General features: G+C 42.1%; 53 protein-coding genes (2 of these 53 running past the window's edge). 11 read left to right on the top strand and 42 right to left on the bottom strand.

What is annotated here, in order from left to right; all coding sequences use genetic code 11:
* Positions 1–1,553, top strand: the 3' portion of a protein-coding gene (locus KHA99_RS01090; RefSeq protein WP_213115589.1) for a helix-turn-helix domain-containing protein. Its footprint begins 406 nt before the window's first position; the window shows 1,553 of its 1,959 coding nt (coding positions 407–1,959); its start codon lies beyond the left edge, outside the window; it ends in the stop codon at positions 1,551–1,553.
* Positions 1,554–1,645: 92 nt separating this feature from the next.
* The gene (locus KHA99_RS01085; RefSeq protein ID WP_213115588.1) at positions 1,646–2,083 is read left to right on the top strand and encodes an Rrf2 family transcriptional regulator; all 438 of its coding nucleotides are present in this window, start codon (positions 1,646–1,648) and stop codon (positions 2,081–2,083) included.
* Between the two features lie 44 nt (positions 2,084–2,127).
* On the opposite strand, the gene KHA99_RS01080 is transcribed toward KHA99_RS01085, so the two are convergent.
* From KHA99_RS01080 to KHA99_RS01040, 9 genes are all read right to left on the bottom strand, one after another.
* Positions 2,128–3,483, bottom strand: coding sequence for an aspartate aminotransferase family protein (locus KHA99_RS01080; RefSeq protein ID WP_213115587.1), 1,356 nt, complete (start codon positions 3,481–3,483; stop codon positions 2,128–2,130).
* Positions 3,484–3,517: 34 nt separating this feature from the next.
* Positions 3,518–4,984, bottom strand: coding sequence for a CoA-acylating methylmalonate-semialdehyde dehydrogenase (locus KHA99_RS01075; RefSeq protein WP_213115586.1), 1,467 nt, complete (start codon positions 4,982–4,984; stop codon positions 3,518–3,520).
* Positions 4,985–5,217: 233 nt separating this feature from the next.
* A complete protein-coding gene (locus KHA99_RS01070) occupies positions 5,218–5,436 on the bottom strand; it encodes a hypothetical protein (RefSeq protein WP_213115585.1) in 219 nt (72 codons plus the stop codon).
* 122 nt (positions 5,437–5,558) lie between these two features.
* Complete coding sequence (hydA, locus tag KHA99_RS01065) at positions 5,559–6,977, bottom strand: dihydropyrimidinase (protein ID WP_213115584.1); 1,419 nt, start codon at positions 6,975–6,977, stop codon at positions 5,559–5,561.
* Between the two features lie 22 nt (positions 6,978–6,999).
* The gene (gene preA, locus KHA99_RS01060; RefSeq protein WP_213115583.1) at positions 7,000–8,286 is read right to left on the bottom strand and encodes an NAD-dependent dihydropyrimidine dehydrogenase subunit PreA; all 1,287 of its coding nucleotides are present in this window, start codon (positions 8,284–8,286) and stop codon (positions 7,000–7,002) included.
* 45 nt (positions 8,287–8,331) lie between these two features.
* On the bottom strand, positions 8,332–9,690 hold the full coding sequence (locus tag KHA99_RS01055; RefSeq protein WP_249366382.1) for an NAD(P)-dependent oxidoreductase: 1,359 nt from the start codon (positions 9,688–9,690) through the stop codon (positions 8,332–8,334).
* A 224-nt stretch (positions 9,691–9,914) separates the two neighbouring features.
* Positions 9,915–10,724: a uroporphyrinogen-III synthase gene (locus tag KHA99_RS01050; RefSeq protein WP_213115581.1), complete on the bottom strand. Its 810-nt coding sequence runs from the start codon at positions 10,722–10,724 to the stop codon at positions 9,915–9,917.
* Positions 10,725–10,737: 13 nt separating this feature from the next.
* Positions 10,738–11,505, bottom strand: a complete 768-nt coding sequence (locus KHA99_RS01045) for a cobalamin-binding protein (protein ID WP_213115580.1) — start codon at positions 11,503–11,505, stop codon at positions 10,738–10,740.
* A 93-nt stretch (positions 11,506–11,598) separates the two neighbouring features.
* Complete coding sequence (locus tag KHA99_RS01040) at positions 11,599–13,179, bottom strand: DHA2 family efflux MFS transporter permease subunit (RefSeq protein ID WP_213115579.1); 1,581 nt, start codon at positions 13,177–13,179, stop codon at positions 11,599–11,601.
* A 187-nt stretch (positions 13,180–13,366) separates the two neighbouring features.
* Between KHA99_RS01040 and KHA99_RS01035 the strand changes: the two genes are divergently transcribed.
* The gene (locus KHA99_RS01035; RefSeq protein ID WP_213115578.1) at positions 13,367–14,266 is read left to right on the top strand and encodes a TetR/AcrR family transcriptional regulator; all 900 of its coding nucleotides are present in this window, start codon (positions 13,367–13,369) and stop codon (positions 14,264–14,266) included.
* Between the two features lie 54 nt (positions 14,267–14,320).
* Here the strand turns inward: KHA99_RS01035 and KHA99_RS01030 are convergent, their stop codons facing one another.
* The 4 genes from KHA99_RS01030 to KHA99_RS01015 all read right to left on the bottom strand — a co-directional run bounded on the left by KHA99_RS01030 (position 14,321) and on the right by KHA99_RS01015 (position 17,234).
* Positions 14,321–14,809: a PaaI family thioesterase gene (locus KHA99_RS01030; RefSeq protein ID WP_213115577.1), complete on the bottom strand. Its 489-nt coding sequence runs from the start codon at positions 14,807–14,809 to the stop codon at positions 14,321–14,323.
* A 12-nt stretch (positions 14,810–14,821) separates the two neighbouring features.
* Entirely contained in the window at positions 14,822–15,973 is a 1,152-nt protein-coding gene (locus tag KHA99_RS01025; RefSeq protein ID WP_213115576.1) for a lactate 2-monooxygenase, read from the bottom strand.
* Between the two features lie 210 nt (positions 15,974–16,183).
* The gene (locus KHA99_RS01020; RefSeq protein ID WP_213115575.1) at positions 16,184–16,873 is read right to left on the bottom strand and encodes an LrgB family protein; all 690 of its coding nucleotides are present in this window, start codon (positions 16,871–16,873) and stop codon (positions 16,184–16,186) included.
* Complete coding sequence (locus KHA99_RS01015) at positions 16,857–17,234, bottom strand: CidA/LrgA family protein (protein ID WP_213115574.1); 378 nt, start codon at positions 17,232–17,234, stop codon at positions 16,857–16,859. The genes KHA99_RS01020 and KHA99_RS01015 overlap by 17 nt, the downstream gene beginning before the upstream one ends.
* Positions 17,235–17,485: 251 nt before the next feature.
* Between KHA99_RS01015 and pepF the strand changes: the two genes are divergently transcribed.
* Positions 17,486–19,303 (top strand): oligoendopeptidase F, encoded by a 1,818-nt coding sequence (pepF, locus tag KHA99_RS01010; RefSeq protein WP_213115573.1) that lies wholly within the window; start codon positions 17,486–17,488, stop codon positions 19,301–19,303.
* Between the two features lie 347 nt (positions 19,304–19,650).
* Here pepF and KHA99_RS01005 read toward each other — a convergent pair whose 3' ends face one another.
* The 11 genes from KHA99_RS01005 to KHA99_RS00955 form a co-directional block, all read right to left on the bottom strand.
* Positions 19,651–21,117: a bifunctional metallophosphatase/5'-nucleotidase gene (locus tag KHA99_RS01005; protein ID WP_307852009.1), complete on the bottom strand. Its 1,467-nt coding sequence runs from the start codon at positions 21,115–21,117 to the stop codon at positions 19,651–19,653.
* A 129-nt stretch (positions 21,118–21,246) separates the two neighbouring features.
* Positions 21,247–21,402, bottom strand: coding sequence for a hypothetical protein (locus KHA99_RS01000; RefSeq protein ID WP_213115572.1), 156 nt, complete (start codon positions 21,400–21,402; stop codon positions 21,247–21,249).
* Positions 21,403–21,549: 147 nt separating this feature from the next.
* Positions 21,550–22,545 (bottom strand): VanW family protein, encoded by a 996-nt coding sequence (locus KHA99_RS00995; RefSeq protein WP_213115571.1) that lies wholly within the window; start codon positions 22,543–22,545, stop codon positions 21,550–21,552.
* 315 nt (positions 22,546–22,860) lie between these two features.
* Complete coding sequence (locus KHA99_RS00990) at positions 22,861–23,790, bottom strand: thermonuclease family protein (protein WP_249366380.1); 930 nt, start codon at positions 23,788–23,790, stop codon at positions 22,861–22,863.
* Between the two features lie 157 nt (positions 23,791–23,947).
* Positions 23,948–24,934: a proline dehydrogenase family protein gene (locus KHA99_RS00985; protein WP_213115570.1), complete on the bottom strand. Its 987-nt coding sequence runs from the start codon at positions 24,932–24,934 to the stop codon at positions 23,948–23,950.
* A 97-nt stretch (positions 24,935–25,031) separates the two neighbouring features.
* On the bottom strand, positions 25,032–25,472 hold the full coding sequence (locus KHA99_RS00980) for a hypothetical protein (RefSeq protein ID WP_213115569.1): 441 nt from the start codon (positions 25,470–25,472) through the stop codon (positions 25,032–25,034).
* 124 nt (positions 25,473–25,596) lie between these two features.
* Complete coding sequence (locus KHA99_RS00975) at positions 25,597–26,535, bottom strand: NAD-dependent epimerase/dehydratase family protein (RefSeq protein ID WP_213115568.1); 939 nt, start codon at positions 26,533–26,535, stop codon at positions 25,597–25,599.
* 83 nt (positions 26,536–26,618) lie between these two features.
* Positions 26,619–27,686, bottom strand: a complete 1,068-nt coding sequence (locus KHA99_RS00970; RefSeq protein WP_213115567.1) for a phosphotransferase — start codon at positions 27,684–27,686, stop codon at positions 26,619–26,621.
* 29 nt (positions 27,687–27,715) lie between these two features.
* Positions 27,716–28,894 carry a carboxylate--amine ligase gene (locus tag KHA99_RS00965; RefSeq protein ID WP_213115566.1) on the bottom strand — a complete coding sequence of 393 codons (1,179 nt, stop codon included), beginning with the start codon at positions 28,892–28,894 and terminating at the stop codon, positions 27,716–27,718.
* A gap of 14 nt (positions 28,895–28,908) precedes the next feature.
* The gene (locus KHA99_RS00960; protein ID WP_284037837.1) at positions 28,909–30,204 is read right to left on the bottom strand and encodes a glycosyltransferase family 4 protein; all 1,296 of its coding nucleotides are present in this window, start codon (positions 30,202–30,204) and stop codon (positions 28,909–28,911) included.
* Complete coding sequence (locus KHA99_RS00955; RefSeq protein WP_213115564.1) at positions 30,201–30,857, bottom strand: PIG-L deacetylase family protein; 657 nt, start codon at positions 30,855–30,857, stop codon at positions 30,201–30,203. Before KHA99_RS00955 ends, KHA99_RS00960 begins: the two co-directional genes overlap by 4 nt.
* A gap of 150 nt (positions 30,858–31,007) precedes the next feature.
* Between KHA99_RS00955 and KHA99_RS00950 the strand changes: the two genes are divergently transcribed.
* On the top strand, positions 31,008–32,588 hold the full coding sequence (locus KHA99_RS00950; RefSeq protein WP_249366379.1) for an acetolactate synthase large subunit: 1,581 nt from the start codon (positions 31,008–31,010) through the stop codon (positions 32,586–32,588).
* A gap of 68 nt (positions 32,589–32,656) precedes the next feature.
* On the opposite strand, the gene KHA99_RS00945 is transcribed toward KHA99_RS00950, so the two are convergent.
* The 3 genes from KHA99_RS00945 to KHA99_RS00935 all read right to left on the bottom strand — a co-directional run bounded on the left by KHA99_RS00945 (position 32,657) and on the right by KHA99_RS00935 (position 36,219).
* Positions 32,657–34,612 (bottom strand): TRAP transporter permease, encoded by a 1,956-nt coding sequence (locus KHA99_RS00945; RefSeq protein ID WP_213115562.1) that lies wholly within the window; start codon positions 34,610–34,612, stop codon positions 32,657–32,659.
* Positions 34,599–35,132 (bottom strand): DUF1850 domain-containing protein, encoded by a 534-nt coding sequence (locus KHA99_RS00940; protein ID WP_213115561.1) that lies wholly within the window; start codon positions 35,130–35,132, stop codon positions 34,599–34,601. Before KHA99_RS00940 ends, KHA99_RS00945 begins: the two co-directional genes overlap by 14 nt.
* Before the next feature lie 79 nt (positions 35,133–35,211).
* Positions 35,212–36,219, bottom strand: coding sequence for a TAXI family TRAP transporter solute-binding subunit (locus tag KHA99_RS00935; RefSeq protein WP_213115560.1), 1,008 nt, complete (start codon positions 36,217–36,219; stop codon positions 35,212–35,214).
* Between the two features lie 166 nt (positions 36,220–36,385).
* Here KHA99_RS00935 and KHA99_RS00930 point away from each other — a divergent pair, with 166 nt between their 5' ends.
* Both KHA99_RS00930 and KHA99_RS00925 read left to right on the top strand, forming a co-directional pair.
* The gene (locus tag KHA99_RS00930) at positions 36,386–36,889 is read left to right on the top strand and encodes a DUF2243 domain-containing protein (RefSeq protein ID WP_213115559.1); all 504 of its coding nucleotides are present in this window, start codon (positions 36,386–36,388) and stop codon (positions 36,887–36,889) included.
* Positions 36,876–37,679, top strand: a complete 804-nt coding sequence (locus KHA99_RS00925) for a cytochrome c oxidase assembly protein (RefSeq protein ID WP_213115558.1) — start codon at positions 36,876–36,878, stop codon at positions 37,677–37,679. Before KHA99_RS00930 ends, KHA99_RS00925 begins: the two co-directional genes overlap by 14 nt.
* Positions 37,680–37,706: 27 nt before the next feature.
* Here KHA99_RS00925 and KHA99_RS00920 read toward each other — a convergent pair whose 3' ends face one another.
* The 3 genes from KHA99_RS00920 to KHA99_RS00910 all read right to left on the bottom strand — a co-directional run bounded on the left by KHA99_RS00920 (position 37,707) and on the right by KHA99_RS00910 (position 40,755).
* The gene (locus tag KHA99_RS00920) at positions 37,707–38,612 is read right to left on the bottom strand and encodes a fumarylacetoacetate hydrolase family protein (protein ID WP_213115557.1); all 906 of its coding nucleotides are present in this window, start codon (positions 38,610–38,612) and stop codon (positions 37,707–37,709) included.
* A 14-nt stretch (positions 38,613–38,626) separates the two neighbouring features.
* A complete protein-coding gene (locus tag KHA99_RS00915; protein ID WP_213115556.1) occupies positions 38,627–39,397 on the bottom strand; it encodes a cyclase family protein in 771 nt (256 codons plus the stop codon).
* A gap of 167 nt (positions 39,398–39,564) precedes the next feature.
* Positions 39,565–40,755, bottom strand: a complete 1,191-nt coding sequence (locus tag KHA99_RS00910) for an aminotransferase-like domain-containing protein (protein ID WP_213115555.1) — start codon at positions 40,753–40,755, stop codon at positions 39,565–39,567.
* Positions 40,756–40,994: 239 nt separating this feature from the next.
* Between KHA99_RS00910 and KHA99_RS00905 the strand changes: the two genes are divergently transcribed.
* The gene (locus KHA99_RS00905; protein ID WP_213115554.1) at positions 40,995–41,894 is read left to right on the top strand and encodes a DMT family transporter; all 900 of its coding nucleotides are present in this window, start codon (positions 40,995–40,997) and stop codon (positions 41,892–41,894) included.
* A gap of 112 nt (positions 41,895–42,006) precedes the next feature.
* Here KHA99_RS00905 and cysI read toward each other — a convergent pair whose 3' ends face one another.
* Together cysI and KHA99_RS00895 are read right to left on the bottom strand one after the other, a co-directional pair.
* A complete protein-coding gene (cysI, locus tag KHA99_RS00900; RefSeq protein WP_213115553.1) occupies positions 42,007–43,725 on the bottom strand; it encodes an assimilatory sulfite reductase (NADPH) hemoprotein subunit in 1,719 nt (572 codons plus the stop codon).
* 27 nt (positions 43,726–43,752) lie between these two features.
* Complete coding sequence (locus tag KHA99_RS00895) at positions 43,753–45,564, bottom strand: assimilatory sulfite reductase (NADPH) flavoprotein subunit (protein WP_213115552.1); 1,812 nt, start codon at positions 45,562–45,564, stop codon at positions 43,753–43,755.
* A gap of 236 nt (positions 45,565–45,800) precedes the next feature.
* On the opposite strand from KHA99_RS00895, the gene KHA99_RS00890 reads away from it, so the two are divergent.
* Together KHA99_RS00890 and KHA99_RS00885 are read left to right on the top strand one after the other, a co-directional pair.
* A complete protein-coding gene (locus KHA99_RS00890; RefSeq protein ID WP_213115551.1) occupies positions 45,801–46,688 on the top strand; it encodes a LysR family transcriptional regulator in 888 nt (295 codons plus the stop codon).
* A 111-nt stretch (positions 46,689–46,799) separates the two neighbouring features.
* A complete protein-coding gene (locus KHA99_RS00885) occupies positions 46,800–47,645 on the top strand; it encodes an MBL fold metallo-hydrolase (protein ID WP_213115550.1) in 846 nt (281 codons plus the stop codon).
* On the opposite strand, the gene KHA99_RS00880 is transcribed toward KHA99_RS00885, so the two are convergent.
* Complete coding sequence (locus KHA99_RS00880) at positions 47,622–48,296, bottom strand: NUDIX hydrolase (RefSeq protein ID WP_213115549.1); 675 nt, start codon at positions 48,294–48,296, stop codon at positions 47,622–47,624. The two genes, KHA99_RS00885 and KHA99_RS00880, sit on opposite strands and share 24 nt — an antisense overlap.
* Before the next feature lie 124 nt (positions 48,297–48,420).
* Positions 48,421–48,924, bottom strand: coding sequence for a DinB family protein (locus KHA99_RS00875; protein ID WP_213115548.1), 504 nt, complete (start codon positions 48,922–48,924; stop codon positions 48,421–48,423).
* Positions 48,925–49,088: 164 nt separating this feature from the next.
* Here KHA99_RS00875 and KHA99_RS00870 point away from each other — a divergent pair, with 164 nt between their 5' ends.
* Entirely contained in the window at positions 49,089–49,484 is a 396-nt protein-coding gene (locus KHA99_RS00870) for a DUF2243 domain-containing protein (protein ID WP_213115547.1), read from the top strand.
* 660 nt (positions 49,485–50,144) lie between these two features.
* Here the strand turns inward: KHA99_RS00870 and clpP are convergent.
* The 8 genes from clpP to KHA99_RS00830 all read right to left on the bottom strand — a co-directional run.
* Positions 50,145–50,729: an ATP-dependent Clp endopeptidase proteolytic subunit ClpP gene (clpP, locus tag KHA99_RS00865; protein WP_213115546.1), complete on the bottom strand. Its 585-nt coding sequence runs from the start codon at positions 50,727–50,729 to the stop codon at positions 50,145–50,147.
* 28 nt (positions 50,730–50,757) lie between these two features.
* Positions 50,758–51,447 carry a sigma-70 family RNA polymerase sigma factor gene (locus KHA99_RS00860; RefSeq protein ID WP_213115545.1) on the bottom strand — a complete coding sequence of 230 codons (690 nt, stop codon included), beginning with the start codon at positions 51,445–51,447 and terminating at the stop codon, positions 50,758–50,760.
* Between the two features lie 155 nt (positions 51,448–51,602).
* Entirely contained in the window at positions 51,603–51,749 is a 147-nt protein-coding gene (locus KHA99_RS00855; protein WP_213115544.1) for a hypothetical protein, read from the bottom strand.
* 110 nt (positions 51,750–51,859) lie between these two features.
* Positions 51,860–53,044, bottom strand: coding sequence for an MFS transporter (locus KHA99_RS00850; protein ID WP_213115543.1), 1,185 nt, complete (start codon positions 53,042–53,044; stop codon positions 51,860–51,862).
* Between the two features lie 254 nt (positions 53,045–53,298).
* Positions 53,299–54,012 carry a type 1 glutamine amidotransferase gene (locus KHA99_RS00845; protein ID WP_249366378.1) on the bottom strand — a complete coding sequence of 238 codons (714 nt, stop codon included), beginning with the start codon at positions 54,010–54,012 and terminating at the stop codon, positions 53,299–53,301.
* Between the two features lie 33 nt (positions 54,013–54,045).
* Positions 54,046–55,392: a glutamine synthetase family protein gene (locus KHA99_RS00840; RefSeq protein ID WP_213115542.1), complete on the bottom strand. Its 1,347-nt coding sequence runs from the start codon at positions 55,390–55,392 to the stop codon at positions 54,046–54,048.
* A gap of 2 nt (positions 55,393–55,394) precedes the next feature.
* On the bottom strand, positions 55,395–56,585 hold the full coding sequence (locus KHA99_RS00835) for a M20 metallopeptidase family protein (protein ID WP_213115541.1): 1,191 nt from the start codon (positions 56,583–56,585) through the stop codon (positions 55,395–55,397).
* A 14-nt stretch (positions 56,586–56,599) separates the two neighbouring features.
* A protein-coding gene (locus tag KHA99_RS00830) for an APC family permease (protein ID WP_213115540.1) crosses the window boundary here: on the bottom strand, positions 56,600–57,671 show its 3' portion. It continues 293 nt past the right edge of the window; 1,072 of the gene's 1,365 nt are visible here — the last part of the coding sequence; its start codon lies off the right edge, out of view; it ends in the stop codon at positions 56,600–56,602.

Raw genomic sequence — 57,671 nt, 5'->3', positions numbered from 1 at the left:
GCAAGGCTTATAGGGGCTGGAAAAAGGAAATTGAACAAGTAAAATATAGAGTTGGAGAATCAGTGACCGGGAAAATATTTTTAGATGGCAAACCGCGCATCTATAACTCCTTTCGCGAGGCAAATGAAGCTATGAAAGGGACTTCCAAGAAAAATGATGAACTTTTGAAAAAAGCTTTTCACGGAGGGAACGTAAACGCAACCATCTCAGTTCCCGTTAGTTTTCACAATGAAATTATTGGAGTTTTAGGAATACATCGGGTTAATCTTGAACATGAAATTACTGACTGGGATCTTAAACTATTAAAGGGACTGACTGCTCAAATTGCCATTGCCATCGAGAATGCCCGCCTTTTTACGGAAATAAACAGGAAAAATCAGGTCCTCATTAAACAGAATGAAGTGCATGCCACACTGACTCAGTTATCCATCCAAAATAAAGGGATTGATGCAATAGTCAAAGAGTTGACCCGAATGCTAGGAATGTCTTTAATTTTTGTCGATCTTTTAAAGAACGAATATTTCCCTGGCAGAGCTTTTTTATCCTTCAGTATGGAGGAATTAACACAGATTATCGGCGCAAAAAACTATCCGATATATGTAGATCTTTATGACCATGATGAGAAATATTTTTTTATCTATCCAATTATTACTGACAGCACTTGTACTGGCTGCCTAATAGTTTCTGCCGAGCGCTCAATTACTCAGCTCGAACACATGATTATTGAACGTGGCGGATCCGTATTGGCACTAGAATTGGCAAAACGGCAGTCCCTTACAGAATTCTACTTTAAAAAAACAAGTGATTTTTATCAAAATCTATTAAGAAAAGAAGCACCACGTCTTCTCTATAAACAAGGGCTTGATATAGGAATTGATTTAAATAATTACCTTTGCACAACGATCATCGAACTAACCAATTTTATTGACCATCATGTTTTGCAAACAAGTATTCACCGATTAGTTTCCAGGATCAAATCCAAGCTTACCGGGATGGAAAAAATCGTTTTCGGAAATAGCAACAAAGTAATGCTTCTATTAACGTTTAAAACCATTAATGCTTTTCCGAGAGTCCTGAATAATATTAAAGAAATATTAAAAGAGTGGGAACAAAATGAAGGTGTGGCACTAAGGGCAGGAGTTGGCGGGGTGTATAAGGGTATAGAATCTGTCTATAAAACCCATAATGAAGCAGCTAGAGCCATTGCCTATTTAAGCTCCAGACATCGTTCTGGATTAATGGAATTTTCGGATATCGGCATTAACCGCCTCTTTTTAAATCAATCCAAAGAGGAAATCGAGAGATTTTTAGAAGAAATCTTTGGACCGCTAAATTCTAATAAACTGAGAAATAATGATTTGGAAAAAACATTAATCACTTATGTTCAAACGAATCAATCGGCGGTGAAAACGGCCGAGCTCCTTCATGTTCACATCAATACTTTGTATCAGCGGCTGAAAAAAATTGAGGATCTGTTAAGTGTTTCTCTTGAGGAACCTGAAAACAGATTGAAAATTCAGCTTGCCTGTCATTTAAAGGAGTCATTTTTTTAAATGTCCACTAGATTGTTTTCCGATTTATTCATTATCATTGTGTTATACTGAATGATAGATGATTGGAAAGAAGAAAAAGGAAGGCGAATGGTATGTCCATCAGTAGTCGTTTTTCTGTAGGAATTCATATATTATCCTTGTTGGAAGTTAATAAAAATGAAGTCAATACTTCTGAATTTATTGCTAAGAGTGTTAACACAAATCCTGTAGTGATTCGAAAAATCATTGGGATGTTGAAGAACGCCGGTTTGGTCCATGTTAGGCCCGGTGTTGCCGGCGCAGACTTGGCAAAGGGCTTATCAGAAATAACATTATTGGATGTTTACAAGGCAGTTAATGTTGTATCAGATAATGAGTTGTTTAGCATCCATGAGGAGCCAAATCCGGCATGTATGGTCGGGAGAAATATTCAAGATACAATTGGTCCACTTTTCTCCACTGCGCAATTGGCTATGGAAAAAGTTCTGGCTAATGTAACGATCGAGGATGTTGTAAAAGGAATTTTGGAGAAGGAAAACCAAGCTCAATAAAAAAGAGCACTTTGTGAAACATTCACGAGTGCTCTTTTTTTCACCTATTTTATCTTATCCAGAGCTTCTCCCAGTGTTTTTACTAAAAAATTCAAATCCTTTTGTTCAATACTTAATGGCGGTGCCATGGTAAGAACGTTGTTATATCCGGCTACTGTTGCCCCGTTTTTACCAATGATAATGCCTTTTTCCTTGCAGCCGGCAATCACCTGGTTAACAAGGCTGACGTCCAGAGGCTCTTTTGTGCTCTTATCTTTTACTAGCTCGATACCGACTAATAGGCCTTTTCCACGGACATTGCCTACATACGGGTGGTCTTTGAGAAGGCCATTTAAATCATTTAACAATTGTTCTCCTAAATCCCGGGACCTATCAAAAAGCTTTTCTTTTTCCAAAATTTCGAGGTTTTTCAAAGCTAAAGCGCATGCTGCCGGATTTCCTCCAAATGTGTTGACATGACGGAAATAGTCGTATTCCTCGGTTCCTTTAAACGCTTCATATATATCTTTGCGTACAGCGGTTGCCGAAAGCGGCAGATACGCACTTGTTATACCCTTTGCCATCGTAATAATGTCAGGTTTGACCCCATAATTCATAAAACCAAACGGCTTGCCTGTACGGCCAAATCCACAAATGACCTCATCGACAATGAGAAGCGCTCCATGTTTTTTGCACACTTCATGGGCTGCCTTCATATATCCATCTGGTGGTACGAGAACGCCGCCGCCTGTAATAATTGGTTCCATGATCATTGCAGCGATCGTTTCACTTAACTCCCAGGTCATCGTTTTATCGATTTCCTGAACGGAGGATAATTTCATTGGATCCGTAACATTCGTATCATCACGGTAGGAATCCGGAGGCGAGACATGAATGAAACCAGGTGCAAGCGGTTCATATTTATATTTCCTTTGCGCCTGACCGGTAGCTGCAAGCGTACCAATTGTGTTTCCGTGGTACCCACGGTATCTTGAAACAATCTTGTAGCGATTATGTTCACCTTTTTGCTGGTGGTATTGGCGCACGATTTTAAACGCAGTTTCATTTGCTTCGGAGCCGCTGTTCGAGAAGAAAATTACATATTCGTCTCCGAGCATTTCGTTTAACTTTTCAGCCAGTTTTATTGCTGGAACATGGCTTTGTGATAAGGGAAAATAGGCCAATTCCTTTAATTGTTCATAGGCTGCATCGGCCAGCTCCGTTCTTCCGTAGCCAATATTCACACACCAGAGGCCAGACATCGCATCCAAATAACGTTTTCCGTCTACATCAGTCACCCACGAGCCTTCTGCCTTCTCGACAACAATCGTCGCATCTGGGCTGTAAGGCCGCATCGCATGCCAAACATATTTATCATCTTTGTCTAACAACTTTTCCTGCGAACGATCCGTATGAACCATAAAATCCCCTCCAATTCTTACAGTTATTTTATAGTTATGCTTCAAACCGAGAAGTGATCATTTTCTTCCTAGTATAGAAATTTAGCCCGTCTTTTCCATTAACGTGTAGGTCACCATAGAAGGAGTCCTTCCATCCGGAGAATGGGAAGAAAGCCATCGTGGCTGGCACTCCTACATTGATTCCCAGCATGCCTGCATCTGCCTCTTCACGAAACTTTCGGACGGCTTTGGCGCTGTTTGTGTATATGGTCGCTCCATTTCCATAACGGGACCTGCGAATAAATTCCAAGCCTTCATCCAAATCTTTGGCACGGAGCAAACTTAAAACAGGTGCAAAAATTTCATCCTTGGCAATCGTCATTTCAGGATCGACATGGTCAAAGATAGTCGGTCCTAAAAAGTTGCCCTTTGGATGGTCACTCATTTCCTTGCGTCCATCCCTGATTAGATCAGCACCTTCGGATAATCCTTTTTCAATATAACTAAGCACTTTATCACGGTGTTCCTTGCGAATAACCGGGGTTAATAAAACTTCTTCATCCATGCCGTTACCGATATTTAACTTGTCAGCTTCTCTCTTTAATGCTGCAACAAACGCGTCATTATCTCCGACGACAACAACTGCACTGCAGGCCATACAACGCTGTCCGGCGCTGCCAAAGGTTGCACTCATTACATGCTGAACAGCCCTATCGATATCCGCATCTGGCATGACAATATGATGGTTTTTTGCACCGGAAAGGGCTTGAACCCGTTTGCCTTCCCCAGCAGTCCGCTCATATACATACTTCGCTACCGGCTGAGATCCGACAAACGAAATGGCCGCAACGTCCTTATGTTCAATTAATCCATTTACCACATCATGCGCTCCGTGAACGACATTTAAAACCCCCTTCGGTGCTCCCGCCTCCGTAAATAACTCTACTAATCTATTGGCTAAAATAGGAGTACGTTCAGATGGCTTTAACACAAACGTGTTTCCGCAAGCGATGGCGAGTGGGAACATCCACATTGGCACCATCATCGGAAAGTTAAATGGTGTGATTCCTCCGACGACCCCTAATGGATAGCGGAACATTTCCGAATCAATGTCTTCGGCGATTCCTGACAAAGTCTCGCCCATCATTAATGTTGGCGCCCCGCACGCGAACTCAACACACTCAATTCCGCGCTGCACCTCGCCATACGCTTCGTTGTAAGCCTTGCCATTTTCTTGGACAATTAAGCGGGCCAATTCCTCGTGGTTCTCTGTTAATAGATGATGATATTTGTAGAAAACACGGGCTCTTTTCGGTACAGGAACGTTCTTCCATTTCTTAAAAGCCTCTTTCGCTGCTGCAACTGCCAAATCCACATCATCCTTTGTTGAAACCGGCACCTTGATTAATAGTTCATTTGTCGCCGGATTCGGTACATCCAGCGTCACTTCGCTGCTTGAATTGACCCATTCACCATTAATATAATTTTTTAAAACGGTTGTATCATTTTTTGTTACGCTCATCCTATTTCCTCCCAGTATATAATTTTAGATTTATTATCTCTTATGCTTAAAAATCATTCGTTAGACATCTTGTTAACGTTTTATCAATCTTGCTGCTGCAAACATTTTTTTAAATCCATAGAGTATCCTAGGCAGTTTGATATAATTATATGTACTTTTATTATGGTACCTAAACATACCTCCCCAGACATATAGGAAAGGACTGGCTCGAGGCCAATCCAATTCCAAAACCATTATTTTCCTATTGGGTTTTGTTTGATTAAAAGGCTGGAAAAATATTTTCGGGCATTTGCATTGCTAATCAACAAAACTTCAGTAACGTCTCCGTTTGGATGAACAAATTCAACAGTAGCCCCATCCAAATGCTCATTTACAGACTGTATTCGAAATCCCTTTTGGATGAAAAAGTCTATTTTATCCCTTTCCGCAAGAAATTGTTGATGCTCAGTCATGTCCCGCGCTCCTCCATATAAATTAAGATTTTTCGGAATTCCTTCGGCAGCCTTTTCATAAAGCGCAAATACTCTGACTTTACAGGGTAATTGCGGGAGTGGTTCAAAAAAATATAGGTTTGCTAGATTGATAGTATTTCATTTTGATTTAACGTTGTTGTTGAACTATATTTCTCCCTTTTCAAGTATTGACCAGAGCCTGGTTTGCCGACGAACTGCTTGTCGCGAACCACGTATTCGCCGCGGACTAGAACGGAAACTGGCTCTCCGGTGACTTTCATTCCTTCGAAAGCATTGTAATCAACCGCCATATGATGGGTTTCGGCTGAAATCACCCGCTCAATGTTCGGGTCAAAAATGACAAGGTCGGCATCTGCACCAACGGCAATAGTTCCCTTTTTCGGGAAGAGCCCAAAAAGCTTGGCAATCCGCGTCGAGGTAATGTCCACAAACTGATTTAGACTGATTCTTCCCTTCTTTACCCCCTCCGAAAATAAAATGGTAAGACGATCTTCAATCATTGGTCCGCCATTTGGAATCTTTGTAAAATCGCCGCGTCCCAGGTCTTTCTGTCCTTTGAAATCAAAAGAACATTGGTCGGAACCTAATGTTTGCAGCTGGCCGCTTTTTAAGGCATTCCAAAGGACATCCTGATTCCATTTTTCACGGAGCGGCGGTGACCAGACATATTTTGCTCCCTCAAAATTCGGTTTTTTCAAATAGCTTTGATCAAGAACTAGATATTGCGGGCAGGTTTCCCCCCAAACCTCGTACCCTTTTGCCCTCGCTTCCGCGATTTTTTCAACCGCGTCCGCACAGGAAACATGGACGACGTATAATTGAGAATTGGCCAGACCGGTAAATCGGGCAGCGCGGCCAGTCGCTTCACCCTCCAACTCCGGCGGTCTTGTTAAGGCATGATAAATCGGATCCGTTTTCCCTTCCGCGAGGGCCTTTTTCGTTAAGTAATCAATAACATCCCCGTTCTCGGCATGGACCATGACCAGCGCGCCTAGGTCCTTTGCCGTCACTAGCGTCTTAAATAAGGTCTCATCATCTGCTTGGAAGACATTTTTATACGCCATAAACACTTTAAAGGAGGTGATCCCTTCCTCATTAATGACTTGAGGTAATTCATTAAGTACTTGATCATTGATTTCGCTAATCATGAGGTGGAAGCTATAATCAATGACCGCTTTATTATTGGATTTGTTATGCCAGGTTTGAATCGCATTTTTCAACGGTTCACCCTTATTGGTCAGGCAAAAATCGATGATCGAGGTTGTGCCTCCGAAGGCAGCGGCGATCGTTCCCGATTCAAAATCATCCCTTGTTACAGTACCGCCAAATGGCATGTCTAGATGGGTGTGTGGGTCAATTCCTCCGGGGAAGACGAGGCAGCCTTTTGCGTCAATCACTTCTGCTCCAACAGCCGAAAGATTGGCGCCAATTTGTGTGATTTTGCCGTCTTCAATTAAAATTTCTCCTTTAAACGTATCTGCCGCTGTAACAATCGTTCCGTTTTTAACGATTTTTTTCATAGGTTTAACCCCTCCTAATCTATCATTTAGTTGTATCCACTTTGGAAGTTATGACTGCGTTAATAACAGCCTGACGTTCATTCCAAGTCATGGGCGGCATTTCATTCGGGACTTCAATCATTTCAATTGCCCCATCTACCGGACAGACAATCGCGCATAAGTTGCAGCCGACACAATCCTCTTCCCACACCCTCAGATAGTTTTTTCCTGATGCATCAGAAAGCATTTCAATACATTGATGCGATGTATCCTCACAGGCTATATAACATTTGTTACAGTTAATGCAAACATCCGTATTGATTTTCGCCACGATATTGTAGTTCAGATCAAGATTTCCCCAATCCGAGTATTTCGGCACTGATTTGCCGATAATGTCGGAAACAGCAGCAATGCCCTTGCCGTCTAAATAATGATTCAGCCCCTCAATCATATCCTCGACAATCCGGAAGCCGTGATGCATAGCGGCGGTACAGATTTGAACTCCGGTTGCCCCCATCAGCATAAATTCAACCGCATCCCGCCAGTTGGAGATGCCGCCGATTCCGGAAATCGGGACATTGATTTGTGAATGTCTGGCGCACTCTGCCACCATATTTAAGGCAATTGGCTTTACGGCAGGACCGCAATAACCGCCATGTGCACCTTTCCCGGCGACATGCGGGATCGTATTCCAAGTATCAAGGTCCACGCCCATAAGGCTGTTTATCGTGTTAATCATACTAATGGCATCGGCACCGCCGTTACAAGCCGCTTCCGCAGTTGCTGTAATATCGGTAATATTCGGAGTTAGCTTGACGATAACAGGCGTTTTTGCCACTTCTTTTACCCATAAGGTTTGTTTTTCTACAAGGGCAGGCACCTGGCCTGAGGCTGAGCCCATGCCCCGCTCAGCCATCCCGTGCGGACATCCGAAATTCAGCTCAAGTCCATCGACACCGACATCCTCCACACGTTTGACAATTTCGTGCCATTTTTCCTGCTTTGGCTCGACCATCAGGGAAGCAACTATAGCATGATTCGGGAATTTCTTTTTCGTTTCATAGATTTCCTTTAAATTGACATCGAGCGGCCGGTCGGTAATTAATTCAATATTGTTAAAGCCTGCGACCCGCTGGCCGTTAAAACTTATGGCAGCAAAGCGGGAGCTTGTATTCAGTATGGGATCCCCTAGCGTTTTCCAGACAGCCCCTCCCCACCCTGCCTCAAAGGCCCGTTGAACCTGATAGCCTGAATTTGTCGGTGGTGCAGACGCCAGCCAAAATGGATTTGGCGATTTGATCCCTGCGAGGTTAATCCGTAAATCAGCCATCAAATTTCCCCCTTTAAAGTTTTTCACGAGATTAATAAACTCGAGTCAAGTATTTCCCACCGTAGTAAATTGTTTGTGAATGGCATAAGCAACATCTTTCCCTTGCTGGGCGGCCGTTACAACCATCGCTTCCCCTTGTCCTTTGCCAAAAATCACATCGCCGCAGGCAAATATGTTTGGATTTGATGTCTCCAATGTAAACGGGTCAACCTTGACCACCCCTCCGTCGTGCTCTAGGCCAAACCTCTCAATTAATGAGAGATGTCTTGTTTGTCCGATAGCTTTCACCACAGCATCAACAGGAATTACATGTTCTGACCCGACAACTGCTAATGGACTGCGCCGCCCATCCGCCTCAGGTTCACCGAGCTTCATCTTTATACACTCAATTCCTGTCACCTTGCCGTTCTCACTGCCAAGAATCCTTTGCGGTGCAGTCAGCCAGCGGAACTCGACACCATCCTGCTTAGCAAACTCATATTCAAAATCGTAGGCTGTCATTTCATCTACGGTTCTTCGATAGAGGATCTTCACGTTTTCAGCCCCTAGCCGAATGGAACAAGTCGCACCATCAATGGCTGTATTCCCAGCACCAATTACAATCACACGCTTACCCACAAATTCATTAGACAGTTTCCCATCCTTGGTTGCTTTGACAAACTCAATGGCATCATAAACCCCATCCAGCTCCTCGCCTGAAATGCCGAGCTCTGGCACATGTCCCATTCCAGCCGCTAGGACAATTCGGTCAAACCCTTCCATTAATTCTTCAACCGTAATGTCCCTTCCTACCATCGTATTGGTTCGGATCGTAACGTTTAATTTTTCCACCTGCTCGACTTCCCAAAAAGAAATACGCTGCGGCAACCGAAACGAGACAATACCATACGTATTTAAACCGCCAGCCTTGTTGGCAGCTTCAAAAACAGTCACTTTGTAGCCCAGCCGCGCAAGCTCACGTGCTGCCGATAATCCGGCCGGTCCAGCGCCGATTATCGCTATCTTCTTTCCGTTTGATTCACCTTTTTCAAATAGAGTTTGATTATTGTGGATGGCCCAGTCTGTCGCATAACGCTGCAGATTGCCAATCATGATTGGTTTAGTGGAGTGATTCAGTACACAAGCTCCTTCGCAGAGTTCCTCCGTCGGACATACCCTTGCGCAGCTTGCTCCTACTGGGTTAGCAGACATAATCGTCTTTGCAGATCCCAGCAAGTTTCCAGAGGCAATTTTTTTAATAAAGGCAGGAATATTGATGCCCGTTGGACAGGCTTTGATACATGGGGCATCATAACAGTAGAGGCAGCGATTAGCTTCGTCTATCGCTTCTTGATTCGTAAGTCCCGGCTCAACCTCTTGAAAGTTTTTTTCAAGATTCGTTAACGAAATTCGTTGTATTGCCAAATAAAAGCCCTCCCTTTTTTGTTCATTAAACAACATTAACGAAAGCGCTTTAACATATATATACAATTGATATTAGCTGTACATTTTTTTATACTTTTTTCAATTTAACACATTTTATCTAAAAAAATTGTAAAAAAATGGCGTAATCCAAATTATCCTTATAAATTTTTTTATCGACACATTTTTCAACAAAAAAGTGCTCCAAAAGGAGCACATACATACTGTTAGGTGTTGAAATATTTGACAAGTTCGATAATCATTGCACCCATTCTTTCATTTTCGGGAACTACGAGACGGTTTACACCTTCTTCTCTTAAGGCTTCAGCGGTCACTTTTCCCACTGCCGCGGCTACTATGTTTTTATTCAAAGAATGTACTATACGATCATAAATATTTTGCTCCCTAGCATAATCAAAAAGCGAGTGAACCTGTGTTGCCGTAGTAAAACATACAGCATCACACTCAATAATCATTAATTCTTGAGACAATTTTTCAACAATCTCCTGCTCAGGCGCGATGTGCTGATAAGGGAGGATTTTTTGGACCGCCCCGCCTCGGCTTTCAAAAAACGCCGTTAACGTCGGTGCTAATTCCCCGTGCAGCTGTATCATAATCTTTTTATTGGAAAAATCGTAGGACTCAAGTGCTTGAGCTAATCCCTTTGTAGTGCCATCCTCTGCTGTGACAACCGGTTGTACCGCTAATTTTTTTAGCGCCGAAATCGTTTTATAGCCTCTTACCGCCACCTTAGCCTCACGCAGTCTTTTTAAGAAAAGCTCCTCTAAACCGAGCTTTCCCGCTAAGCTAACAAGTGTTTCGGTTCCAATTCCGGTTGTAAGGATTACCCAATCAGCCCCATTTTCTACAAATTTCACTAAGTCAGGCTCCACTTCCTTTTCAGCTAAAAAAACTGTCCCTTGGAGGGGCCGGATAATTGGAATTCCGCCTTGTTTCTCAATGATCGTACTAATCTCTTCGATTTTTCTTGAACCACAAACAACTATCTTCTTTCCTTGCAACCCTTTTTCGTTCATATTTAACACCTTCTTATTTATGTATAAGCTCATATAATTTTTCCAAGCCATCTAATAGTCTTGGTGATGGACGGCAGTATAGTTCTTCCTCGAGGATGAGAATATGATCATCTGTCAAATAGTTTAAGCGTTCATAACCGGGCCGCTTCTTGACAACATTCTTTTGAACCTTCTCCCTACGGACTCCGACCCAGGCGAGACAAATAAAGTCAGGCTCCCGGTTTAAAACATCCTCCCAATCGGTCTGAACACTTGCCAATTCCACATCTGCATAAACGTTCTTTGCACCTGCAGCCACTGAAATTTCAGTCAGCCAATTTATTTTTCCCGGCGTGAAAATCGGTTTTGGCCACCATTCCCAATATAATGTAGGACGATTCGTTACCTTGGCGGCTAAGGATTTAATAGCTTCAAGCCTTTCGCAAAATTTCTTCGCAGCCGTCGTCCCCCGTTCCGGCATTCCAAGTATTTCAGCGGTTATAATTAAGTCCCGCTCAATATCGTTTAATGATTGCGGGTTTAAAACAATATGAGGAATCCCCCGCTCCTTAAGGGCCTCTACATTTTTCTCCATTCCGGGTACACTTAGTGAAGCCAGAACCATATCTGGCTGCAGCTCTTCAACTAAGTCCATATTTATTGATAAATCGGGCCCCAATTTAGGCAGACCTGAAACAGATGCAGGCCAATCTGAAAAATCGTCAACACCCGCTAAAAGGTGTGTCAATCCCAGGTACTCCATCAGTTCTGTATTACTCGGACATAACGAAATCACTCGCAAAGCTTACATCTCCTTCCGAAACATCTCTTCTTTTCATTATATATAAAAACCAGGCATCCGAAAGGAATACCTGGTAAAAAGTTTGGTGGAGGATTAATTTCCTGCTAATTTTGTTGTTGCCTTGGTACCTGCCGGCTTTGTTTCACCAGGATCTTCCGCCTGCTTTGCCCGCTTAATAAAGAAGGCGAGAACGAGTGCAACCGCCGAAATGGCTGTCGCAAAGACGAAGGAGTAATTAATTCCATCTAACATGGCTTTCATCATAATTTCTTGTTTCATTTGCGAGATAACTTCCGGTGTCGGTGCCTGTGCAGCGTTCTTCAATGTTGCCTGAGCAGCCGCTCCAAGTTCTTCTGCCTTTGAAGTTGTCCGGTTGGTCATTACCGTTACTAACAAGGCTGTACCAATCGCGCCAGCCACCTGGTTTAAAGTATTGTTCATTGCTGTACCATGTGGATATAAGCGGGCTGGTAATTGGTTTAAGCCATTAGTTGATACCGGCATCATGACCATCGACATGCCAAACATGCGGACGGAATATAGAATAATCAAGTGTGTATACGAAGTATGCAGCTCAAGTTTAGTAAACATAAAAGTTGTTACTGTCAATATAGTTAAACCGGTAAGAGCCAAGATACGGCCGCCAAACTTATCAAACAGTTTTCCTGTGATTGGCGACATGATTGACATCAAAATTGCTCCAGGGAGCAGCATTAAACCGGCATCCATAGGTGATATACCGCGAATGGTCTGGACATAAATCGGCAGTAAAATCATTCCTGAAAACAATGCCATATTGACAACCATGGCGATTGCAGAAGATAAAGCAAACATTGGGTATTTATAAACACGGAAATTCAGTAAAGGACTTTCTTGTTTTAATTGTCGCAAAATAAACACGATCAAGCAGACAACCCCAATAATAATTGAGCCATAGACAATCGGGTCATCCCAGCCTCCTTGGCCCCATGTACTGCCGCCTGTATCGCCTGAAGTATTTCGCTTTCCAGCGGAACTAAATCCATAAAGGATTCCGCCAAAGCCAAGACTAGATAGCGCAAGTGAAATTAAATCAATACGCATATTCATTTTTTCTTTTTTATCCTTCAGTAAGAAAAAGCCGATTAATACAACAACGACTGCTATTGGTGTAATAAAGTGGAAGAGCATTCTCCAATCATAATGTTCAATAATCCAGCCTGAAAGTGTAGGCCCGATGGCTGGTGCGGACATTAAGATAAGACCGAACACCCCCATTGCAGTTCCCCTTTTTTCAACAGGAAAGCTTACTAACATAACATTCATCAACAGCGGCATTAAGATTGCAGAACCTGAGGCCTGCAGCATCCGCCCGCCTAATAATATAGGAAAAACGTGGGCAGTTCCTGCGAGAATTGTTCCAGCCAAAAATAATAGCATTGCCGATAAGAACAATCGTCGAACAGAATATTTTTGAATTAAATAAGCCGTGGAAGGAATTAAAATTCCGTTAACTAGCATAAAGCCAGTGGTCAACCACTGCACAGTTGATGCTTCCACATCTAAGTCCTTCATAATCGAAGGCAAAGCAATATTTAATAATGTATTATTTAAGAACGCAATAAAAGCACCGACCATTAAAACCGCTATAATGCCATATGGCGGCCGGCCGGACTTATTTATGGTTTGATCCATTCTATTTCCCCCTATAAACTAGTTGTTCATTTTTTTATACCCCTGTTTCATACTTACATAATAATATACGCGCTGTTCAATTTTTGCAATAAAAAAATCTGCGCGTTTTATTGGTTTGTAAACTAGTAAAAATTCAGGTACTATGATTTTATACACTCAGTACAAAAAAAAATCAAGGTGATAAATGATGAATGATCGAAAAAAGCATGTTGTCAAAATGGCACATCAGCTATTTATTGATAAAGGGTTTCAGTCAACATCGATTCAGGATATTTTAGAGTACAGCGGCATTTCCAAAGGGACCTTTTATAATTACTTTTCCTCAAAAAATGAATTATTACTTGCAATATTTAATTCAGTCTATTCTGAGTTAGAAACAAGACGAAATGAATTATTAATTGGCCAGGACCGTTCAGATATTGAAATTTTCATACATCAGATTGAATTTCACTTAAAGGGAAATCGGAAAAACAAGTTAATCACCCTTTTTGAAGAAGTTTTGGTTTCGAATGATACTGAACTTAAACAGCATATTGAACGTGGCCGGGTGAAGAACATTCATTGGATTTACCATCGGCTTATTGACATATTTGGCGAAAAAAAGAAAGAATATTTATTAGATTGCGCTATTATGTTTATGGGAATTCTTAGAGAAAACCTTAAATTTTCGATGATGGCGCAGCAATCGAATGCTAATCTCAGTCGAGTAGTGCGATATTCAGTAAATCGGCTGGTCAATATGGTGAATGATGTGGCTGAAAATGACGAGCAGCTAATTCAGCCGCAAGCTTTGGAAAGCTGGTTCCCTAACTGCAAAAAGACACAACATGATTTTCAAAAGCGGCTTCACCATTCCATATTCACCTTAAAGAACAAAATGGACCAAAATGAACAATCTCCCTTTATGAATCTTTTGGATTTTATCGAAGAAGAGTTGCTGGATGCGAAAAATCCACGTAAATTCTTAATTGATAGCGCTCTAATCTCGTTAAAAACACAGCAAGGCGAAATATTGAAGGAATGCCTCAATAAATTGGAGACTTTAGTTGAAGATTTTTTTAACAGTCTCGAGAACTCTGATGAATAGATAGAAAAAAGCAGTCCTATCAACCCTGTTTGGTCAATGGACTGCTTTTCTTCATTATTCTCCCTTTTGTACAAACGTGCTTGGCATGACAACTGCGACAACTTCTCCTTTAGCGCAAAGAGTCTCAGCCGCATACACTTCGGTTGTCACTTTAAATTTTTTAGGGTGAATTTCCTCCACTATGCCTACCGCTTTTAATGGTATGCCATGGGGAGTTGGCTTCATAAAATTGACATTTAAGGATGCTGTGACAAAACGAGGCGGTTCAGCCCCTTCCCCAGGTTCATGACCATTTTTCCGGTGCAGGACCAGAGCCGCTGAACCCGTACCATGACAATCTATTAAGGAAGCAACAAGCCCTCCATAAACAAAACCCGGCAGCGCTAAATGATCAGGTTTGGGGGTATAGATGGTGACTGTTTTTTCTCCGTTCCAGCCGGTCCGAAAGTGATGACCTGCTTCATTTAATCTTCCGCAGCCATAGCACCAGGCAAAATCAGCCGGATATTCGTCTTGAATTGCGTTTAACACCAATTCCTCCATTTTACTTGCCCCCTAAACTCTTTTTAACAAATCTCTATTTAATTCGGAAACAGTGCGTTTACCAGATAAAGCAAGTGTGAGGTCAAAATCAGCAAGCAGATTTCTTAAAACTTGTTTAACCCCTTCTTCACCCGCTAAGGCCAATCCGTACATATATGGACGCCCGACCAGCACTGCTTTCGCTCCTATTGCCAAAGCTTTTAAAATATCTGAGCCTCGTCGAATTCCGCTATCCATCAGGATAGGAATGTCTCCCTTTACAGCATCGACAATTTCCGGTAACGCCTCGATTGCCGCAATGGCACCGTCGACCTGCCGTCCGCCGTGATTGCTGACGATGATTCCATCTACTCCATGTTCTACTGCGAGCCTTGCGTCCTCAGGATGTAATATTCCTTTTAGTAGAATTGGTAAGGAGGTTTGAGCTTTAATAAATTCAAGGTCCTCCCATGTTAAAGTCGGATTGCCGAAAACCCTTGCCCACAGCATGATAGCCGCTTGTAAATCCTCTTGTGGAGATTTGTCTAGTCTTGAACAGAATACGGGGTCTTCTAAATAATTGCCGATTCCCTGAGCTTCCAGGAATGGCAGATAGGCATTCTCAATATCCTTTTCGCGCCATGCCATCATCGGTGTGTCCAAGGTGATGACGATCGCATCATAACCAGCTGCTTCCGCCCTTTTCACCATACTCGCTGCAATTTCCCTATCTTTACTCCAATATAATTGATACCAGCGGGGAGCTTGTCCCATCTCGCCAGCTATTTTTTCCAAACTGTATGTAGAGGCTGTACTTGCAATGAACGGAACATCCATTGCCGCCGCTGCACGTGCGGTTGCGAGTTCACCTTCCGGATGGACAATAGACTGTACTCCAACCGGAGCCAATAAAACGGGATAGGCGTATTTTCTTCCAAAAAGCTCAATGCTTAAATTCCTGGAGGATGTATCGCAAAGCATTCTAGGGACAATTTGCCACTTTTCAAACGCCTTGTTATTTTGCTTTGCAGTGATTTCGGCACCTGCTGAAGCAGCCACATAATAATACGGCTTATTTTCTAGCTTTTCCTTAGCCTTTGCCTCTAGCTCTTCGTAGGATACTGGAATGATATTTTTCTCGTGCTGCTGATAAACCTTAAATTGGACATGATTACCGAAACTCATTTTTACTTCCTCCCCTATGAATTTTTTCTTAAATACTTTTTTTAAATAATGTTTATCGAAAACGTTTACAATGTCATGATATCATTGGAAAAATAGCTTGGTCAACGAGTTGACAAAATATTATAAAAACATTTTTTATTTTTAATGGAAATAGAAAAAGAAGGAAGTTGAGTATCTTCCTTCTTTAATATTACAAAGTGTCAATCTTTTTCAGTAAATATAAAGGATTAAAGGTGCGAATACAGACATAATGATGGCAGCGGTAATCATAGCAATGCTTCCCATAGCACCTTCGAGTTCTCCCCACTCAAATGCCCTCTTGGCCCCGATTGCTTGCGCAGAAGTTCCCAATGCCAAGCCTTTGGCAATTCCACTTTTGATACGTGCGTACTTTAACATAGAAGGCCCAATAGTAAGGGATAAAATACCGGAAAACAGAACAAACATCAATGTTAGTGAAGAGCTTGCTCCAACCGATTGCGAAATAGAAAGTGCAATGGGTGCAGTAACTGATTTTGGAATGAGGGTAATCATTATTTCCCTATTTACATGGAGCAATTTGGTCAAAAACACAACCGTCGCCACACCCGTTATTGTACCTGACAGGACCGCCCAAAGAATGACCAAAAAATATTTTTTTATTAGCTTGATATGTTTGTATAAAGGAACAGCCAATGAAACAGTGGCTGTTCCCAAAAGCAGGGAGAACACCCCAGAACCAGAAGTATAATCCTTCATATTTAAGTGGAACAACGAAATCATCGAAATGATGAAAACTGTAACGGTATATAAAGGGTTTAACCACGGCTTTTGATATCTCTTAAAAACTTTCAATCCGATTAGGTAGCTGATTACCGTGACAGCGGTACATAAAAGGATGCTTTCAATCATTTTTTCCATTTTGCCTCCCCTTCTTTGTTTTGATTTCGAAAAACTCTGCCATTCCCGCCGTAACAAGCAATACTGAGATGCTGCTGGCTGCGAGTATAGCAGTCAGTTTTAATCCTTCGATCCGAAAGATACCAGTATAGTGCCACACCCCGACAGCAAAAGGAATAAAAAGAAGTGTAATATGTTTGATATGGAGCTGTGCTATAGCTTCGACCCACTTGAGTTTACAGACCTTTAATGTCAAACCGAGGAATAAAAGGGCCATTCCGACTATGCTTCCAGGAACAGGAAGATCAAGCCAGCGCACCAATCCATTTCCAATCAGATAAATCAAAAGGATTGTGATGAATTGAACAAAATATCTAACCATCGGTTCCCACCCTCCTGTCAGCTCATTTTTATGTTTAACGAGCAGGAATCGTTTTAATAATGCTAGTATGGCATACAGTGAAGGAACATTCTGCAAATTTGTAAGGTTTTCTAACACTGAAATTTAAATCAAAGCTGATGTTTGTGAGATATCCTAACTTTTTCTATAAAATAAAGTTGACTAAATTTTTAGGTAAATCAAATCATATGATAAAATTTAGGGAAGCTAAATATTTTAGGGGGAATACATGTATGGATAAAACAATCGAAAAACGGCTAAGCAGGTCCGAAGTACCCGAGGATTTCACTTGGAATCTCATTGATTTATTCCCATCTTTAGAGGCATGGGAAGCAGAGTTAGACATAATAGATAAAGAGATTGCCTTCTTCGATCAGTATAAGGGTACTTTACATACAAGTTCTAAAGCCTTGCTGGATTGCCTGTCGGCACAGGAACAGCATTCGATGCGGATTATCAAAGCTTGGACATATGTGAACTTAAAGCAATCGGCAGACGGCTCAGATCCGGAAAACCAAGCCAACTCCGCAAAATTTGCTTTATTACGGACAAAGAGTATTGCTGCTCTATCGTTTATCAATTCGGAAATCCTTGATTTTGAAGAAGGAACCCTTGAAAAGTTTTTTCAGGAAGAGCCTAGGTTAGAACCATTCACGAAGAATTTAGATGAGCTTTTAAATACAAAAAAACATCGGCTTTCCCCTGAAACAGAAGAAGCACTTGCCGCACTTGGGGACGTTCATGGTGCCCCCTACCAAATCTATCAAATGACAAAATTGGCGGATATGGACTTTGCGGCAATTCAAGATTCAAACGGAAAGGAACTGCCGGTCTCCTTTGCCCTTTTTGAAAGCCGTTATGAGTTTTCGGAAGATACTGATGTTCGTCGTAAAGCCTATAAGTCTTTTGTTTCGACGCTTAAACAGTACACGAATACAATGGCAGCTACCTATTCGACAGAGGTGAAAAAGCAAGTTACACTTGCCCGCTTACGCAATTATGAATCTGTCACTCACATGCTCCTGGAGCCTCAGCAGGTTTCACTTGGAATGTATAACAATCAGATTGATATCATTTTTAAAGAATTGGCTCCGCACATGCGCAGATTTGCCCTTTTGAAGAAGAAAGTCTTGGGTCTTGATGAAATGCTTTTCTGTAATTTGAAAGCACCTCTTGATCCGGATTTCAATCCAAGTACCACCTTTGAAGAAGCCAGCCAGGTAATCTTGGAATCTTTGAAAGTCATGGGACCTGAATACTGTGAAGTAATTGAAAAAGGTTTTAAAGAAAGATGGGTCGACCGGGCGGACAATAAAGGCAAATCAACCGGGGCCTTCTGTTCAAGTCCTTACGGGGCACATCCGTATATCCTGATTACTTGGCAGGATAACATGCGCGGCTGTTTTACCCTCGCCCATGAGTTCGGCCATGCGGGACATTTCTATTTGGCGAATAAGAATCAACGAATCATGAATGTCCGTCCTTCGATGTACTTTGTTGAGGCTCCTTCAACCATGAATGAAATGCTGTTGGGTCAGCATTTACTGGCTAAGTACAAGGATGATAAGCAGATGCGCCGCTGGGTTATTTTGCAGTTATTAGGAACCTACTATCATAATTTTGTCACTCACCTGCTCGAGGCTGAGTATCAACGTAGAGTGTATGACTTGGCCGAAGAAGGCAAGGCATTGACTGCGAAAACATTAACAGAAGTAACTGGCACTGTTCTTTCCGAGTTCTGGGGAGACACGGTGGTGATTGATGAAGGTGCCCGCCTGACCTGGATGCGCCAGCCGCACTATTATATGGGCTTATATCCGTACACCTACTCCGCGGGTCTGACTGTTTCCACGGCCATGGCGCAGATTATCCAGGAAGAAGGCCAGCCTGCAGTCGACAGATGGCTCGAAGTCCTTCGCGCTGGCGGAACCATGAAACCGTTAGAACTGATTAAACACGCTGGCATCGACATGTCTAGCCCGGAACCAATCAAGAAAGCGGTAGCTTATGTTGGGTCACTAATCGAGGAACTTGAGCGGTCTTACGAATAAAAGGTAGGTGTCAGGCTCTGCATAAAGACAAAAAGGCAAAATGTCCAAAAGGCCATTCCCCAGAATTGCGGGTCATAGTTTAGTGGCTCACGGTGATATAAATGCTTCCATACCATCAAAATTGCTCCTTTCCGGTGATGCCCTACTCGAACCAATCGGTGCCGGTCTTCAGGTAATGATGCCCGTGCATTAACGATCCATTTTGGCAATAATAACGTGATGAGATCAAATTTGAGTAAAATGGTTCTTAAAGTTTAAGAAACGGTTTTCAAGATAACGACTATTATGATTATGAAAGAAGGGCTTTGATTTTTAAATCAAAGCCCTTCTTAAACTGCAAGATTGTATTACTTTACCTTCTGAATCCTATTTTGGATGTTGTAGGTGAATGGTTTTGGCTGAGCTTGAATGTAATTCACCAGAACATCTAAATCAACCGGACCAATCTCTTTATTGGTAGCCCTAGTGAATTCAGTGAAACCGTCTCCTCCGCCAGATAGGAAGACGTTGGCCGCTACCGTATAGGAAGCATTAGGATCCAGTTCAGTTCCATCGGCATGCTTGATGCTTCCTACCCTTTGGCCTACAGGTTTCGCAGAATCCCAAGTATAGGTTAACCCGGAAATCTGCAGCATGGTCATTTTCGAGTCTGTCCATTGCTGGTTAAGCAAATTGCGAATTTGCTGCCCTGTCATTTCCATTTTCACCATATCATTATTAAATGGCTGAACAGTATAAACTTCGCCCCATGTGATATCTCCCGAATCAAAATCTGCGCGAATCCCGCCTGGATTCATAAATGCCATTTGCGTTCCTAGGGCCTGCTTTTGTGCATCGGCAATGAAATCACCTAGAACTGATTCACCATTTTCGTTTTGCTTGGCTGTTAGTGGTTCTGTCGTAGAACCAACGACACGGTTTACAATTGGTTCAATTTTTGATTCATATCCTTCAATCATTTGCTTTATTTCAGGATCTGGGTCAATCCCCTCCTGGAACGTTGTCACAATTTCAGCTCTTTTTGTGACAATATCCTTCGTCTTTGGATCAATCTCGATATCGACATCAGAAAAAGCCGTTCCATAAGAGTAGGCTTGAACTATTAACTTATTATCTATTGTGGCATTCATATATGCATGGTTATGTCCGCCAAAAATCACATCCACTTCGTCATCAACACGGTTTGCGATATCAACTAACTGGCCAGTTGGGTTTTCCCCATTTGGACCGGAAGTACCCGGATTATGTGCTAAAACAACGATTGCTTTGACACCTTGCTTTTTCAATTCTGCAACGTTTTTATTAATGGCTTCGACCTCATCAGTAAATTGCAAACCTGCTACACCGCTTGGTACCACAATGGTTGGAGTTTCCGTTGTGACAACGCCGATAAAGCCGATTGGCATTCCATTTACTTTCATGACTTGGTAAGGCGGCAAGATCGTTTTGCCTGTTTCTTTATTAATGACATTGGCGACTACCCAAGGGAATTTGGATCCTGCAAAATTGCCTGTTTTCGGATGAGTTCCGCCATGGATAAGACGAAGCAGTTCATTTACTCCTTCATCAAATTCATGGTTTCCAACAGTCCCAATATCAAAGCCCATTCGGTTTAAAAACTCAATTGTCGGTTCATCCTGTAAAAGCGCGGAAACGGGCGGGCTAGCTCCGACCATATCTCCTGCCTGGACAAGCAGGGTGTTTTTGTTTTCTGCCGCACGCTGCTTTAAATATGCTGCTAGATAATCAGCCCGTCCGACAGGTTTCCCGTTTACCTTACGGGTTACGTTTAACTGGCCATGCAAATCATTGATTCCTAAAAGCTGAATGGGAATATAGCGCTGACTCGGAGCAGGTGGCTTCGTTTTTTTCTGTTTTGTTTCCGGACGGTCTGAAATATGTCCATGATACTTTTCAGATAATCCTTGGTCGCCGTTTCCTCCTTAATTCTGTCTCGCTGTTTCAACACTATGTGTTTCAGAAATCAGTTCATGATGCTGGTGACCCTCCGTCCCTTGAGCGGAGACCTGTAAGTTTCCCGCCCAGCCTATCAAGGAAAGAACAATTACAAAAACGAACATTTTATTTATCCATTTCATTCCTTTCCCTCCTATATTTTACTAACAAACCATAGCTATTTTTCGCTTTGTATAGAAGGAATATGCATTTAAAAATTAACCAAATAAAAAAGTGGTGTCATACATCTATATCCAATATTGGATATAGATGTATGACACCACAAACACCTAATGTCCCTGTGCATAAATGGTTTGATAGGCTGCGGATGTTCTTATTTCAATGGTTAATTTTCCTTTTCCGTAAAGGGTTTTGATTAATAACGGCACTCCTGTAGTGTTTTGAAATTGAAAGTCTTTACCACCGTAGGAGACAGTGGCATCACGGCCAGGAGGGACATAGCCAACCGAAAGTGAATGGTGATTCCATTCAATATATTGCACACCTACTTTGTCAATTGCATTAAACAATGTTGAAGACGTTTGGCAGATACCACCGCCAATCCCATCGACCAGCTTTTTATTGACGATCTCCTTGGCGGGCTGATAGCCATGCGCAGCATCACTTGGCCCGACAGTTGTATTAAAGGAAAAAACATCTCCAGTACCAACAATCACATTATCAATTGCTTGACCTGATAGCTCGATATTCTTGGAGCGCCCCGCCACCCTACTGTCAAAGTAAGTCGAATAGGATGCCAATACTATTTCTCCCAAACCAGCAATATCTTCAGGTTTATAGCCGCTTTCTGTCACATAAATCGGCAGATCCACATCCCCGCCTGCTACAGATGCAGTCATTATTTTTTCTACTAATTCTGATTCTTCAAGGATAATACGAGGTTTTCCTTTAATTAATTGACCATTAGTATCGATTTTATCGAGGACCATCTTCTGATCATATCCCGGTTTCGCTTCAGTTCCTCTTGCCAATTCCTTCGCCCATTTTTCAAGTTCTTTTTGATAGGCTTCTTTATTTGTTTCAAAGCCCATATCATTCGGCGAAAACGTTCTAATAATGGCCTTAGTATTTGGATCAATAACATTGACTGTAATAGGCTTTGGTTCTTCCTTCTGAGGTTTATCTTCTCCTGTTTTAGCAGGCTGTTTGGCCGGTTCTGTCACCTTTGGCCCAGTAGTCTCTTTGACCGATTTTTCAGAACAGGCGGCCAATCCTAGTAAACTACCAATTAAACAAATTGGCAAGACCCATTTCCACTTTCCCATTACGCAACTTCTCCCCTTGTCCTTTATCTAGTTGTCCTATCAACACCATACTTGAGACCCACTCAACTATCCTATTCAGGATTACATGTCAAAATGACTAGGTATTTCCATATCTGCTTCAAATGACCATAATAACCGAAAAAAATATGTAATCATAAAACAGGGATTATTATCCAGTCCTTTTTTATTATATATCAAAGGCATTGTCGATTTTTGTCCGTTTGTCTACTTAAAAATAAAAAAAGCCATCAAACGATGACTTTCATAATGAAACAGTTTTTATTTGGTAAACATGTATAATAATTAGAGCGAATCTTATTGCTCACACGCATAATTATCTTTATCCCGATCCATTTTCGCCTGATAGGCTGGATGGCCGGCAGGAACACCGTTTGGATACACCTTCCTCAATTCAGTGCAATTTTGGAAAACCTCAGATTTAGTCCCGGCTGAGGTGCTTGCATCCGTTCCACTCGATGAAGAACCTGAAGACGTGCTGCTCCCTGTTGAATAGGAACCGCTGCTTTTTGAAGTGGAACTTCCATCCAGATCACCCTTCGTCGTTCCATCTGCACCATATGACCAAAGACCTTTATTTGCTTCCCGAGCTTCGCGGGCAAATTTTACAAAAAACTCGCTGTATTTAACATCCGGCGGATATGTGGATGGTTCCGCATATCCATTTAAGACCAAATCCGCGTTGAACATTTTGCTGCGAATTTCCGCTTCATCCATATCATTTGTTGGTACATCCATCCAGATAATCCGCAAATAGCGCCCATAGCGGTCGGTTGAGGATACATCCTTTTGCAGCCAAACCTGTTTTCCAGCTAGCTTTGATTTCGTATAATCACTGGCTTCTTTCCCGTAAACTTCATGTCTGGTCGTCGATTCCGGGGTGTTAACCCCAACAAAGCGAACTTTTCTTCCGTCTGAAGTGACTATTGTATCACCGTCCACGACCCTGCCGACAGTGACAAGTTCTAAGCCTAGACTTTTGGCAAGCTCCTCCTGACTTTGCTTAGGCTCAGCAACAGGCTCGCTATTATTCCCGGCTTCTGCTGGTTGCGCCGACTCTTTTACATCAGCTTCTGCTTTCTTTTCCGTTGTTTCCTTTGAAACCGTATCTACCTTTGTATTGTTGGTTTCCTTTGATGTAGGTTCGTTCGAACATGCTCCCAACAGCAATGAAGTGATGAGGGAAATGACAATAACCCAACTTGGGTTTCGTAAAAATCTTTCCAAAGCTTTTCTCTCCTTAATAAAAATTAACCGAACTATTCAACTAGATTACTATATCATTTTTCGTGATTAATTTCTTTGATTTTACTTATATTTACCATGTAAATACATGTATTAGCAAAAAAAACTCCCATTCGTGAAAATGGGAGTTTGAGGTTCATTATTTACGTTTATTATTATTGCCTCTTGTCACACGTCCTAAAATAAAGGCTCCAGCCGCAACACCAAGAATCGTGTTTGTTTTCTTATTGAATACTTGCTTCGCCACAAGATTTAAATTCTGCGGTCTTTCTGCCAGACGACGCATGAAATAGCCGTACCAGTCGTTGCCAAATGGGACATACGTACAGAAATTATAGCCTTCTTTTGCCAGCTTTAACTGTAGCTCTTTTCTAAAACCATACAGCATTTGGAATTCAAATTTATCGTTAGGAATATTGTTCCGTTTAACAAATTCCTTCACGTGATTGATGATTCGATGATCATGAGTGGCAATTGATGTAAATTTGCCGTTTAATAGATGCCATTCAATCAACTTGATATAGTTGGCATCAATATCCTTTTTGTCCTGATAGGCAATCTCTGCAGGCTCTTTATAGGCTCCTTTTACAAGGCGAATCCGATAGTTTTTATATTTTTCAAGGTAATCCATGGCATTATGGAAGTAGGCTTGGATAACCGTACCAACATTATCGTATTCCAAAGAAAGATCATCCAAAAGATCAAGCGTTGGCTGAAGATGCTTGAAATCTTCCATGTCAATATTGACAAACATGTTATATTGATTTGCCTTGTCGACAATCTCTCTGACATTGTTTAAGCAAAGACTATAATCAATATCTAACCCAAGTTGAGTCGGTTTTAGAGAGATATGTGCGTCGGCATTATTACTATGTATTGCTTCGATAACTTTAAGAATCTGTTCCCTAGCAGCTGCTGCCTCTTCTTCTTTGAATACAAACTCTCCCAAATTATCGACAGTGCAGGAGATTCCGTTGGCGTTGAGGTCCTTAATACTCTTTATTGCTTCCTCAATATTTGTTCCCGCAACAACACTTTGTGCTCCCATCTTCAAGCCGTACTTTTTGGCAGTACTATTAAGGAATTGATTTTGCGATAGACTCATAAAAATATCTTTTAACATCATGACTGCTCCCTTTTACTGATGTATTCAATTTACAAAAATATTATAGCATACGCTTTCAATAAAACTTATTTTGAGAAAATTCAAAATGAATCTAGGCTTATACCCAATTATCGTCACCGCTGTCCCAATTTCCTTGATCATAATCATCCTGATGGTCATCGTTGTCAGCATTGTAATCCTGGTTTGGGTCATCCCCTAGCTCTTCCTGGAGCTGGTCAATTTCATCCTCTTGGATAATATTTTGGTCCATCAACTGCTGCATGATTTCATGGTCTTGCAGATGCTGCATGGCTTGAAATTGATCAAAGCCAATTCTACCCTGTTCAAAAAGATAGGTCAATAAAGCTCCTGCTGCCATGCCTCCTGCGAAGGTTCCAAAACGTCCAAAACCACCGCCTCCCGGAGGGTAATAATCCGGTCTGCCGTAGTAATTTCTGCGCGGAGGTTCCATGTTTTGTGGACGGTTGCGATTGGTTAACGGTCGAATAATCAAAAAGTATACTAATAAGATAATAATTATGATGCTTGTATAAATCATTTTCATCCCTGCCTTCAAATAGCTTAAGTCTGTCTGCCAATAGTATTACACTTAAATAATATTTTATTTTCCCGTAATTCTTATCGCTATAAAGTAAAAAAGCCCCCAGTTTAGGAGGCGATGTTCAGGCACCAAATGAACCTTTTTCATTGGTGTTCAAGTAATAATTTAGTGTTTCCGTTAGACCGCTTTGAAGATCATATTTTGGCTCCCAGTCCAAAAATGACTTAGCTTTGGAGTTGTTAAGGCGGCTGTGGAGGATATCTCCACTGCGGGCTTGCGTGTAGATTGGGTGGATGTTTTTATAAGAAAGCTTGGAGATAGATTGATAGAGTTCATTAATGCTAGTTTTTGTATTGCAGCCAATATTAAAGGTTTCATTCGTACCGCTATTAAGCGAAAGTACATTAGCCTCGCCAACATCTTTCACGAAGACGAAATCTCTAGTCTGCTCCCCGTCGCCATAAATAAAGGGCGGAATTCCCTGAAGGACCTTTTGCGCAAAAATCGAAATGACCCCGCCTTCCCCTTTTGTGCTTTGCCGGGGTCCGTACACATTTGCATATCTCAATATCGTATATGGAAGTTGATGCAAACTGTTAAAGGCTTTGATATACATTTCTGAGGAATACTTGGAAATCCCATAATAGGATAAAGGATTAACAGGGAATGTCTCATCTATACTTACATCATCCTGTTTTCCATAGACAGCACAGCTAGAGGAAAAGATAAATTTCTTCACATCAAATCGCTGGCTATTGGCCAAAAGTTGAATCGTTCCTAGAATATTTTGTCTCGCGTCCCCCGCCGGATCTTGAATTGAATAGGCCACATCCACCTGTGCTGCAAGGTGGATAACCGCATCCGGCCGTTCCTTTGCAAAAACAGTCTCGATCTTTGGCGTGGTTATATCTACCTTGTAAAAGGGGACATCCTTTTCAACAAACTCAAGACTACCTGTACATAAATTATCGGCCACAACAGGATCATGGCCGGACTTTACTAAATTTTGCACAACATGCGAACCGATAAACCCCGCTCCACCTGTTACCAGCACCTTCATTTATACTCACTGCTATCCAGTTCGGCGAGACTGCCCTGCTTCTTTCTCATAAAAAACGATCCCCCTTACTTTCAATAAAAAGCCTAATATAAATTGAGCTCCTTACCCCAAACCACGATTTTCTCCAGGTATCTTTTTAAAAGGAGGCTCTTTTCTCCGTTTAACACCCTTCGTAAATGATTAAGCAATCTTTTTTCCAAAACCCGTTGCAAATAATTCATTTTTAAAAGTTTAACAGGATCTTCTTTAAAGACAATTCCGTACTTTGCCATTTCCTTGTTGTAAATGTCTACACATCGGCTGCGAATGTCATCCTCCTTCTTTTGCCAATCGCCGCGGAAATCAATAAGTAGTTCAACAAGTACAACAAGATCATACCAGCAAGGTGCGTATTTGGCAGATTCCCAATCAATCAATTGAACAGGCCAATTGTGTTCATCACTCGTGTCTTGACAGCAAATATTGTGAATATGAAGATCACCGTGGATGAGGCACTGCCCCGCTTCAATGACTTCCGGGAAAAATATTGGCCCCTTTCCCAAAATGACTTTAATGATATCATAGGCAGGTTCTACCACTTTCCTTAAATCTGGATCCTGCATGGCTAAATCAAGGTATTCCTTTGTTTTTTCTATATGCTGGATCCTCTCCGCAGTCAACTCCTTAGACTCATAACGGGGAAGCCATGAATCAAATAACGTCGCCTGCTTATCCGAAAGACGGTTTTTAAAAGTAAGGGCATGAAATTTAGCTACCGTTGGAATCATCCGTTCCAGATGATAAGGTCTCAGCTTAATCTGCCCCCGAACGGGCTCCAAGCATTCAGTAAATAGCCAGAATTCACCATTCTTTACATCAGACTCTAGCCAGATCATTTTCGGCATCATTTCCTGAAAAACTGGATAAGCCTTACGATACATATTCATTTCTACTAGGTGGTTTTCTTTTAGCGGTTGCTGAAAAATTTTCAAGATGACAGGAACGGTTTCTGATCCAGAATTTAAGGTTAGTTTCCAAACGCTAGTTTTATCTCGTGAATTTTTCAAACATTCTATTTCGCTTAAGGTGACGGGTTTTTGAAGAACGCCCGCAAACTTTTCTTCCCAGCCATAGTGCTTCCATTGGCTGTTAATTTCTTTCTTACTGGTCAAAGGAAAAATCCCCCTTTGATACAAATTTTTTAATGCCTGCCCCATAAATTTCGAAGATGCGAGACGAAGCTGCGAATAAACGGAAGCGGATCGTCCCACCTGAACAGCGCTTCGACTTTTTTCCCAGAAAGCCCCTTCAGCCACTGGAAAAATGTCGTCTCGCCAAGTCTTTTCCTTTGCCGGTAAGACAAGAAATCACGAACAAAGTAGACCCATTTGATTCCATCTTTCTGCACTACGACCGGATCCGGATTTTGATTCGTGAGTGATAAATAATATAAATATGCTAAATCAACGCCGCAAGCAATCGATAAGCCTTGAGTCAAGCCAATCCTTGGGTTAATTTCGATGAATTTAAACTTTCCGTCTCTAGGATCCTTCTTAAACTCAGCAATTGCCAATCCCTTCATTTCAATTGACTTTAGAAATGGTACAGCAAGCTCGATGACTTCTTCCTCCCTTTTGCTGACGACCAGTGCCGAAGAGCCAAAGTGCGGCGGAAATTGATGGAGCTTTTGATTCATCCACAGACCCTTTAAATCCATCTTCTTATCAAAAAAGGTTTTAACGGAGAAAATGGCATTCTCTTCACCTGGTATGGCTTCTTGAATCATTAGCTCTCCATATTGACGATAAAAAAGATATTCCTCTTGTAGCTGAGCGGCTTCTTCAATCAAGATGGCTTTTTTATACAGCTTGTGGTCAATATTAGAGCGAAAATGAGAGGAATGGACAGGCTTTAAAATACAGGGGAAGATCAGTTGACCGATAATTTGATCTAGCTGATGCTCGTCGTTTACGATAAAAGTCTTTGGACAGGGAACGCAGTATTTAACGGCTAATTCATAGGTGAGTCGTTTATCGAGGACTGCTTCGATAAGAGCGTGCTCTGGCAATAAAAAACGATAATATTGCGATAAAACGTATCTATTTTTTGAAATAAAATGAACATAATCATCTGAGCCTGCTAACATGACCGCTTTCTGCGGAAAGTTATGACCAACTTGGCAGAGAAAATAGAGCAGCTCCTCTTCTTCGGTTACCGGATTTGGACAGGCGCCGCAAATGGCATGCCGCGTTTTACCAATTTTGTATTTTCCTAAAGTATCAAACGCGTAAACCTTAATTCCTTTTTGTGCCAGGCTTCTGACGATACCGATTCCGGTGGCACTCATATCAAGTACGACGGCAGGGATATCGTGATGCACACGTTTCCCTCCTTTCATAATAAAGATTGATAGATTTCAGCTATCTTTTGAGCCATATAATTCACAGTTAAATGTTTTTTCGCATATTTCTGTGCCTGTGTTGCTAATTTTTTCCTTAAATCCTGTTTCTTTACGAGCCTGAGGAGCTTTTTCGCGAGCTGTTTGGAATTGGCGGGCTCTGCAATCAGTCCGGAATAATCATCTCGGATGATCTCCGGAATACCTCCGCAATCAGTTGTAATTATGGCCTGCTTGGCGAACATTGCTTCAATGACAGAAATCGGCAGAGTATCACTTGTCGTTGGCAGGACAAAGATATCGGATTCGCTTAATAATGCTGGAATATCAGTCCTCTTTCCTAAAAATCTAACATTCGCTAGTTGAAGTTCCTGAACCTGCTTCTCGAGTTCCTCCCGCATCTCCCCGTCACCGACAATGCGGACTTCTACATTACCTAGTTTTTTTTTAAGAAGGGCAAGGGCCTCGAATAAATATTTATGGCCCTTGCGCGGGCGAAGACGAGAAACACAGGTAATCACAACGCTATCCTCCTGCTTCGCCGCTTTCACTCTTTCAAATTGGATACCCGTATAAACGGTTGTCATCTTTTCGTTTTGAGCTCCTAGATTTTTCAGAAGAGGCTTGAAAACTTCGCATAAGATGACGATATGGCTGGCATTGATTACGGCTTGTCTATCAATTTCAGAAAAGTAGAATTCCTCTACCGACCCTTTTTCAATTAGATTGAACTTAAGACGGCGTTGGGTCATGAATCCATGAGGAGTGAATAAGTGAGGTTTGTTATAGTGCTGATTTAATTTTGCCATCACCAGTGCAGTGAATCGATCTTGCGAATGAATAATATCGTATTCTTGTAAATCCACCCTTTTTGCCAAAGCTTCATAAACAGATAAATCACAATAATTTCTTAAAATTTTTTGATTATAACTCCCGTAACGGTTAATAAAAAATTGTTTTGCATTTTCGGTAATCACTGACCGAAGCTTTTTCACTTCATCTCTTGGAAATTGATTCGGGCTCAAAACATCAACCTGGTGACCCAAATCCTCAAGCCCGATCTTCAAGGCCGCAATATAATTCTGCAAGCCCCCCACTATCGGATAATCCCAAAAAGTTGTAATCAAAATACGCAATTTATATTTTTGAGAACTTATGGATGAAGGTGCTTGACACCTTTTCCTATTATCCTCCAATTGTTCCGTTAATCCATAATATTTGTCCATTTGGGAGATGAGCTGCGGGAATAAGATTTGTGTGGAGGTTTGGTCTTTTTTTTGTTCTTCAGTCACTTCCATACCCTCCTGATGATTTCAAATGCTTCGGCATATTCGACACCGACCGTCATCCCGCGGATTCGAGCCAAATAGGTGACTCCCTCATAAGAACGTGGATGCGGATAAGGGCGCATTTCAACATCATAATGCTTTAGGGCACTGATTTTATCATCAATGGTATCGGATATATCGACAAAATAATTAGGTTTGAATTCCTTGTCATTTGTGTGCTGACTCCACTCGCTCGAGGAAACTGTTTCGAAGCAGAGAATCTCTATCGGTCGCCTGCCGGGCAGCGGTCGGGCTGCCGTAAGGACCGCTTGAAACAGAACCTGATGATCTCGGTTTAGGTCGCCATAATGATGGGTAAAAATCATGCATGGGTCATATTGGGCGATTAGTTTTTCCACTTCCTTATTAAGTTCGTGCAAGGGCATCATTTCTAATAACAGGTTCGGCATTTCTAAAAAAACGCTTTCTTCCACCCCTAGTTGTTCGTTTGCTTGTTGCATAAAGGGCTTGATATGATTCTCCTCTTCCTTCCTACCTTTTGCTGCAACAACGGTCACAACCTTATAGTCGTGATTGATTAATTTTTTTATGGTTCCGCCGATTCCGAGGATTTCATCATCCGGGTGTGCAGCAACCACGAGAACTGTCTGATTCACTTTTCCACCTCACCTGATAAAAAATGGTTTCTTGTAATTATATGTTAAAAGTGTATTAGGGACATGGACACCCGTTCAGGAACAAAGAAAACGGGCAGATTTTTTGGACTTTATTTGGTAAAAACTAGAGTATGAAAAAATTTTGGGGAGATGATTGATTTGAAAGTAACGGATGTGCTTGTACAATGCCTAGAGAACGAAGGTGTGGAATATATATTTGGAATTGTCGGAAAGGAAACGCTTGATTTTGCCGAATCCTTGTCAAAATCGGAGCAGATCGAGTTTGTAAATGTCCGGCACGAACAAGGTGCCGCTTTTATGGCAGATGTTTATGGGAGGTTATCTAATAAACCTGGTGTTTGTACGTCCACACTTGGACCCGGTGCCGCCAATCTAATTACTGGCATTGCCAGTGCCCAGCTCGACCATTCACCGGTCGTGGCCATTATCGGCCAGGCGGGCTTGAACAGGCAGCATCCGGAATCGCATCAATTTGTCGACATCGTCAAATTGTTTAAACCGGTCACAAAATGGTGCACGCAAATACTGGAGTCTCAATTCCTTCCAACTGCCATCCGAAAAGCTTTCAGAACGGCAAAATTAGAAAAACCCGGCTCTATAGTGGTCACCCTGCCAGAAAATCTGGCAGCGCAAATGATTCCGAACCTGCCACTGTCTGTGGCACCGATTCCAGAAATTATTCCTGACATGGACTCCGTAAAATCTGCAGTCCGGCTTATTGAAAACCACCTAAAACCGTTTGTTATTGTCGGAAACGGGGTCATCCGTCAGGATGCGGGGGACGCACTGCTCTCCTTTATCGAGGCCCTCGATGCCCCTGTCACACATAGTTTTATGGCCAAAGGGGTGCTGCCAAAAGACCACCCTCAGCAATATTTTACATTTGGCTTTAATGAGCAGGACGAAGTTTTAGCTGGACTAGAAGAGGCAGACTCACTCATTGTCATAGGGTTTGATTTTGTGGAAAAACTGCCAAAGGAGTGGAATCCGAAAAAGCTGCCGGTTATCCATATTGATACAGTTCCGGCAGAAATCAATGAGTATTACCCAGTTCAAGCTGAATTGGTTGGAAATATCAAGAAAACACTTGAAATGCTTGTGCAGCAAAAGCTTCCGCACAAAACATGGGCCCCATCAGGCGGTCTTCAGGAAAAAATAAAAATGGCTTATAAAACAGAGCAAACCGATTCAAATTTAACGATCGAAAACATTCTTCATATAGTTGAAAAATGCTCCAACGAAAACGCAATTGTGATTTCCGATGTAGGTGCCCATAAAGTTGCAATTGCCCGAACCTATCAGCCTAAAAAGCCGAATAGAACGATTATCTCAAATGGGCTGGCTTCAATGGGGATTGCCATCCCGGGATCCATTGGAGCGAAGCTTGCCTGCCCTTCCGACCAGGTTATTTGCATTACCGGAGACGGCGGAGCTTTAATGAATATTTCCGAAATCGAAACCGCCAAGCGTTTAGGCCTTTCTTTTATCATCATTGTCTTAAATGACTCAATGCTCAAACTTGAAGTCCAAATTATGAACAAAATGTTTGGAGAAAACTACGGCCTTACCTTCGGGAATCCTGATTTTGTCCAGTTGGCCGATAGCTTCGGCATTAAAGGTTTCCGGGTTGAAACGTTGTCGTATTTTGAAAAAGTTTTTAAAGAGGCACTTGCCTCAGAGGAAATCGTTTTGATTGATGTTTCCATCTGAAAGTAACCCATAACGGGATATAAAAAGGCGGATCCACCATAGACCTTTTTGGTGGAACCGCCTTGTGTTTACGCGCTTGTTTTAGCAGCATTTCCTCGTTTATTTATTACCTGTAAGGCAAATAAAAGCGCGAACGCCACCAGCCCGATAATGTCGCTTATTTTTTCCGGATAAATCAAACATAAACCGGCAATCAAGGCTACAATCCGTTCTACCCAGTGCATTTTTCTCATCCAAAAACCAATTACACCTGCACTGATGGCAATCATCCCGATAAACGCCGTAAAAACCACCCAAATCAAATACATCCAGGTTGTATTTATCATCAGCAATTCCGGTGACAACACAAACATATACGGTATGATGAAGGCGCTGATCGCCAGTTTGGTTGACTCCACCCCTGTTCGGAACGGCTCACCTCCCGATATAGCCGCTGCAGACATCGCAGCTAAGGCCACTGGCGGTGTAATATCAGCGACAATCCCGAAATAAAACACGAATAAATGGGCTGATAAATCTGGAACCCCTAATAAAATGATGGCTGGTGCGGCAATCGTGGAGGTGATGACATAGTTGGCCGTCGTCGGAGAACCCATGCCCAATATCAGAGAAGCGATCATTGTCAAAAATAAAGTCGGCAACAAATATCCGCCGGATAAATCGAGCAAGCCATTCGCCATTTTCAGGCCCAGCCCCGTCTTCGTCACCACCCCAACAATGATACCGGCGGCTGCCGTAGCGGCGGCCACTCCGAGAGCCGACCTCGCGCCATCTGCCAACGCGTCGATGATTCCTTTAAAACCGATTCTGGTTTCTTTTTTAATCGCACTTACTACCACGGTGATGACGATTGACCAAAGAGCCGCGCGTATTACACTCATCCCGGACATCAACAACAGAACGATGGCAACAATCGGAAGCAATAAATAAAGCTTGCTGAATACTTCTTTCCGGTTTGGCATCTCTTCCTTTGTCAACCCGCGAAGACCGATTCTCTTAGCTTCGAAATGAGTCATAATCCAAATTCCGGTAAAATACAGGACAGCAGGTATCGCCGCAGCTTTAGCAATGTCCCAGTAAGAAATCCCGTTTCCGATAAACTCGACCATGAGGAAGGCCGCTGCTCCCATTACCGGCGGCATCAACTGTCCTCCGGTTGATGAGGAGGCCTCAACTGCCCCAGCAAATTCCTTTTTATAACCAAGATTTTTCATCATCGGGATTGTAAAGGCCCCAGAGGTTACGACATTGGCGACAGAACTGCCGCTGATTGTTCCTTGCAGGGCACTTGAGAAGACTGCGACCTTGGCAGGTCCACCGACACTTCGGCCGGCAATCGCTATCGACAAATCGTTAAAGTACTCGCCTACTCCTGTTTTGATTAAAAAAGAACCAAATAGTAAGAACAAAAAGATATAGGTAGCTGACACCGCAATCGGCGTGCCCAAAATGCCTTCCGTCGTAAAAAACATCGTTTGTACGAGTCGGTCCAGTTGCAGGCCGCGGTGCGCTAAAAAGCTGGGCATGTAGGGGCCGAAAAGTGCGTACAACATAAAAACTATGGCAATAATTGCGATGGGAAGACCGACCGCTCTGCGGGTTGCTTCCAACACCAATAGAATCGCTGCCAAACCTACATAAAAGTCAAGATCGGTTAGCATGCCAGCCCGTAACACCAAGTCATCAATCATGAGCGGCCAATAGGCGCCAACAACCACTGAAATAGCAGCTAAAATATAATCGTACCAGGCAACCCTATGCTCTTTCCCGCGTTTTTCCTTGCTAGCCGGAAAAAGTAAAAAAATTAATGCTAATGCAAAACCTAAATGAATGGACCTCTGCAGTTGGGCAGTTAACACTCCGAAAATTCCCGTATAGAGATGAAATAAAGAAAAGGCCAACAGAATGGCAAACACAATCCAGCCAATCCTGCCCTTCAGCTTTCTTGCTCCTGCTTCCGGGTCGTATTTTTCCAAAAGCTCCTGCTGTTGTTCTTCAGACAGTGCTGCCTCATAAGTACTCAAGGATGTTCACTCCTTTCCAAATTTGAAATAAATTCAGTTTCCGTATTTCTACTTTAACGACTGTTCCCGGTTTAATGGTATGCGATAAAGGATATTCCTTATGATTAAAAATCACGCGGTGATTGGCCCGGACCTGTCCGATTCGCAAATAAAAGGATGGGAAAATTCGGTTCATGTTCTTGATGTAATACTTTCCGTTAAGTTGTTCAAATCGTTCTCCCTTTTCGGCATTGGCCGGCATTCCGATTGATGTATCCTCATACTCCAATTCATATTGCTGGATTTGCTGATCAGCGGTGATCTTGTAGCTTTCCACTACATCAGACAGGTGGATCGAATGGGTGTACTTAATTTGAAAGGTTGATTCATTGTTTAATAGAATAAAAGCGGCTTTGGAACTTGAATGGACTGGTGTGAACACAAGCGCCTCCCGGAGTGGAATGCATGCTATTACGAGTATAGGGATAGATAACCAGATTGCTAGCACAATGATTATTTGTGCTATATTAGGGATTTTCATTTTTCCTCCTTAAATAATGAAGAAAACGAGACCGGCTAGCGTTTGCCAGAGCCGGTCAACATATGTGAACAAGATAGTTTTATTGGGCTTTGACGCCTTTCTCATCAAAGTATTTTTTTGCTCCCGGATGGACATCGATCCCTACCCCATTTAGGGCATTCTCCACTTTAATGAGCTTCCCTTTGGCATGGGTCACTTTATCGAGATTTTCAAAAATGGCTTTCGTAATATCGTATACGACTTGTTCGGACAGGTCACTTCTTGCTACAAGCATGGCCTGGACAGCTACAGTAGAAACCACAGAACTGAGTCCATAAGTACCGGGTGGAACTTCATCCTTGATATAGTAAGGATACTTTTTAATCAGCGCGTCGATTTTATCCTGGGCAATTGGAACAATCACCACGTCTTCTGTGGCAGATAGACTTTCTACGGCTCCAGTTGGCGTACCTGCCGTTACAAATGCTGCATCAATCGTCCCGTCCTGAATTCCTTGAGTCGATTCGTCAAAGGAAAGGTCCTGCTTTTGAATATCCTTGAAGCTAAGGCCATGCACTTCGAGAATTTGCTCTGCATTTGCTGCTGTTCCGGAACCTGGTGCTCCCACAGAAACTTTTTTCCCCTTCAAATCTGCTATGGATTTGATACCTGATTTCTTTGTCGTGACAATTTGAATGGTTTCCGGATAGAGGGTGGCAATGGCCTTAATATTTCCGACCTTTTCCTTGAACATCAGCTTACCGTCAACAGCATAAGCCGCAATATCGGTCTGGGTGAAAGCAATTTCTCCGTCACCATTTTTTAAGGTGTTCATATTTTCTGCGGAAGCTCCTGAAGTCTCAGCGTTTGCTTCGATTCCTGTGGCATCCTTAATAATCTTCGCAAAAGAACCGCCCAGTGGATAATAGGTCCCGCCTGTTCCACCGGTCAAAATACTGATGAATTTTGGCTTCTCTTCTGCTTTTTCACCGCCGCTTGTCCCGGTTGTGGTCTCTTCCTCCTCCTTCGTGCTGGAACCGCATGCTGCCAGAATCATAGACATGACCACAACAAAAATCATAGAGAGAAGAAACTTTTTCTTTTTCAATTGTAAGATCCCCCTTTAAAAATTTTCTATCTGTCGTAACTATTTTTATTAAGTAGAAGGAGGAAACTTGTCATTTACGGTTAAATTGGTGCTTTAGTCCTAATTCTTGATTATGGCTTTTCTATTTCGGATAAAGTAATAATAGGAAAATAATGAGGATGGTAATATGGCTGTAACGATTAAACAAAAAAATAAGCAAGAAGTTTATTCTACACGAAATGTTTGGTCGGGCTTCCTGTTTGGTCTAGGATTAGTGGCATTTATAGATGAAACTGTTTTTCACCAGCTTCTCCACTGGCATCACTTCTATGACAAATCCACTACTGGTATCGGTCTGGTTTCTGATGGACTTTTCCACGCATTTAGTTGGATTGCGACTGTAGGGGCACTGTTTATGGTGGCAGACTTGCGGCGCCGGAACGCATGGGAGACAACAAGATGGTCAGCAGGCATGTGCCTCGGTGCAGGTTTATTTAATCTATATGATGGCATCATACAGCACAAACTGATGAAGCTGCACCAGATTCGCTATAACGTTGAAATCATTCCCTATGACATCGTGTGGAACGTTCTAGCAATTATGATGATAATCGCAGGCTTCATTCTTCTACGCCGGGCACGGAGAAAATCTTCGCCCTCAGGAGAGCTGACAGAAAATGCACTCCAATAATCATGTTACTCACTATTTGGACGATACATTTTTACAGGTTGTCCTTTTAATACCGCTCGTGCTGGTATTATTTTTGTATCTGTTAGCAATTTCCTTATTAAAATACCGTAAAAAATCATGGCCGTCGAACCGGACATTTTTCTTTGTTTTAGCTATATGTTGTGCTGTTGCCGCGGTTAGCGGACCCTTAGCTGTGCGGGCACATCAGGATTTTACCGCACATATGCTCGGCCACCTGCTTTTAGGCATGCTGGCTCCCTTGTTAATGGTACTAGCGGCTCCTCTGACACTAATCCTAAGAACATTGAATGTTATCACAGCGCGGAGACTAGTTTCCTTTTTAAAAAAGAGGTACTTTCTGTTTCTTGGTGATCCGGTTGTTGCTTCCCTGCTAAACGTCGGAGGACTTTGGGTTCTTTATACAAGTGACCTTTATTTGACTATGCATAAACACACCCTTGTTTACGTGGCAGTCCATTTACATGTCTTTCTTGGAGGATATATATTTACCTCCGCGCATGTTTATATTGATCCAATACCGCATCGAAGAAGCTTTGTATACCGTGGAATTGTGATGGTAGCAGCGTTTGCCGGGCACGGAATCCTTTCCAAGTACATCTATGCACATCCGCCTGCAGGAGTTCCAGCTGGGCAGGCTGAGTTAGGGGGTATGTTAATGTACTATGGAGGCGATGCAATTGATCTTATTATTGTCGTTATTTTTTGCTATCAGTGGTATAAAGAAAGCCGCCCTCGCGTGAAGGCAGCTTCAGAAAGCAGAACACTCTGAAAAAGTAAAAAATGTCTCAAATAAGAATTAAATGATCTGGTTCTTCAATTTTCCGATCCCGGTGATTTCCAGCTCCACGGTATCGCCGGGCTCTAACCAACTGTGAACCTCTTGTCCAAGCTCCAGAAGGCAGCCTGTTCCAACGGTGCCGGATCCAAGGATATCTCCCGGGTAGAGCGTGACTCCAGCTGATGCCCTTTCGATCATTTGCCCAAATGAGTAATAGAGATCTTTGGCATTTCCTTTCGAAAGCAATTCTCCATTTACCTTGGCCGTCATCGTTAAATCAAAGCCACGGCCGGAACGATATTTTTCAAGCTCATCCTTAGTGACGATGACAGGTCCGATTGTTGTCGCAAAGTCTTTCCCTTTTGCTGGCCCCAGACCAATTTTCATTTCCTTCTGTTGCAGGTCACGTGCTGACCAATCATTGAATATGGTGTAGCCAAAAATATAATCCTCGGCATCCTCTGCATTGATATTCTTCCCTTCTCTGCCAATGATGCAGCCCAGCTCCAGTTCATAATCCAATGCTTGGCAGCCGGGCGGGCGTGCTATTTTTTGATTGTGGCCCGACAAAACTAAATGGTTGGTAAAATAAAAAGCAGGTATTTCATACCATTCTTCGGGTACCTTGCGGCCAGTTAGTTTCCTGGCATTCAATACATGAAGTTCAAAGGCCATAAAGTCTCTTACACTCGGCGGGTTCGGCAGCGGTGCAGTTAATTGAACCTCGCTTAACTGATAAGACGGCTTTGCAAGGTCTTCCAAACTCTTCAGGATAGGCAGATATGCATTGTAATTTTTAATTAATTCTAATAGATTGTCAGGCAGCTCACCGTTGCTGACGAGATTCATATCATAGACGTACTCATCCTTAATCCAGCCGGCTTTTTGGCGGCCGTTTGCATCAATAAATGTTATAAATTTCATTCCTATTTTCTCCTTTATTCAAAAATGGCAACTGGTCTCGCCCAGCCTGCGCTGGCACCTGTTATTTTCACCGGAAAAACCGCTACTTTGAAGCCGAAACGTTTTGGCAGTAAATCCAAGTTTGCTAATTTTTCAATTTGGCAATATTCTGCTTCCTTTCCAACATAATGGGCCGCCCACAGGACGCCATCACGCGGATTTTGCTTATAATCGGCGGCCTGATGATAAAGCGGAATGTCCCAGCCCCAACCGTCTGTTCCCATGACTTTTATTCCTTTTTGAATGAGCCAGCGTGTTGCATCCGCCGAAACGCCTGCGTGCATTGCCGCGTAGTTTTCTTCGAAGTATTTTTTGTCAGCATCCGTCCTGATTAAGACGATATCATAGGGCTGCAACTGATAATTCATTTCTTCCAATTGCTTTTCCAGATCTTCTATTTTGATTTCATAGCCCGTTTCCCTGTCGCTAAAATCAAAGAGAACTCCATGGCCATAGAACCATTCGAGCGGAAGTTGGTCAATTGTCCTAGATGGTTCTCCGGCTGTTTTGGCCGCATAATGCCACGGAGCGTCAACATGTGTTCCGGTGTGAGTTGTCAGCGTGACCGTTTCTACCGCCCAGGCAGCGCCGTCCGGAAAATCACTGGCCTTTAAGCCTAGGATTTTGGCCGCCTGCTCGGCCCCCTGTTCGTGCGATTCATAGATGATTTCAGGAGGGAACGGCTCCTTAGCCCTAATATCCAATGGAACACTTAAATCAATGATTCGCAATTGGCTGCGGTTCATTTAATTACCCCTTTTCCGTAAAGGTATAGGTTGGACATTTTCCGTTTACGACTGAAATCATAACAAATATAGGTTAAAAATGTTGTCGAAATTTACCAATGAGTGAGTATTAACTCATCAAAAAAAGTGTTAAGGAAATTAATCCTTAACACTTTTTCAATTTAAATTTATTTAGAATGCGCCGGCTTCAGCAGGACACTTACCAACCGGTCCATCCCCTCCTGAATCCGTTCAGGTGAAGAATGGCTGAAGTTTAGGCGGAAGGTGTTATACTTTGGCTGACCTACATAGAATGGCGCACCTGGCACGAAGGCTACACCCTTTTCAACTGCCTGGTGAAGCAACGCGGTGGTGTTAATCTCTTCATTTGCTTCCACCCACATAAACATGCCGCCTTTGGGTTCAGCACATTTGAACAAGTCAGTGCCGAGCTTTGCAAGGTAATCCCGCATAATCGTCATTCGATGATAATACTCTCGGCGGATTGTCTGAATATGGGAATCCAAATCAAAATCACGCAGCAAATAATAAAGAGCCTGTTGGTCTAGACTGCTTGAATGCAAATCGTTCATTTGCTTGGCTTTCGCCATCATTTGAATGATTTCGATCGGACCGGTTACCCAGCCTGTGCGCAGTGCAGGAACAACGGATTTCGAGAAGGTACTCGTATAAACGACATGGGTACGTTGCTCATCAAGTGATGCCAGCGGCTGGTAATGCTCGTGTTCATGGAATTGAATATCCCCGTATGGATCGTCTTCTAATATAAGAATATTATATTGATAGCAAAGGTTTAGTAATTGCTGGCGTCTTTCTGCGCTCCAAACCTTGCCATCTGGATTTGAGAAAGTTGGAATTACATAAACAAATTTAGGCTGGTATTGTTCCAGTTTAACCTTTAAATCCTCTGGGTCCATTCCCTCCTGATCACTGTGTACTGCAATTACCTCTGCTCCGTATGAGTGGAACACCTGTAAGGCTGATAGGTATGTAGGATCCTCGGTGAGCACGACATCCCCTTCGTTTAGCATGACTCTTGAGAACAAATCAATAACCTGCTGGGATCCTGTTGTTACCAATATATTTTCAGGGGAAGATTTAATCCCCTTACGCTCCATTTTTACTTGAATCATTTCACGAAGCGGAATAAAGCCTTCGGTCAAACCGTATTGTAAGGCGTTGTTTCCTGAGGAAAAAACTTTATCGTAGGCAGTTCTTACCGCTTCCACTGGGAAAATGTCCTCGGCAGGCAGTCCTCCGGCAAATGAAATGACATGTGCCTGCTGTGTTACCTTTAGGATGTCCCTGACAGCAGATGATTCAAAGCTTTGAGTACGAGATGCAAATGGATAATTCAATGTTAGTCGCTTCCTTTTTTGAAAAATAAATAGTTCAATATAATGCTATTTTACTAAAGCATATAATTGAAAATTGATATTATTTTAAATAGTATAATATAAAATCCTTAGATGCAAGAATTTATTTCTAAATGTTTTGAAAAATTGAAACCATTCGCTTTCCTAAATATTTTCAAAGTAGTATTATAATTTAATAGTATAAACAGAATGTTTCAGACTAACTAGAAAGGGTAATCTACATGAAAAAAGGTGTTGCACTATTAATCTTAGCCACTATTCTTTGGGGCGGTAACTACATATGCGGACGTTTTCTGGCACCGGCTCTGCCGGCAACACTGCTAAACACGATACGGTGGGGAATATCGACGATCCTTCTTTGGGGAATACTTGCTTTTAATAAAATGGATTTCCCTATCTTAAAAAAATGGAAGGAATTTTTGATTCTTGGGTTTTTTGGGGTCTTTGCTTTTTCAACCTTAAATTACTTAGGATTAAGATCATTAAGCGCTTCGCACGCAGGAATGATTTCTGCCGGGATTCCGATTGCCATTTTACTATTTACTCCGTTTGTCTTAAAGGATAAAATTCATGCTAAATCGTGGATTGGTGCTATCATTTCCGTGATTGGCGTGATGATTTTAATTCAGGGAAAACAAGGCGGGGCGTCCCAAAGCTCCCTAATCGGAGAAATTGAGATTCTGTTATCTTGTTTGGCTTGGGGAATGTATACGGTTCTCGGCAAAAAATATGGGAAAAGTATAGACCCGCTGACCATGACTGCCGGAGCATCTTTTTACGGCACCCTCCTAAGCGCATTAAGCTGTATCGGCACAGTTGATACGGGAATGATTCATATGACCGGCTCGGCGTGGCTGGCTGTCATTTATGTAAGTACACTGGCTTCGGTTGTAGCCTTCTTTTCCTGGAGTGCTGGAGTCGAAATGGTTGGACCAGCACTTGCAGCACCATTTATCAATTTACTGCCCGTTTGGACCGTCGTGTTCGGAGTATTGCTCCTACATGAGAAAATATCCTTTATAACCCTTTTAGGAGGTATTATAACGATCGCAGGAGCTGTTTTTACAAGCTACCAAACGTCAAGCAATAAAAATAAAAAAGGCCTGATCCAAACTGCTTAAATGTGATAAAAACGTTAAAGGTCCTGTCCCCCAACACCATTAAAGCGTTAAGCTTTAGGAGTGTGGAAAACAGGACCCTTTTTTATGCTCATGTGTTATCTTCTCTAGTTATTTAATCATGGAAATTCGTACCGTCAGTCGTTGCTTTGATGATACCGGCACGGATGACAAAGTCACCGAAGTACTCGCCTTCCTCGCGTTCTTTGGCATAGCGTGAGAGAAGAACACGAAGTTCTTTTAATATTTCTTCTTCCCCAATGTTTTCACGGTACATCTTGTTAAGTCGGCTGCCGTCAAAAGCGGCTCCAAGGTACATATTATATTTTCCGACTGCTTTACCCATAAAAGCAATTTCACCCAGTCCAGGACGTGCACAGCCGTTCGGGCAGCCTGTCATACGAATGGTAATTTCCTGGTCACGAAGACCATTTTCATTAATAATATCCTCAATCTTATCAATTAACTTAGGTAAATAGCGTTCTGCTTCCGCCATGGCCAATCCGCATGTTGGAAGTGCTACACATGCCATCGAGCTGCGGCGTAGGGCTGAATGATGCTTCCCATCCGTTAAACCATATTGGTCCATCAGTTCGGTAATCTTTTTCTTCTTCTGGCTGGATACATTGGCAATGATCAGGTTCTGATTCGTTGTAAGACGGAACTCGCCGGTATGGATTTTAGCAATTTCGCGCAAGCCAGTCTTTAGTTTATAATCATCATAATCCTTTACCCGTCCACCCTCAATAAAAAGGGTATAATGCCATTTTCCGCCAACCCCTTTTACCCAGCCGTACCGGTCGCCGTTACTTTCGAAATAGTATGGCTTCGCTTCTTCGAGGCGCCAGCCAAGGCGGTTTTCAAGTTCTTCTATGACAGTTTCCAGTCCGAGGCGGTCAACAGTGTACTTGAAGCGTGCGTTTTTGCGCTCTGACCGATTGCCATAATCGCGCTGAATAGTAATCGTTTTTTCTGCCACATCATATAGCTGTTCAGGTTTACAGAAGCCTATGATCTTAGCCAACTGTGGATATGTTGCTTTATCACCATGCGTACTTCCCATACCGCCGCCAATAGCAACATTAAATCCAACCAAATTACCATCTTCCACAATCGCAATAAAACCAAGGTCGTTAGAAAAGACATCGACGTCGTTTGTTGGAGGAATGGCCAGCGCGATTTTAAACTTACGCGGCAAATAAAGTGGACCGTACATCGGTTCAATATCATCCACTTCAGGCGTTCCGGCCACTTTTTCTTCATCGAGCCATATTTCATGGTATGCTCTTGTACGTGGCAATAAATCGTCACTTAGTTTCTTTGCCCATTCGTATATTTCACCATGAATTTCGGATTGATATGGATTGGAAGTAGACAACACATTTCGATTCACATCGCCGCATGCTGCAATGGTATCTAAAAGCGTATTATGAATTCGCTGAATGGTATTTTTCATATTCCATTTTAAAATTCCGTGCATTTGAAAAGTTTGACGAGTTGTTATTTTAAGTGTCCCATTGCCATTTTCTTCGGCAAGGTCATCCATAACAAGCCATTGTTCAGGAGTTGCCACTCCCCCAGGCAAGCGGACTCGAAGCATGAATTGATAAGCTGGTTCAAGTTTTTGCTTTGCGCGCTCATTACGGAGATCCCTGTCATCCTGGAGATAGCTGCCATGGTGTTTCATCAGGCGGTTGTCATCGTCGGGAATGCCAGAGCTGAGTGGATCTAGCATGACTTCTGTCAATGTGCCGCGCAAATAGTTACTTTCTTTTTTTATCCGCTCAACATCGCTTGGCGGGCCATCCGGTGCTTTTAAAATAGAGTTCACCATGTTGAAAAAGACTCCTTTCAAATCCAATCAATATACGTCACGCTGGTAACGTTTTTGCTGCTGCATTGCAGTAAGATAATCTGCCGCCTGTTCACGGCTCATATTGCCTTCTTTTTCAATAATTTCAAGTAATGTAATATGAACATCATGTGCCATATGCTTTTCATCGCCGCAAATGTAAATGTACGCACCTTCTTCAAGCCAAGCGAATAATTCCTTACTGTGCTCTTGCAAACGGTGCTGCACGTATACTTTTTCTGCCTGATCCCGTGAAAAGGCAACATCCATTTTTGTCAGCACGCCATCTTTAAGCCATTTTTGCCATTCTGTTTGATATAAGAAATCTGTTACAAAATGCTGATCTCCAAAGAACATCCAAGATTTCCCTTCAGCTCCTGTTTCTTCACGCTCCTGCATAAACGAGCGGAATGGTGCTACACCTGTACCAGGTCCGATCATTATGATTGGTGCATCCGGATTGTTTGGAAGCTTGAAGTTTTCATTATGCTGAATGAAAATCGGCAGAGTATCCCCCGCTTCAAGACGTTCCGCTGTTAAAATCGAGCAGACGCCCTTGCGTTCACGGCCGTTGGTATGATAGCGAACAGCGCCAATTGTCAAATGAACCTCGTCTGGGTTAGCTGTTAAACTGCTGGCAATAGAGTACAAGCGAGGTGGAATTTTTCGCAGCACAGAGACAAACTCTTGTGCTGTTTCTCCCCAAGCTCCAAAATTTTGCACTAGATCAAGTAGATCTCGCCCATCTATATATTCCCTTAATTTTTCTTCATTTCCTTCTGATACGAGCTCCTTCAACTCTAAATTCGTTGAAAGCTGAGCAATTTTTTCAAGAAGCGGCTTGGTCAACACGGTAATTTCATAATATGAAGTAAGGGCAGTCTTAAGTGGACGTATGTCCCCTTGTTTCACGTTTACCGGATCTTCTTTCCCCCAAGGCAATTCCTGAATAAGCAGGTCGACAAGAGCTGGGGCGTTCACCGGATAAACCCCGAGTGCGTCTCCCGGTTCAAAGCTAAGGCCGGAACCCTCAAGCGATAATTCAAGATGACGAGTTTCTTTATTGGAACCGCGTCCATTCAAATTTAGGTTTTCCAGAACCTCAGCCTGAAACGGGTTTGTTCTGGAGTAGACGGATTCCGCAGCCTTTACTTCACCTGCATGCACTGGAATACCCGCTGCCGATGAACTTCCTCCCAGTGCTTCATTCAAGCTGCCAAGAACACCCTGAATCCATTCCCCTGCCGGCTCGTCAAAATCCACATCACAGTCAAAGCGTGGATAAAGTCTAGTGCCCCCAAGCTCTTCCAAACGTGTGTCAAAATCTTTTCCGGTTTGACAGAAAAACTCGTATGAGCTGTCTCCAAGTGCCAAAACGGAAAATTGCAGACCGTCAAGCTTTGGCGCCCGTTTTCCAAACAAAAACTCATGGAAGGATTTTGCGTTATCAGGTGGCTCACCCTCACCATGTGTACTGGCAATAATGAGGAGGTTTTGAACCTTTTTTAAATTGTTCGGTTTAAAATCACTCATCGCCGAAACGGTTGCTTTAAAACCGATCCCTTCAAGTGCCTGACTTGCTTTTTTCGCCAGACCCTTGGAATTTCCAGTTTGCGATCCATAAAGAATCGTCACCTCTTTAGATACGCTTTGGGATTGTACAGGTTGCCCTGCCGGTGCTCCCAATACAATTGAATTCGCAGAAGCAGCAAAGTACCCGCTTAACCAAACTTTTTGCGATTCCGTTAAGCTTGGCAGAAGACGATTTAGGAGCTCTGCCTGCTCCTCAGAAAATGGACTGTTCAATACCTGAAGTTGCAAAAAATATCACTCCCCTAAGGAAAATAAGCCATTTTGAAATTGCTTTAAGACATCATTTTCAATGAAAAATTGATTACTATTATAATAGTTTTACTATTCCTATAAGTCAAGTAGGAATTATAGAAAAACTATGCTTGCTGATATGTCATTTTCACTTTACCGAATATCTAAACATTAGTAAAATAAATATTAATTATCGAAACTATTAGTTTTTTTAATAATAAGGCGGGATTCATATGCATTACGAAGAATTAAAAACGTTCGTCACCCTTGCAGAGGTGAAAAATTTTACAAAAACGGCGGAGCTGCTGCTAATGTCACAGCCCAGTGTGAGTTTACATATCAAAAATCTTGAGAAAGAATTTCAAACAAAATTATTTCTGCGCTCTCCCAAATTCCTGCAAATCACTCCGACGGGTGAGATACTTTATGAACGAGCCAAACAAATGATTACCCTTTACGAACAAACCAGGCAGGACATTCTTGAACACCAAGATTCCATAAAAGGTGAATTAATCATCGGGGCCAGTTTTACGATTGGAGAATACATCCTCCCGGCTTTACTAATTGACCTGCAGAAAGATTATCCCGAATTGAATCTTCACGTGGTGATTGGCAATACCGAGGAAATTGCACAATCAGTCAAATTGTATAAAGTGGATATTGGATTAATTGAGGGGCACACCAATGAAAAGGAACTATCGGTCCACCCTTTTATGGAAGACGAGCTTTTCGTGGTTTCATCGAACGACCATGAACTCACCCAAAAAAAAGAAGTAACGATGGCTGACCTGCAGAATCAAACGTGGGTAACGCGGGAAAATGGTTCCGGAACCCGTGAGTATTTAAATCATGTTATTCGTTCCAATGGTTTGAAGGTCAAATCCTTTTTAACCATCAGCAGCAGTCAAGGGATTAAGGAAACGCTTATCAATGGAATGGGGCTGTCACTTCTGTCCGGAAGTATCATTGACAGGGAGGTCAAGCAAGGGCTGCTATCTATTATTCATGTAAAAAATCAAACTTTTAATCGAACTCTTTCATATATATACTCGCCTATCATGGAAGAAAAGCGAAATGTAAAGACCTTTATTCATTCCTTAACTCAAAAATGGCCGAAGTAAAATGACTGTGCATCCTTTTCTCTATTTTTCAGCAGGATTTTTTCATTAGCACGATGAATAAATTAGTAAATAAATAGAAATTTGCCGAAAAAGGATGAAAGGATGTTTTTTGTGAAAATAGTAAATGAACTAAAAATAATTCGAGTTCCCATTCCTACCCCTACTTTACTGCCCCATATGACAACGAACTGCTATTTGATTGGGAACGCGCAGGAAAGCATCTTGGTTGACGCTGGATATGACCAACCGGAAACGCGAAGTGAATTAGAAAAAGCCCTTGTTGAAAATGAAATCGCTGTCCCGGAAACAATTATTCTTACACACGCTCATCCTGACCATGCTCCAGGTGTTTGTCAGCTGATCGACTGGAATCCGGGTGTGTACTGCCATCACCTTGAAAAAGAGGAAACACAATCAGCCATTTCACCTTGGCGCAATATTTCTTTTTTAAAGGATATGGACATCCTGCGTATCGCTGGTGAGGAAATACATATTCTACATGCCCCAGGCCATACGGCAGGCCAGTTAAACCTGTATATCCCTTCCCAACAAATTCTCCTCGCTGGAGATAATATTGTTGCGGAAGGAACATCCTGGATTGGCCCTCCGGATGGTGACATGGGCGATTATTTTAAAACCCTTCATCGCCTACAACAGTTAAAGATCAGTCAAATCGGTCCCGGCCATGGGGAATGGGTTACAACGCCGTATGAGCACATTGAGTTTGTGTTGAACCGAAGATTGTATCGGGAAAACCAAATTAAGGACTTACTGAAAGAACATCAAAGTTTAACTTCCGTCGATTTAACGAATTTGATTTATCAAGATTCCATTCATCCTAGTGTGTTTGAAGTGGCAAAAAGAACAACTGAGGCACATTTAATCAAATTAATAAACGAGGAATCCGTCATTCAGCATGAAGAAGCATATATTTTAAAAAACAATCTTGTAGTCTAATCGATTAAACTCCGGCATCGAAAGCTGACCGCATTTTATATAATGAACAATTGTTTTCAATGTATGAATCGTTGGAGGTGCTAATGGAATTGTTTCCTCTTCATATCGGGTTAGAGCTTCTTGGGGATTAATCCATAAAGAATCATCAATTTCATTTTCATCTGGTATTGGCATTTGACCCTCGGGCAGCCTGGCCAGGAAGAATTTTGTATCAAAGCGAATTTTGCTTTGACTAGGTGTGACAATTCGGCCAAAATAAGTTAAGTATTCTAGATTCAGATAAAGCGCTTCCTTTTTTAACATGTGTAGAAAAGAAATTTCTCCTTTAATTAACAGACGGCGGTATTCCAGGGCGGTATGTTGGTCCAGAAGAACTGGGGTACCGTCGACTGTTTGACAAAGAAGAATCCCTGCTTCCTCAAATAATTCACGTGCCGCGGCGATGTAGTAAGACTGGCTAATTGATTTATCCCGCTTTTCGTTTTTTATATACTCATCATCATAGATGGCATCGCTGTCATCTACCGCTCCCCCGGGGAATACATAAATACCTCCCATAAATTTCATCGTTTTCGGCCTTTGCGTCAAGAAAACTCTGTTCTGATGATCCATTAACACAACTGTGGATGCAGGTCTTGGTGTAACCTCCATATTTCTACCACCTTTCTGTTATTTATAGTTTAATTACATCTATATTCAACCAATCGAGCAAATTTCCCTTCCTTTTTCCATAAGAAAAAGCACACTATTTTTTTCTAGTGTGCTCGAAATGTGATTATATGGCTGGTGCTTCCATTCCCATTTGGCTCCATTCTTCCCTGGCAGGGCCATATACACCAGGTACCTGAAGTCCGGCTTGACGCATTAGCACGGTCATCTGGCCGCGGTGATGGATGACGTGCTTGATGAGAAGATTTAGGGTAACTGCCTTTGGCATCTTCATCCCAAAAACATCTTTCATTTCTGTTAAAGAGTCATCGGTCCACTGCTGCTGGACTGCTTCAACGGTGTCGGCACTTACCTTGCGAAATGCATCAGCGATAGTTTTGGCTGAAGTTGGGACTGTTCCTTCGTTTTCAACCAGGGCTACATTGATACCGAATTCCTTTAACATTCCCGGTGTACTGGTGACAATATGCCAGCCAATTCTTCCAAGCGAACGATCATCCGTTGACACCATTTGTTGAAGTGAACCGTCGGTTAAAGCATCCATGATTTTTTGTGTAGAGCCCGCCTCTTGATTCCATTCTTGCACGAATTCTTGGATTGATGTATACATAATTATTCCTCCGTTTTGTTGGTCATGATTAACTACCTATATCATTATTACCAAAATGTGGATGTTCATGTATGGTATTTCAACTTCAAAAAATGATTAACGTAGCTTGTCTTTTAGAATATAATTTTAAAAGTGGTTTAATTTCATTAAAGGGGATTTATCAAATGAGAATACTAGGAGCTATTACAGCATTTTTTGTAACTGATTTTTTCTTTCATTTAATTGATGCCTTAGCGATGGGCTTGAAGGCTGAAACGCAAGCGCAGCGGATTGGCGCCGTCTTTTTAGGGTTGCTTGTACTTTTGATCTTGATGGCTGTCTTTTACCGCTTCTTTTCACGTTCATTCTTTAACGGGTTTACCGTCGCCGCTGGTTTGTTCTTGAGCTTTGATATTGTTGTCTTTCATTGGATTTTCCAGCTTCATCGAATTACCAATGGGCCGGAAGCCAATTGGCTGGAGCCGTTGTTTGTTGTCTTTGGGTCCTTTTTTGTGTGGTTTGGAATCAAAAAAGAACGGTCTGCTGGAGTGAGCAACCATAATGGTATGCCATTTACATGAAAAACCGCCTGGATTTGTCGTTAACGGTTTACTTGTGCGGTGCAAAACTTTAATTCACAGATCTAATCAGATTGCAAATCACATAAATTTCACAACATAAATGATATTTTCACAGTCAAAAAGGCTTAGAGATATTTTTTCATCTCTAAGCCTTTTTTGTATTATCTTTTTTCACTTACTCCCCCGTATGTTGTACAAGTCATTAGACGCTAAAGCGAGTTTGATAAATAAGCGGAGAAATTTCTCTTAATTAGGAAATAGCACTGAAAATAGCTTAAATAAGCGGAAATATTCCGACTATTGACTCAAAAAACGTGAAAATGGGTAATTTTTCTTTACTTAATCGGAAAAACTCCGCTTATATACACCGAACCGAGTCTATTCTGAAGTCTAACCGAAAAATCTCCGCTTATTTTAAATATCAACATAATCCACGTACTAAATCGCAAATAATTCACCACCCCATAATAATTGTTTCATACCGTGTGATTTACAATGTGAATTAGTACAAAATAAGCAACAAAAGGCTGCCGAAATATTGATAAATCAAAAAAAACGCACTGTGAATTATATCGGGTATTCAAGTGCGTTTTCCTATGTGTTTTAAAACGTTTTCACCTTTAAAGTAAACCCGTTAATTTGTCGTCCAGGCGGTTTTTGTTAACGCTTCGGATATAAAATTTCATCTATTATCCCATATTTTTTGGCTTCTTCGGCGCTCATGAAGAAATCACGATCAGTGTCTTTTGCCACTTTTTCAATTGGCTGCCCAGTACGTTCAGCGATGATTTGATTAATGTGCTCGCGGAGTTTTAAAATACGTCGGGCAGATATTTCGATTTCGGTTGCCTGCCCTCTAGCTCCTCCCAATGGCTGATGGATCATGATTTCGCTGTTTGGCAGGGCAAATCGTTTCCCTTTTGTTCCAGCCAGGAGCAGCATGGCTCCAAACGATGCTGCCATTCCGGTGCAGATGGTGCGGACATCCGCCTGAATATATTGCATTGTATCAAAGATGGCGAATCCAGCTGATGTTGATCCTCCCGGAGAGTTAATATAAAGGGAAATTTCTTTCTCGGGGTTATCCGCAGCTAAAAATAAAAGCTGCGCTACCACGCTGTTGGCCACATGGTCATTGATTTCATCGCCAATAATGATAATTCTATCCTTTAACAAGCGCGAGTATATATCATAGGATCGTTCGCCGCGATTCGTGTTTTCAATCACATATGGAATGGTATTCATTATAACCGTCTCCTTTTAAGCAATTTGGCTAAGCAGCCATACAGAGAGTGCTTGAAGGAGAGAAAGTTTGAATAAACTTTGCTTTTGGAATTTCGCTGATAAAAGAAGGTAGCCTTTCAATAAGAAGCGTTGGATCTTCGCTCTTTAATGCTTCATAAAAGAGTTCTGCTAATTGCTCGCGTTCATCGATATTCCAATATGTTTCTGCAGTCAGGGACTGGTCTTCGTCCTTTAATTTTCCAAGACGATTTTTCGCTCGGTGCAAATTAGCCTTTACCGCCATTTCTGATGTGTATAGGATTTCTGCAATTTCCTTTATTTGATATTGAAAGGCCTCTTTTAATAAAAAGATAATCGACTGCTTTGGGGTGAAATGATTGATGAGCATCTCAACAGTATTATTTATCTCATCCAGAGTTGCGTTGTGGAAAGCTCCGGCAAATTCAGTTTCCTCTTGAATGCTTTCCTTTTTTCTTTTTCGAATGACATCCACCCAGTGGTTATGAGCAATTTTATTTAACAGGGCGGGCGTTACCCTCTGCTGTTGATTTTCATACTTTAAGGCTTTGAGAAAAGTTTCTTGTGCAACATCGTCCCCATCCCACGAGTTTTGAGTAAGAAAGTGACAAAACTGCTGAAGCTTCTGGTAATGATCCTTCCAAAATAAATCTGTCTGTTCAGCAGATTCATTAATCTTTGAGTTAAGCTTGTGTAACATGGTTTTCACTCCTTTTTGCACTCTCTACACTTTAAACGGATATGGGGAGACGAAAAGATACGGGGTTAAAAATTTTTTTATAAATTTAATTTATCATATTCAATAATGAATGTATTAACACGACATATACAAAAAAACGCCATTTCTGGCGTTCTTCATGACAATTGGTTGTTATTTTCATTTATCATCTCTTTAACATCTTGAGAAATTTTATCGAAGGTTTGATTCACTCTATTCATAATAGCTTCATTGTCTGTTTCTTTTGATGGGTTTTCGGAAATTTGGTTATGCTCTTTTTCCATAAATTTCACCTCCACTTTTATGGTGTGTTATTATGGAAAATTTTATTACTCCATAGCAATGAATGAGAAAATAAGTTGACATAACATAATTACAAACAACAAAAGGTTACCTACGAAGACTTGCCTCTATATTTTTTGAAAAATAAAAGAAAGAAAATGAAGGTAACAGCCCCTAGAAAGCTGAATCCTGCAATTACCGAGATATTTGATGATATTAAGCCAAAGCCAATACCGCCGATGAAGGTAATTCCTCTCTCTATTAATGATTGAAAGGATTCAATTGTTGCTCTGATTTCGGAACTACCGCTATGGTGAAGGTACCCTGATACAATAGGTTCCACCACCCCGCTTGCCAAAAAAACGAAAATTAGCATCGCAACACCCAACCAGCCGGGAAACATGGCGCTAAAAATAAACCCGCAGGCAGTGACCCCAAGAACGTAAAGAATGATGGTTTCCGTCCGAAAATAATTTTTTAAATATGCCGCTATTAGATTCCCCGGAATCCTAGCAAGTGAAATCAATGCAGAAAACAATCCAAAAAATATGACGGAAAAGCCGATCTCATCCAAATACAGCTGCCAAAACTCATCCAAGTATTTCACACAAGCAGAAATGGCCATAGCGTGTGTAATAACCACAAGTAATCTAGGTTTGTTTTTAAAGAAAGCTATTGCGCTAACAAAATATTCCCGCCATCCAACCGTTTTGGTCTGTTTATCTACGAGCAGCTTTTTAGACGGAGGTTCCCTTAAAACAACAGTCATTCCAAAAGCAATTAGCATGCTTGCCGCGGAAAGAATATAGTTAAGCTCAAATCCATAATATTTAGCCAATGCACTCCCTGAAAGTGCTGCCAGGATTGCCCCGAAAAAATCAAGCGAATTCAGACTTCCAACTATTTTTTCAAATGATTCTTGCTCGTTAGTCACCTTAAGCGTGTCATATAATAGAGCATTCAATGATCCACTCCGGCAGGCACTTGAAATCCCGGCAAGAAACACGACTAAGGCAAAAGTCCAAAAGTTAAAGGCAAACAGAAGAATGATAAATTCCAGCATGGATAAAAAGGATCCAATAACAAGCATGGCCTTTCTGCCAAACTTATCAGCCAATATCCCCGTTGGAATCTCTAAGCCGACAATCGTGACGGCATAAATGATTTCACAAAAAACAACCATCAACACCGTCATGCCCCGCTCCTGCCAAAACAACCTTTCGATTACATACGCAGGAATTAAACTCCGAAAAAATACAATGAAATACAGTTTATGAACATTTTTATTAAAATCCATTTAGCCACTCCTCCACTATTTGTATTTAATCGTTACAAATAGCTAAGGTGGTGGACGGATTTTAAGTTGTTTGAATTAACAAGGTGGTCTTACTATGTTCATACCAACATCTCCATTGAAATAGTTTTACTTATGATTATAATATCTCTTAAGGACCTCTGGATACAAATATTTTCCATTTATAAAAATCAAAACCTGTTCAATAAAAAAGCAAGCACTATTAACATAATTAGTGCTTGCATAGTCAGTTGTATTTATTTATGAAACTTTTTTAAAAATCCCGCTTCCATATTATTTAGCAACGTAAATAATACAGACCTAGCTCCATCGATTGATTCCTTCTGCTTTATCCATGTTACGGGTTCTTGGATATAGCTTTCAGGTGTGATTTGATCTCCAAAGGTACCCTGAAGGAATTCAATAATCTCCTCAGAAAATTCAGGATGAAACTGCAGTCCAACCACCCTTTCCCCAAAAGCAAACGCCTGGTTCTTGCACCCTTCACTATGTGCGAGGTTCCTGACTCCCTTTGGAAGTTCAAAAGTATCCCCGTGATACTGGAACGCATGAAATGTGGAAGGTACTCCATTAAAAAGTGGTACTTCTCCCGCTTCAGGAGTTAGCTCAATTGGATGCCAGCCGATTTCCTGATGGGTATGGGGATATACCTTACCACCTAAAACATCAGCCAAAAGCTGTGCACCTAAACAAATCCCCAGCACCCTTTTATCCTGATTGATTGCTTCTTTAATAAAGTTTTTTTCGTATACAAGCCACGGATAAAGCTCTTCCTCATATGCTCCCATTCTCCCGCCTAGAATCACCAGCATGTCAAAATCGTTCATCGAGGGAAATGCTTCATTTTCATAGACGATCGTGCATGATAAAGAATAATTTCTTTCCAAAGCCCAATCTTCAATTAAACCTAATGTGGCTAATGGGTCATTTTGTAGATAATGTATTCTCAATTTTCTTCTCCCTTGCTTTGTTTAAGAGGTTTCTTAAAATCTGGCAGAAAAAAGATTTCGTTCCCACTCACTTACATAGCGGGAATATTTGTCCCATTCTGTTCTCTTAATCTTGATAAATTCTTCCCAAATCGATCTGCCGATGGTTTGGGCCAACACGGAATCCTGTGCCAAATGATCAACCGCTTCCTTTAAGCTTCTTGGCACCCAGCTAATATTTCTTTCCTTCAATTGGAACTCGGATGCAGCACTTACATCGAAATCAACTGGTTCGCCTGGATCAAGCTGGTTTTGAATACCTCTTATACCTGACGCTACCAAACAAGCTGCTAAAAGATACGGGTTGCACGTTCCATCCGCACCGCGGTATTCGAAACGTCTAGCTCTTCTTTTCTCTGGTATACGTACCAATACCGAACGATTTCCTGAGCCGTAACAAATATGGGCCGGTGCCCAGGAACCAGGCTGCATTCTTTTATAGGAATTAACACTTGGTGCCCCAATTGCTATTAAAGAAGAACCATGCTTCAAAAGTCCTCCGATAAATTGATAAGCTTTTTCGGACATATCAAGTCCGCGTTGGTCTGTCGGATCTTCAAAAAGGTTTTCACCAGCCTCATCGTACAGGCTGATATGGACATGTAGTCCGCTGCCGGCTAAGTGTTGAAAGGGCTTAGGCATTAATGTCCCAACCATTCCTTTATCGCGGGCAATCTGCTTGAATAAATGCATGAAAGTGACTTGGTCATCTGCCGCTTTTAAAGCGTTGGTGTATTTTAAATTGATTTCAAGCTGGCCAGGGCCATATTCACTTGAGATTTGCTCAGTTTTAACTCCCATGCCTTCAAGGGAATAAACAAAGTCTTGGATGAAATCCTCTTGCAAATCGGCGCCCTCGGACGAGAAACAATGGCTGTTATCGGCAGGAACAAGCTGTCCACCTTGGTCCTTTAAAAGGTAAGCCTCCTGCTCAAAAGCCATGTACATTTTTCCGCCTAGGAGCGTTTCTACCTCATTTAATAACCGTTTCAACGCACCTCTTGGACAACCGTGCCATGGTTCCCCATTAATATCAACTAAGTCACACAGCATGCGGGCAGTATTCTTTCGGTAAGGAAGGATAGCAAAAGTGCTCGGATCCGGTACTGCGAAGAAATCTCCATCATTCGGACCATAGGCAGGATTCGGAATATACTCGTCAAATGTATCAAAGCTCATAATGGCTGTACTAAAATTGACTCCCTTTTCCATTGCATCCTCAAGCTGTGCCGGACGAATCGTTCTTCCGCGCGTTACGCCGGCATAATCAAGAAATTCCACACGGATAAATTCAATCTTTTCTTTCGCGACAATATCTAGTACCTGTTCTTTTGTTATCATATTTATTCGACTCCTTTATGCAATCTTCTCATAATGACATGGGTGAATAGCTCGACCCCAACGGGAATGATCGATTCATGAAACTCAAATTGCGGATGGTGTAAATCAAAGGCAGGTTTCCCCTCCTGAGCGACTCCCAGCCTAAAATACGTACTTGGAACTTTTTCGGCAAAAGCCCCAAAATCATCCGCACCCATCGATGGCTCCTTCAATTGGAACACATTTTCCGTTCCGAGAAGCTCTTTTGCACCTTCCTCCAATTCTTTCGTCACCCAATCGCTATTGATAACCGGAGGATGGCTCTCTTTATAGTTGACGATTGCCTTACCGCCAAAGACTTGGGCGATATTCTGGCACATTTCTGTTATTTGTGCAGCTAGTCTTTTTCGAGTCTCTCTTGTAACTGACCTTGTTGTCCCTTCCATTACTACCTTGTCTGCGACAACATTGCTGGCAGTTCCTCCGCCAATTTTTCCAACATGGACCACAACAGGCTCCACCGGATTGCTTTCCTTTGTGACTAACGTTGGCAAAGCTTGAAGAATCTGCGAGCTTATCGTAATCGCATCGATCGCTTGATGAGGCCGTGCACTATGGCCGCCTTTTCCTTCCACAATAATTTCAAAATCGTCGCAGGAAGCGGTAATTGCTCCATATTTTACACCGACCGTCCGATGCGGGAGGTGAGGCCACAAATGAAGAGCCAGCATGGCATCAACAGACGGATTTTCTAAGACTCCTAGTTTAATAAGCTGCTCGGCCGCCCCATCTGCTTCCTCTCCTGGCTGAAAAATGCAGCGGACTCTCCCAGACAATTGGCTCCTTAAATGATATAACTGATAAACCGTTCCAAGGAGAATCGTCGTATGGCCGTCATGGCCGCAAGCGTGCATAACCCCTGGGTTCTTCGATGAAAAATCGAGACCGGTTTGTTCATGGATCGGAAGGGCGTCAATATCCGCCCTAATTCCAATATGTGCCCCATCGCCGTTTTCCCCGATAATATCTACGAAAATACCAGTTTCACCAATATCTTGATAAGGTATCCCCCACTCTTCCAGACAGGAAGCAATAAAGCGAGAGGTCTCATGCTCCTGAAAGGAAAGTTCAGGATGCTGATGGAGATGACGGCGTATTTCATATAGTTTTGTTTCAAGGTCTTTTTGTACTTCTAATTCCTTTTTGGTAAGCACTGTTGAATGCCCCCTTACATTGTTGTATCTTTACTTGAAGTGTTTGATAGATTTTTAGATTTATTAAATAACTTAAATAGCACATACAGGACTACCATGCCAATTGCGCCGCGAACCAAGGTCATTGGCGAACCGACAAAGGTTCCGTAGAAGACGATTCCAATTCCCACGAAGCCAAGAACCGGGAATAACGGATAGAGAGGTTGTCTCCAAGGAAGCTGTTTTACCTCTTGCAGAGCTTTCTTTCGATATAAAATTCCAGCAATAAGTGCCAATGTCCAAGAAACCAACCAGGCTAGAACCAATTGAGTAGAAAGTTCAACATATAGGAAATCAGGATTCAACACCCCTAAAACGACTAATCCTACTGACAACGCCCAAACCACGATAATTCCGTAAACAGGTGTACCAGTCTTTGGATGAACATACGCAAAAAAGGAAGGTAAAAATCCGCTCTTTGCCTGTGCATAAAAAATCCTTGATGATGCATAAAGTGTACCCATTAAAATACAGGTAGCTGCCGCAATCCATGCGGTCATATTCATGATGTAGGCACCGGCAACACCAAATACCATTCCTGCAGCTTCAGTAAATGGAGAACTATCCATGGTGATTTTGTCCCATGGAATTAATCCCTGCAATACAGCTTGTGCTGCTGAATACAAAATAAGGAAAGTTAAACTAGACCAAATTAACGCTTTTGGCAGATCCTTTGGATTTTTTACCTCTCCTCCAGCAGTTGCCAGCGTAACTGCACCTAAATAAGCGTAGGTTCCAAGTGGAATCGCTGACCAGAACCCATCCATTCCGTGTGGCAAAAATGGTGTGAAGTTTTCAAAGTTCATATCTTTGATGCCGATGATCGAGAAAAGAGCCATGACGAGGGTCATGATCACGACGAGAATCAACTGTGTTCTGGCAGCGATTTCTGTTCCAAGAATATTCAGCACAGCAAAAAGGGTAATAAAGAAAATGGCAAAAAACATTGGCCATAAATCACCTTTTAGCTGCGGGAAAAACCACATGGTAATTTTTCCTAATGCGAGCCCAACACTTCCACCGGCAATAACCCAGCCGAGTGCAAAG

The organism is Neobacillus rhizophilus (assembly GCF_018343535.1).
GTDB classification, from domain to species: Bacteria; Bacillota; Bacilli; order Bacillales; family Cytobacillaceae; genus Neobacillus; species Neobacillus rhizophilus.
Note: the sequence above shows the minus strand (reverse complement) of the source record. Positions and strands in the feature narration are given on the sequence as shown.

Excerpts from the sequence above, each read along its gene's own strand:
- KHA99_RS00985 (WP_213115570.1), bottom strand. The coding sequence starts at position 24,934 with ATGATGTTAAAAGATATTTTTATGAGTCTATCGCAAAATCAATTCCTT.
- KHA99_RS00980 (WP_213115569.1), bottom strand. The coding sequence starts at position 25,472 with ATGATTTATACAAGCATCATAATTATTATCTTATTAGTATACTTTTTG.
- KHA99_RS01035 (WP_213115578.1), top strand. The coding sequence starts at position 13,367 with ATGAATGATCGAAAAAAGCATGTTGTCAAAATGGCACATCAGCTATTT.
- KHA99_RS01015 (WP_213115574.1), bottom strand. The coding sequence starts at position 17,234 with ATGGTTAGATATTTTGTTCAATTCATCACAATCCTTTTGATTTATCTG.
- pepF (WP_213115573.1), top strand. The coding sequence starts at position 17,486 with ATGGATAAAACAATCGAAAAACGGCTAAGCAGGTCCGAAGTACCCGAG.
- KHA99_RS00880 (WP_213115549.1), bottom strand. The coding sequence starts at position 48,296 with ATGGAGGTTACACCAAGACCTGCATCCACAGTTGTGTTAATGGATCAT.
- hydA (WP_213115584.1), bottom strand. The coding sequence starts at position 6,977 with ATGAAAAAAATCGTTAAAAACGGAACGATTGTTACAGCGGCAGATACG.
- KHA99_RS01040 (WP_213115579.1), bottom strand. The coding sequence starts at position 13,179 with ATGGATCAAACCATAAATAAGTCCGGCCGGCCGCCATATGGCATTATA.
- KHA99_RS00940 (WP_213115561.1), bottom strand. The coding sequence starts at position 35,132 with ATGAAAATCCCTAATATAGCACAAATAATCATTGTGCTAGCAATCTGG.
- KHA99_RS01000 (WP_213115572.1), bottom strand. The coding sequence starts at position 21,402 with ATGAAATGGATAAATAAAATGTTCGTTTTTGTAATTGTTCTTTCCTTG.
- KHA99_RS01070 (WP_213115585.1), bottom strand. The coding sequence starts at position 5,436 with ATGACTGAGCATCAACAATTTCTTGCGGAAAGGGATAAAATAGACTTT.
- KHA99_RS00920 (WP_213115557.1), bottom strand. The coding sequence starts at position 38,612 with ATGAAATTTATAACATTTATTGATGCAAACGGCCGCCAAAAAGCCGGC.
- KHA99_RS00925 (WP_213115558.1), top strand. The coding sequence starts at position 36,876 with ATGCACTCCAATAATCATGTTACTCACTATTTGGACGATACATTTTTA.
- KHA99_RS01025 (WP_213115576.1), bottom strand. The coding sequence starts at position 15,973 with ATGAGTTTCGGTAATCATGTCCAATTTAAGGTTTATCAGCAGCACGAG.
- KHA99_RS00890 (WP_213115551.1), top strand. The coding sequence starts at position 45,801 with ATGCATTACGAAGAATTAAAAACGTTCGTCACCCTTGCAGAGGTGAAA.
- KHA99_RS01080 (WP_213115587.1), bottom strand. The coding sequence starts at position 3,483 with ATGGTTCATACGGATCGTTCGCAGGAAAAGTTGTTAGACAAAGATGAT.
- KHA99_RS01075 (WP_213115586.1), bottom strand. The coding sequence starts at position 4,984 with ATGAGCGTAACAAAAAATGATACAACCGTTTTAAAAAATTATATTAAT.
- KHA99_RS00905 (WP_213115554.1), top strand. The coding sequence starts at position 40,995 with ATGAAAAAAGGTGTTGCACTATTAATCTTAGCCACTATTCTTTGGGGC.
- KHA99_RS00975 (WP_213115568.1), bottom strand. The coding sequence starts at position 26,535 with ATGAAGGTGCTGGTAACAGGTGGAGCGGGGTTTATCGGTTCGCATGTT.
- preA (WP_213115583.1), bottom strand. The coding sequence starts at position 8,286 with ATGGCTGATTTACGGATTAACCTCGCAGGGATCAAATCGCCAAATCCA.
- KHA99_RS00840 (WP_213115542.1), bottom strand. The coding sequence starts at position 55,392 with ATGATAACAAAAGAACAGGTACTAGATATTGTCGCGAAAGAAAAGATT.
- cysI (WP_213115553.1), bottom strand. The coding sequence starts at position 43,725 with ATGGTGAACTCTATTTTAAAAGCACCGGATGGCCCGCCAAGCGATGTT.
- clpP (WP_213115546.1), bottom strand. The coding sequence starts at position 50,729 with ATGAATACCATTCCATATGTGATTGAAAACACGAATCGCGGCGAACGA.
- KHA99_RS00915 (WP_213115556.1), bottom strand. The coding sequence starts at position 39,397 with ATGAACCGCAGCCAATTGCGAATCATTGATTTAAGTGTTCCATTGGAT.
- KHA99_RS00855 (WP_213115544.1), bottom strand. The coding sequence starts at position 51,749 with ATGGAAAAAGAGCATAACCAAATTTCCGAAAACCCATCAAAAGAAACA.
- KHA99_RS00850 (WP_213115543.1), bottom strand. The coding sequence starts at position 53,044 with ATGGATTTTAATAAAAATGTTCATAAACTGTATTTCATTGTATTTTTT.
- KHA99_RS00950 (WP_249366379.1), top strand. The coding sequence starts at position 31,008 with ATGATTGATTTGAAAGTAACGGATGTGCTTGTACAATGCCTAGAGAAC.
- KHA99_RS00995 (WP_213115571.1), bottom strand. The coding sequence starts at position 22,545 with ATGGGAAAGTGGAAATGGGTCTTGCCAATTTGTTTAATTGGTAGTTTA.
- KHA99_RS00930 (WP_213115559.1), top strand. The coding sequence starts at position 36,386 with ATGGCTGTAACGATTAAACAAAAAAATAAGCAAGAAGTTTATTCTACA.
- KHA99_RS01030 (WP_213115577.1), bottom strand. The coding sequence starts at position 14,809 with ATGGAGGAATTGGTGTTAAACGCAATTCAAGACGAATATCCGGCTGAT.
- KHA99_RS00875 (WP_213115548.1), bottom strand. The coding sequence starts at position 48,924 with ATGTATACATCAATCCAAGAATTCGTGCAAGAATGGAATCAAGAGGCG.
- KHA99_RS01020 (WP_213115575.1), bottom strand. The coding sequence starts at position 16,873 with ATGGAAAAAATGATTGAAAGCATCCTTTTATGTACCGCTGTCACGGTA.
- KHA99_RS00870 (WP_213115547.1), top strand. The coding sequence starts at position 49,089 with ATGAGAATACTAGGAGCTATTACAGCATTTTTTGTAACTGATTTTTTC.
- KHA99_RS01050 (WP_213115581.1), bottom strand. The coding sequence starts at position 10,724 with ATGAACGAAAAAGGGTTGCAAGGAAAGAAGATAGTTGTTTGTGGTTCA.
- KHA99_RS01085 (WP_213115588.1), top strand. The coding sequence starts at position 1,646 with ATGTCCATCAGTAGTCGTTTTTCTGTAGGAATTCATATATTATCCTTG.
- KHA99_RS00860 (WP_213115545.1), bottom strand. The coding sequence starts at position 51,447 with ATGTTACACAAGCTTAACTCAAAGATTAATGAATCTGCTGAACAGACA.